This is a genomic window from Paenibacillus sp. FSL P4-0184, from assembly GCF_038004625.1.
GTDB lineage: Bacteria > Bacillota > Bacilli > Paenibacillales > Paenibacillaceae > Paenibacillus_AQ.
Map to the genome: position 1 here is coordinate 1,984,214 of NZ_JBBORN010000001.1, position 57,671 is coordinate 2,041,884.

General features: G+C 45.4%; 49 protein-coding genes, 3 tRNA genes, 6 rRNA genes, 1 other RNA gene and 2 riboswitches (2 of these 61 running past the window's edge). Of the genes, 13 read left to right on the top strand and 46 right to left on the bottom strand.

The genetic code is table 11. From position 1 onward, the window contains the following. From MKY52_RS08475 to rpoE, 19 genes are all read right to left on the bottom strand, one after another. A 23S ribosomal RNA gene (locus MKY52_RS08475) occupies positions 1-1,349 on the bottom strand (it extends 1,580 nt beyond the left edge of the window). A gap of 139 nt (positions 1,350-1,488) precedes the next feature. Then, positions 1,489-1,564, bottom strand: a tRNA-Ala gene (locus tag MKY52_RS08480). Positions 1,565-1,649: 85 nt separating this feature from the next. Further along, a tRNA-Ile gene (locus MKY52_RS08485) sits at positions 1,650-1,726 on the bottom strand. Between the two features lie 45 nt (positions 1,727-1,771). Beyond that, positions 1,772-1,888: ribosomal RNA gene (gene rrf, locus MKY52_RS08490) — 5S ribosomal RNA — on the bottom strand. A 124-nt stretch (positions 1,889-2,012) separates the two neighbouring features. After that, positions 2,013-3,570 (bottom strand): 16S ribosomal RNA (locus MKY52_RS08495). Together the 16S, 23S and 5S rRNA genes with 2 tRNA genes alongside form the textbook arrangement of a ribosomal RNA operon. 302 nt (positions 3,571-3,872) lie before the next feature. Then, on the bottom strand, positions 3,873-4,130 hold the full coding sequence (locus MKY52_RS08500) for a pro-sigmaK processing inhibitor BofA family protein (protein WP_371915754.1): 258 nt from the start codon (positions 4,128-4,130) through the stop codon (positions 3,873-3,875). 43 nt (positions 4,131-4,173) lie between these two features. Then, positions 4,174-4,425, bottom strand: coding sequence for a DUF2508 family protein (locus MKY52_RS08505; protein WP_052404100.1), 252 nt, complete (start codon positions 4,423-4,425; stop codon positions 4,174-4,176). Between the two features lie 136 nt (positions 4,426-4,561). Continuing rightward, positions 4,562-5,161 (bottom strand): recombination mediator RecR, encoded by a 600-nt coding sequence (gene recR, locus MKY52_RS08510; protein ID WP_042123249.1) that lies wholly within the window; start codon positions 5,159-5,161, stop codon positions 4,562-4,564. Between the two features lie 39 nt (positions 5,162-5,200). Further along, positions 5,201-5,512 carry a YbaB/EbfC family nucleoid-associated protein gene (locus tag MKY52_RS08515; protein WP_042183982.1) on the bottom strand — a complete coding sequence of 104 codons (312 nt, stop codon included), beginning with the start codon at positions 5,510-5,512 and terminating at the stop codon, positions 5,201-5,203. 47 nt (positions 5,513-5,559) lie between these two features. Then, positions 5,560-7,335, bottom strand: coding sequence for a DNA polymerase III subunit gamma/tau (gene dnaX, locus MKY52_RS08520; protein ID WP_341050940.1), 1,776 nt, complete (start codon positions 7,333-7,335; stop codon positions 5,560-5,562). A gap of 137 nt (positions 7,336-7,472) precedes the next feature. Further along, an RNA gene (ffs, locus tag MKY52_RS08525) (signal recognition particle sRNA large type) lies at positions 7,473-7,741 on the bottom strand. A gap of 115 nt (positions 7,742-7,856) precedes the next feature. Then, complete coding sequence (gene rpmE / locus MKY52_RS08530; protein ID WP_042123239.1) at positions 7,857-8,054, bottom strand: 50S ribosomal protein L31; 198 nt, start codon at positions 8,052-8,054, stop codon at positions 7,857-7,859. A 131-nt stretch (positions 8,055-8,185) separates the two neighbouring features. Further along, a complete protein-coding gene (locus MKY52_RS08535; protein ID WP_042183978.1) occupies positions 8,186-9,463 on the bottom strand; it encodes a radical SAM protein in 1,278 nt (425 codons plus the stop codon). A 25-nt stretch (positions 9,464-9,488) separates the two neighbouring features. Then, complete coding sequence (gene rho / locus MKY52_RS08540; protein ID WP_042123234.1) at positions 9,489-10,841, bottom strand: transcription termination factor Rho; 1,353 nt, start codon at positions 10,839-10,841, stop codon at positions 9,489-9,491. A 163-nt stretch (positions 10,842-11,004) separates the two neighbouring features. Beyond that, positions 11,005-12,258 (bottom strand): UDP-N-acetylglucosamine 1-carboxyvinyltransferase, encoded by a 1,254-nt coding sequence (locus MKY52_RS08545; RefSeq protein WP_060623903.1) that lies wholly within the window; start codon positions 12,256-12,258, stop codon positions 11,005-11,007. Positions 12,259-12,445: 187 nt separating this feature from the next. Beyond that, positions 12,446-13,300, bottom strand: a complete 855-nt coding sequence (gene fba / locus MKY52_RS08550) for a class II fructose-1,6-bisphosphate aldolase (protein ID WP_036679934.1) — start codon at positions 13,298-13,300, stop codon at positions 12,446-12,448. Positions 13,301-13,508: 208 nt separating this feature from the next. Further along, positions 13,509-13,895 carry a response regulator gene (locus MKY52_RS08555; protein WP_042123230.1) on the bottom strand — a complete coding sequence of 129 codons (387 nt, stop codon included), beginning with the start codon at positions 13,893-13,895 and terminating at the stop codon, positions 13,509-13,511. Positions 13,896-14,264: 369 nt separating this feature from the next. Beyond that, the gene (locus MKY52_RS08560; protein WP_042183974.1) at positions 14,265-15,872 is read right to left on the bottom strand and encodes a CTP synthase; all 1,608 of its coding nucleotides are present in this window, start codon (positions 15,870-15,872) and stop codon (positions 14,265-14,267) included. Between the two features lie 326 nt (positions 15,873-16,198). Then, on the bottom strand, positions 16,199-16,750 hold the full coding sequence (rpoE, locus tag MKY52_RS08565) for a DNA-directed RNA polymerase subunit delta (RefSeq protein WP_042183972.1): 552 nt from the start codon (positions 16,748-16,750) through the stop codon (positions 16,199-16,201). Positions 16,751-17,208: 458 nt separating this feature from the next. Here rpoE and MKY52_RS08570 point away from each other — a divergent pair, with 458 nt between their 5' ends. After that, a complete protein-coding gene (locus MKY52_RS08570) occupies positions 17,209-18,378 on the top strand; it encodes a S8 family peptidase (protein ID WP_149647702.1) in 1,170 nt (389 codons plus the stop codon). Between the two features lie 127 nt (positions 18,379-18,505). On the opposite strand, the gene argS is transcribed toward MKY52_RS08570, so the two are convergent. The 3 genes from argS to MKY52_RS08585 all read right to left on the bottom strand — a co-directional run bounded on the left by argS (position 18,506) and on the right by MKY52_RS08585 (position 22,154). Beyond that, positions 18,506-20,191 (bottom strand): arginine--tRNA ligase, encoded by a 1,686-nt coding sequence (argS, locus tag MKY52_RS08575; RefSeq protein WP_076121339.1) that lies wholly within the window; start codon positions 20,189-20,191, stop codon positions 18,506-18,508. Beyond that, positions 20,188-20,631: a DUF1934 domain-containing protein gene (locus MKY52_RS08580; protein WP_341053377.1), complete on the bottom strand. Its 444-nt coding sequence runs from the start codon at positions 20,629-20,631 to the stop codon at positions 20,188-20,190. The genes argS and MKY52_RS08580 overlap by 4 nt, the downstream gene beginning before the upstream one ends. Before the next feature lie 326 nt (positions 20,632-20,957). Beyond that, a complete protein-coding gene (locus tag MKY52_RS08585) occupies positions 20,958-22,154 on the bottom strand; it encodes a hypothetical protein (protein ID WP_341050943.1) in 1,197 nt (398 codons plus the stop codon). A 224-nt stretch (positions 22,155-22,378) separates the two neighbouring features. On the opposite strand from MKY52_RS08585, the gene MKY52_RS08590 reads away from it, so the two are divergent. Further along, positions 22,379-24,439 carry a transglycosylase domain-containing protein gene (locus tag MKY52_RS08590; RefSeq protein ID WP_076286898.1) on the top strand — a complete coding sequence of 687 codons (2,061 nt, stop codon included), beginning with the start codon at positions 22,379-22,381 and terminating at the stop codon, positions 24,437-24,439. Positions 24,440-24,641: 202 nt separating this feature from the next. Continuing rightward, positions 24,642-25,115, top strand: coding sequence for an AbrB/MazE/SpoVT family DNA-binding domain-containing protein (locus MKY52_RS08595; RefSeq protein WP_076286897.1), 474 nt, complete (start codon positions 24,642-24,644; stop codon positions 25,113-25,115). Between the two features lie 101 nt (positions 25,116-25,216). Here the strand turns inward: MKY52_RS08595 and MKY52_RS08600 are convergent, their stop codons facing one another. Further along, positions 25,217-25,723, bottom strand: a complete 507-nt coding sequence (locus tag MKY52_RS08600; RefSeq protein WP_341050946.1) for a YwhD family protein — start codon at positions 25,721-25,723, stop codon at positions 25,217-25,219. Positions 25,724-25,826: 103 nt separating this feature from the next. Here MKY52_RS08600 and MKY52_RS08605 point away from each other — a divergent pair, with 103 nt between their 5' ends. The 6 genes from MKY52_RS08605 (at position 25,827) to MKY52_RS08630 (ending at position 31,733) form a co-directional block, all read left to right on the top strand. After that, positions 25,827-27,833 carry a M1 family metallopeptidase gene (locus MKY52_RS08605; RefSeq protein ID WP_341050948.1) on the top strand — a complete coding sequence of 669 codons (2,007 nt, stop codon included), beginning with the start codon at positions 25,827-25,829 and terminating at the stop codon, positions 27,831-27,833. Positions 27,834-27,844: 11 nt separating this feature from the next. After that, positions 27,845-28,675: a hypothetical protein gene (locus MKY52_RS08610; protein ID WP_339268106.1), complete on the top strand. Its 831-nt coding sequence runs from the start codon at positions 27,845-27,847 to the stop codon at positions 28,673-28,675. A 214-nt stretch (positions 28,676-28,889) separates the two neighbouring features. Further along, positions 28,890-29,028, top strand: a riboswitch (cyclic di-AMP (ydaO/yuaA leader). Between the two features lie 53 nt (positions 29,029-29,081). Next, positions 29,082-29,510 (top strand): C40 family peptidase, encoded by a 429-nt coding sequence (locus MKY52_RS08615; protein ID WP_042193080.1) that lies wholly within the window; start codon positions 29,082-29,084, stop codon positions 29,508-29,510. A 359-nt stretch (positions 29,511-29,869) separates the two neighbouring features. Next, positions 29,870-30,011: riboswitch (cyclic di-AMP (ydaO/yuaA leader) on the top strand. Positions 30,012-30,016: 5 nt separating this feature from the next. Continuing rightward, a complete protein-coding gene (locus tag MKY52_RS08620) occupies positions 30,017-30,508 on the top strand; it encodes a C40 family peptidase (protein WP_042183954.1) in 492 nt (163 codons plus the stop codon). A gap of 255 nt (positions 30,509-30,763) precedes the next feature. After that, complete coding sequence (locus MKY52_RS08625; RefSeq protein WP_341050949.1) at positions 30,764-31,249, top strand: GNAT family N-acetyltransferase; 486 nt, start codon at positions 30,764-30,766, stop codon at positions 31,247-31,249. Between the two features lie 127 nt (positions 31,250-31,376). Then, complete coding sequence (locus tag MKY52_RS08630; RefSeq protein ID WP_042183950.1) at positions 31,377-31,733, top strand: c-type cytochrome; 357 nt, start codon at positions 31,377-31,379, stop codon at positions 31,731-31,733. 91 nt (positions 31,734-31,824) lie between these two features. Here MKY52_RS08630 and MKY52_RS08635 read toward each other — a convergent pair whose 3' ends face one another. Continuing rightward, complete coding sequence (locus tag MKY52_RS08635) at positions 31,825-32,112, bottom strand: 4a-hydroxytetrahydrobiopterin dehydratase (protein ID WP_042123209.1); 288 nt, start codon at positions 32,110-32,112, stop codon at positions 31,825-31,827. A gap of 227 nt (positions 32,113-32,339) precedes the next feature. Further along, positions 32,340-32,633, bottom strand: coding sequence for a hypothetical protein (locus tag MKY52_RS08640; RefSeq protein WP_042131745.1), 294 nt, complete (start codon positions 32,631-32,633; stop codon positions 32,340-32,342). 206 nt (positions 32,634-32,839) lie between these two features. On the opposite strand from MKY52_RS08640, the gene motA reads away from it, so the two are divergent. Next, entirely contained in the window at positions 32,840-33,643 is an 804-nt protein-coding gene (motA, locus tag MKY52_RS08645; protein WP_076286892.1) for a flagellar motor stator protein MotA, read from the top strand. After that, on the top strand, positions 33,627-34,445 hold the full coding sequence (gene motB, locus MKY52_RS08650) for a flagellar motor protein MotB (protein WP_042183946.1): 819 nt from the start codon (positions 33,627-33,629) through the stop codon (positions 34,443-34,445). The genes motA and motB overlap by 17 nt, the downstream gene beginning before the upstream one ends. Before the next feature lie 99 nt (positions 34,446-34,544). Here motB and rluF read toward each other — a convergent pair whose 3' ends face one another. Both rluF and MKY52_RS08660 read right to left on the bottom strand, forming a co-directional pair. After that, positions 34,545-35,246, bottom strand: coding sequence for a 23S rRNA pseudouridine(2604) synthase RluF (gene rluF / locus MKY52_RS08655; RefSeq protein ID WP_341053378.1), 702 nt, complete (start codon positions 35,244-35,246; stop codon positions 34,545-34,547). Continuing rightward, positions 35,236-37,563, bottom strand: a complete 2,328-nt coding sequence (locus MKY52_RS08660; RefSeq protein ID WP_076301050.1) for a sensor histidine kinase — start codon at positions 37,561-37,563, stop codon at positions 35,236-35,238. The genes rluF and MKY52_RS08660 overlap by 11 nt, the downstream gene beginning before the upstream one ends. 408 nt (positions 37,564-37,971) lie before the next feature. Between MKY52_RS08660 and tadA the strand changes: the two genes are divergently transcribed. Together tadA and MKY52_RS08670 are read left to right on the top strand one after the other, a co-directional pair. Beyond that, a complete protein-coding gene (tadA, locus tag MKY52_RS08665; RefSeq protein WP_256721116.1) occupies positions 37,972-38,487 on the top strand; it encodes a tRNA adenosine(34) deaminase TadA in 516 nt (171 codons plus the stop codon). Next, positions 38,488-39,057: a GNAT family N-acetyltransferase gene (locus tag MKY52_RS08670; protein WP_076286889.1), complete on the top strand. Its 570-nt coding sequence runs from the start codon at positions 38,488-38,490 to the stop codon at positions 39,055-39,057. It begins immediately after the preceding gene. A gap of 105 nt (positions 39,058-39,162) precedes the next feature. On the opposite strand, the gene MKY52_RS08675 is transcribed toward MKY52_RS08670, so the two are convergent. From MKY52_RS08675 to folP, 19 genes are all read right to left on the bottom strand, one after another. Next, positions 39,163-40,254 carry a hypothetical protein gene (locus tag MKY52_RS08675; protein WP_076286888.1) on the bottom strand — a complete coding sequence of 364 codons (1,092 nt, stop codon included), beginning with the start codon at positions 40,252-40,254 and terminating at the stop codon, positions 39,163-39,165. Between the two features lie 104 nt (positions 40,255-40,358). After that, on the bottom strand, positions 40,359-40,511 hold the full coding sequence (locus MKY52_RS08680; protein ID WP_060623882.1) for a small acid-soluble spore protein P: 153 nt from the start codon (positions 40,509-40,511) through the stop codon (positions 40,359-40,361). Positions 40,512-40,523: 12 nt separating this feature from the next. Beyond that, complete coding sequence (locus MKY52_RS08685; RefSeq protein WP_341050952.1) at positions 40,524-40,865, bottom strand: hypothetical protein; 342 nt, start codon at positions 40,863-40,865, stop codon at positions 40,524-40,526. A 173-nt stretch (positions 40,866-41,038) separates the two neighbouring features. Beyond that, a tRNA-Ser gene (locus MKY52_RS08690) sits at positions 41,039-41,127 on the bottom strand. 68 nt (positions 41,128-41,195) lie between these two features. Further along, positions 41,196-42,482: a serine--tRNA ligase gene (gene serS / locus MKY52_RS08695; RefSeq protein WP_076301054.1), complete on the bottom strand. Its 1,287-nt coding sequence runs from the start codon at positions 42,480-42,482 to the stop codon at positions 41,196-41,198. A gap of 73 nt (positions 42,483-42,555) precedes the next feature. Next, positions 42,556-43,152 (bottom strand): pyridoxal 5'-phosphate synthase glutaminase subunit PdxT, encoded by a 597-nt coding sequence (pdxT, locus tag MKY52_RS08700; protein WP_341050954.1) that lies wholly within the window; start codon positions 43,150-43,152, stop codon positions 42,556-42,558. 19 nt (positions 43,153-43,171) lie between these two features. Beyond that, a complete protein-coding gene (gene pdxS / locus MKY52_RS08705) occupies positions 43,172-44,053 on the bottom strand; it encodes a pyridoxal 5'-phosphate synthase lyase subunit PdxS (protein WP_042123186.1) in 882 nt (293 codons plus the stop codon). Between the two features lie 111 nt (positions 44,054-44,164). Next, positions 44,165-45,511 (bottom strand): D-alanyl-D-alanine carboxypeptidase family protein, encoded by a 1,347-nt coding sequence (locus MKY52_RS08710; protein WP_076286904.1) that lies wholly within the window; start codon positions 45,509-45,511, stop codon positions 44,165-44,167. Positions 45,512-45,672: 161 nt separating this feature from the next. Beyond that, a complete protein-coding gene (guaB, locus tag MKY52_RS08715; RefSeq protein ID WP_149647701.1) occupies positions 45,673-47,130 on the bottom strand; it encodes an IMP dehydrogenase in 1,458 nt (485 codons plus the stop codon). Between the two features lie 430 nt (positions 47,131-47,560). After that, positions 47,561-47,677, bottom strand: a 5S ribosomal RNA gene (rrf, locus tag MKY52_RS08720). 127 nt (positions 47,678-47,804) lie between these two features. Continuing rightward, positions 47,805-50,733: ribosomal RNA gene (locus MKY52_RS08725) — 23S ribosomal RNA — on the bottom strand. Between the two features lie 262 nt (positions 50,734-50,995). Then, positions 50,996-52,553: ribosomal RNA gene (locus MKY52_RS08730) — 16S ribosomal RNA — on the bottom strand. A 449-nt stretch (positions 52,554-53,002) separates the two neighbouring features. Continuing rightward, the gene (lysS, locus tag MKY52_RS08735) at positions 53,003-54,523 is read right to left on the bottom strand and encodes a lysine--tRNA ligase (RefSeq protein WP_179085871.1); all 1,521 of its coding nucleotides are present in this window, start codon (positions 54,521-54,523) and stop codon (positions 53,003-53,005) included. A gap of 156 nt (positions 54,524-54,679) precedes the next feature. Further along, positions 54,680-55,159, bottom strand: a complete 480-nt coding sequence (gene greA, locus MKY52_RS08740) for a transcription elongation factor GreA (protein WP_042183910.1) — start codon at positions 55,157-55,159, stop codon at positions 54,680-54,682. A 201-nt stretch (positions 55,160-55,360) separates the two neighbouring features. Then, complete coding sequence (gene dusB / locus MKY52_RS08745) at positions 55,361-56,377, bottom strand: tRNA dihydrouridine synthase DusB (protein WP_076300985.1); 1,017 nt, start codon at positions 56,375-56,377, stop codon at positions 55,361-55,363. Positions 56,378-56,417: 40 nt separating this feature from the next. Further along, positions 56,418-56,627, bottom strand: a complete 210-nt coding sequence (locus tag MKY52_RS08750) for a helix-turn-helix domain-containing protein (RefSeq protein ID WP_076286863.1) — start codon at positions 56,625-56,627, stop codon at positions 56,418-56,420. Further along, the gene (folK, locus tag MKY52_RS08755) at positions 56,579-57,130 is read right to left on the bottom strand and encodes a 2-amino-4-hydroxy-6-hydroxymethyldihydropteridine diphosphokinase (RefSeq protein ID WP_076286864.1); all 552 of its coding nucleotides are present in this window, start codon (positions 57,128-57,130) and stop codon (positions 56,579-56,581) included. The genes MKY52_RS08750 and folK overlap by 49 nt, the downstream gene beginning before the upstream one ends. Before the next feature lie 11 nt (positions 57,131-57,141). Continuing rightward, positions 57,142-57,504, bottom strand: coding sequence for a dihydroneopterin aldolase (folB, locus tag MKY52_RS08760; protein WP_042183904.1), 363 nt, complete (start codon positions 57,502-57,504; stop codon positions 57,142-57,144). Positions 57,505-57,534: 30 nt separating this feature from the next. Continuing rightward, a protein-coding gene (gene folP, locus MKY52_RS08765) for a dihydropteroate synthase (RefSeq protein WP_341050955.1) crosses the window boundary here: on the bottom strand, positions 57,535-57,671 show its final stretch. It continues 721 nt past the right edge of the window; the window shows 137 of its 858 coding nt (coding positions 722-858); its start codon lies beyond the right edge, outside the window; it ends in the stop codon at positions 57,535-57,537.

The window sequence follows — 57,671 nt, forward strand, 5'->3', positions numbered from 1 at the left end:
GGCTTTCGGCGGATCAGATTCTCACTGATCTTTTCGTTACTCATACCGGCATTCTCACTTGTATGCTGTCCAGCGCTCCTTACGGTACACCTTCAACCCACATACAACGCTCCCCTACCCCAGATACATACGTATCTAGCCATAGCTTCGGTGGTGTGTTTAGCCCCGTTACATTTTCGGCGCAGAGTCACTCGACCAGTGAGCTATTACGCACTCTTTCAATGGTGGCTGCTTCTAAGCCAACATCCTGGTTGTCTGTGCAACTCCACATCCTTTCCCACTTAACACACACTTGGGGACCTTAGCTGATGGTCTGGGCTGTTTCCCTTTTGACAATGGATCTTAGCACTCACTGTCTGACTCCCGGCAATAAGTATATGGCATTCGGAGTTTGACTGAGCTTGGTAATCCTTGCGGACCCCGCACCCAATCAGTGCTCTACCTCCACTACTCTTATACCGAGGCTAGCCCTAAAGCTATTTCGGGGAGAACCAGCTATCTCCGAGTTCGATTGGAATTTCTCCGCTACCCCCACCTCATCCCCGCATTTTTCAACATGCGTGGGTTCGGGCCTCCAGTGCGTGTTACCGCACCTTCACCCTGGACAGGGGTAGATCACACGGTTTCGGGTCTACGTCCACATACTCAATCGCCCTATTCAGACTCGCTTTCGCTGCGGCTCCGTCTTCTCGACTTAACCTTGCATGTTAAACGTAACTCGCCGGTTCATTCTACAAAAGGCACGCCATCACCCATAAATAGGGCTCTGACTTTTTGTAAGCACACGGTTTCAGGTTCTATTTCACTCCCCTTCCGGGGTGCTTTTCACCTTTCCCTCACGGTACTGTTTCACTATCGGTCGCCAGGTAGTATTTAGCCTTAGCAGATGGTCCTGCTGGATTCATACGGGGTTTCACGTGCCCCGCACTACTCGGGATCCGTCTCGGAGAGAACACAGTTTAGGTTACAGGGCTTTTACCTCTATCGCGGGCCTTTCCAGACCTCTTCACCTACCATATTCCTTTGTAACTCCATGTGAGACGTCCCACAACCCCTAAGAGCAAGCTCTTAGGTTTAGGCTGTTCCGCGTTCGCTCGCCGCTACTGACGGAATCACTATTGTTTTCTCTTCCTCAGGGTACTTAGATGTTTCAGTTCCCCTGGTCTGCCTCTACATCTCCTATGTGTTCAGAGATGAGTAACTGCGAATTACCACAGCTGGGTTTCCCCATTCGGACACCCCCGGATCAAAGCTTGCTTACAGCTCCCCGAGGCAGTTTCGTTGTTCGCCACGTCCTTCGTCGGCTCCTGGCGCCTAGGCATCCTCCGTGTGCTCTTATTAGCTTAACCTTGATTTTTCCTAAGAAAAATCTCACTAATAACATTTACTTGTTTACACAAGTTGCTAAAAGATGTTCTAAAACGCAAATTCGTTTCGGTATCCAGTTTTCAAGGATCAAGTTTAAAGAAGGTATTGAATTAAAAATTATGGTGGAGCCAAGCGGGATCGAACCGCTGACCTCCTGCTTGCAAGGCAGGCGCTCTCCCAGCTGAGCTATGGCCCCATGAAATTCACTCCAAAAAGTGAAGTGTAGCTTCGAAGCTAATTCCGATTACTTTTCGGAGGCCTCGTTACTCTATAATGTCATATGGTGGGCCTTGGTGGACTCGAACCACCGACCTCACCCTTATCAGAGGTGCGCTCTAACCAACTGAGCTAAAAGCCCATATAACATATATAATATTGTGAATCAACCAAAGAATGGTTGTCCGCTTGGCGGCGTCCTACTCTCCCAGGACCCTTCGGTCCAAGTACCATCGGCGCTGGAGGGCTTAACGGTCGTGTTCGGGATGGGTACGTGTGGAACCCCTCCGCTATCGCCACCAAACGCATACGAAAGAGACTTGCTCTTTCAAAACTGAACACGAGTGAGTGTTCGAACCCTAAGGTTCTATTGTGAAAGTTTAACTTCCGATTTGAATGTCTTCATTGCAGAAGACGATTCTCCATAGAAAGGAGGTGATCCAGCCGCACCTTCCGATACGGCTACCTTGTTACGACTTCACCCCAATCATCTACCCCACCTTCGGCGGCTGGCTCCCTTGCGGGTTACCCCACCGACTTCGGGTGTTGTAAACTCTCGTGGTGTGACGGGCGGTGTGTACAAGACCCGGGAACGTATTCACCGCGGCATGCTGATCCGCGATTACTAGCAATTCCGACTTCATGCAGGCGAGTTGCAGCCTGCAATCCGAACTGAGACCGGCTTTGATGGGATTGGCTTCACCTCGCGGCTTCGCTTCCCGTTGTACCGGCCATTGTAGTACGTGTGTAGCCCAGGTCATAAGGGGCATGATGATTTGACGTCATCCCCACCTTCCTCCGGTTTGTCACCGGCAGTCACTCTAGAGTGCCCAACATTACTTGCTGGCAACTAAAGTTAAGGGTTGCGCTCGTTGCGGGACTTAACCCAACATCTCACGACACGAGCTGACGACAACCATGCACCACCTGTCTCCTCTGTCCCGAAGGCCGCCACTATCTCTAGTGGATTCAGAGGGATGTCAAGACCTGGTAAGGTTCTTCGCGTTGCTTCGAATTAAACCACATACTCCACTGCTTGTGCGGGTCCCCGTCAATTCCTTTGAGTTTCAGTCTTGCGACCGTACTCCCCAGGCGGAGTGCTTACTGTGTTAACTTCGGCACCAAGGGTATCGAAACCCCTAACACCTAGCACTCATCGTTTACGGCGTGGACTACCAGGGTATCTAATCCTGTTTGCTCCCCACGCTTTCGCGCCTCAGCGTCAGTTACAGCCCAGAAAGTCGCCTTCGCCACTGGTGTTCCTCCACATATCTACGCATTTCACCGCTACACGTGGAATTCCACTTTCCTCTTCTGTACTCAAGTCACCCAGTTTCCAGTGCGACCTCAGGTTGAGCCCAAGGTTTAAACACCAGACTTAAATGACCGCCTGCGCGCGCTTTACGCCCAATAATTCCGGACAACGCTTGCCCCCTACGTATTACCGCGGCTGCTGGCACGTAGTTAGCCGGGGCTTTCTTCTCAGGTACCGTCACTCCGATAGCAGTTACTCTACCGGACGTTCTTCCCTGGCAACAGAGCTTTACGATCCGAAAACCTTCATCACTCACGCGGCGTTGCTCCGTCAGACTTTCGTCCATTGCGGAAGATTCCCTACTGCTGCCTCCCGTAGGAGTCTGGGCCGTGTCTCAGTCCCAGTGTGGCCGTTCACCCTCTCAGGTCGGCTACGCATCGTCGCCTTGGTGGGCCGTTACCCCACCAACTAGCTAATGCGCCGCAGGCCCATCCCTCAGTGACAGATTGCTCCGTCTTTCATTCTTTCTTCAGGAGAAAAAAGAAATTATCCGGTATTAGCTACCGTTTCCGGTAGTTATCCCAGTCTAAGGGGCAGGTTGCCTACGTGTTACTCACCCGTCCGCCGCTAAGTTATTTTGAAAGCAAGCTTTCAAAATAACTCCGCTCGACTTGCATGTATTAGGCACGCCGCCAGCGTTCGTCCTGAGCCAGGATCAAACTCTCCAATTAGTATTGAAAAGAGCGATATGCTCATTTTGAAACATCTGACGAGAAAATTAATTCTCTAATTTCGGATTTCACTTTCGTGATTTCCCACTCACTCGTTGTTCAGTTTTCAAAGATCAATGTCTCATCTTTCGTTGTCGTTGCTTGTCAGCAGCGACCTTTATAATATATCACAGCACCTTTGTTTTCGTCAAGCGTTTTTTTAATTTCTTTTTTTCGCTTACCGTTTCAGCAAGTTGTTAATCAACATCTTGTCCAAAGGGGCGAGACTTAATGTATCATATTTTTCAAACTCACGTCAAGCATTAAAACAAAATAATTCTTAATCCTATTAACATTACTACGCCTGGAAGGCCAAGAACCGTTACTGCGCCTATGGTTGCGGGATTCAGGGGAATATGAACTTGTGTGATTAAACCCGAGAAATTCACTACATATATCGCGAGCGCAGCCAGTACCAAATGAGCTCCGAACAGACTAAGCCATCCAAAGCCAAGTTTTTTCCGGAATACAATTACACTCAACAATACAACCGATATGACCAGTACTCCTATAGCTAACATTCTTAGCATGTTGATCCCTCCTATATTTCCATTTGGTTAGCGCCTACATCTGACTGCTATTTAATCCAATGCTCTTTGCATGTTTGAGATGTATCTGATACTTGCGCTCTGCTGCCTCTAAAATATAAATAGCATAATCAATTTGATCTTGACCCAACGCTTCATCAAACATTAGGTACGCTCTCTCCCACTCAGATTGCGCCTTACGAACCTCCAGCAACGTTTCCCAGCCCTCCGTATCTTTTCTACCCTGTTCTTCATCTGCTCCCCGCCACAATGAGGTCCACCATCCCATTACTCATTCCTCCTCAGAATAATTTCGATGCAAAATTACATCTCGTTATTCTCATTCATATCGGGATAGGGACAAACTTAGAACAAAAAAAGGAGGCCCAAGGGGCCTCCTTTTGAAAAACACGACTTTAGAGCTACTAGAATAGCTCACGACGACCTTCCAACGCTTTGGACAAGGTAACCTCGTCGGCATATTCAAGATCGCCACCAACAGGCAAGCCATGGGCTATTCTGGTGATTTTAATCTCAAAAGGCCGAACTAGACGAGAAATATACATCGCCGTTGCCTCACCCTCAATGTTGGGGTTGGTCGCCATGATAAGCTCACTCACTCTTTCATCACTCAAACGAGTCAATAATTCCTTCAAGCGAATATCATCAGGGCCTATACCTTCCATAGGTGAAATCGCACCCTGAAGAACGTGATAATACCCATTAAACTCTTTGGTTCGTTCTATTGCCACCAAATCCTTGGAGTCTTGGATCACACAGATTACTGAAGGATCTCTAGTTTTGTCCTGACATATCTTACACGGGTCCGTATCCGTAATATTACAGCAGACGGAGCAATAATGAAGATTACGCTTGACACTTACTAGCGCTTTAGCAAAATCAATGACGTCATCCTCTTTCATGTTAAGCACATGAAAAGCTAACCGGGCGGCTGTCTTCGGCCCAATCCCGGGCAAGCGCGTAAAAGCATCGATCAGCTTGGCTAGCGGTTCGGGATAATACAAATTAATAATTCTCCTTTAGACGAAAGTGGAGTGAGTGAATTAGAACAAGCCTGGGATCTTCATTCCACCAGTAAATTTACCCATATCATTGTTCGCAAGGTCTTCAGCTTGAGTCAAAGCATCATTAACTGCAGTGATTACCAAATCCTGTAGCATTTCAACATCTTCCGGATCAACAGCTTCTGGCTTGATTTGGATAGAAAGCAACTTTTTGTGGCCATTAACTTGAACTGTAACTACACCGCCACCTGATGAGCCTTCAATTACCTTGCCACCTAGTTCTTCTTGAGCTTTAAGCATTTGCTCCTGCATTTTCTTAACTTGCTTCATCATTTGGTTCATATTATTCATACATCATCTCTCCTTTGGAATGCGCAATTTGCGCTAGTATGCTTACATTACTCTTTTATGACAACAAGGTCTTCTCCAAAAAGCTGGATAGCCTCATCAATCCAAGGTTCAGATTTCGCATCTGCAGTATCATGTTCATGCTCTAGCCGCAACTCTTCTTTGCTAGGTTGTCCCACTGACTTCTGAGCGGCTTCGTTCCAATCGCGCTGCATTATAGTTACCAGTCTATAAGGTTTACCAAGACGCGCTGCAAACACATTCTCAATGACCTGTCTGTTTGCTGGCTTCTCCGTTGTATCACGATGAATCGTGTTCTTAAATGCAACAAGCACAGCATCGTCCATTACAGATACAGGTTCTCCGTCTACAAACCACGCATGAACCGTTACCTTCTCCTCTTTTACCCCTTGCAAGACAAGACTCCACTGTTTGTAGATAGCTGCAAAATCAGGACTATCCTTACCAGCAATAAACTTATCAACATTTGGAGGCATTTTGGAGGTTGCAGAGATTCTAGGCGCAGAACTTGGAGTCGGATTCGATTTCGCAGAAGAGGCACCATCTCGCCCACCTCCGGAAATACCACCGGCCTGCAATGCCTGCTCCAGCTTTTTCTCCAGCGCAGTAATCTGTCTCTTGAGCAGATCCAGTTCACCAGAGTGGACTGCAGGAGCAATCACCCCTGATCCAGCCTGTAATGCACCTAACGGAGCAGCTGATGCGGTCTCACTTTCCTCTTGCTGCAAGCTACAAAGCTTCATCAGCGCGACTTCAAACAAAGTCTGCGGATGAGTAGCATATTTCATTTCACCCAGGTACTTATTAAGTGTATCTACGATCTGAAACAGACGATCCCGGGAAAAAGCGGTGGCCATATCTTTAAACTCGGCGGGATTAAGCACTCGCTCCGTCAGTTGATCGGCCCCAGGTACCATCTTAATCATCAATAAATCACGGAAATAATACATAAGATTCTCTAGACATTTATCAGCACTCTTACCTTCATGCATAAGCTGTTCAACAAGCTCCAGCAGAAGACCCATATCACCTTCCAATATGGCAGTGGCAAGACGTGCAAATTGCTCAGAGGGTATCCCTCCGGTCATCCCCAGCACTTGTTCGTACGTAACTTTGCCATCTGTAAAAGATGAAATCTGATCCAGCAAACTCACTGCATCGCGCATACCCCCATCAGAAAGGCGGGCAATATACTGCAATGCGTTAACATCGGCTGTAATCCCTTCCTTCTCACAGATAGCACTTAGATGTGCTGTCTGCTCTTCCAAAGCTACTCTGCGGAAGTCAAAACGCTGACAACGAGAAATGATCGTCGCTGGCAATTTATGAGGTTCCGTAGTCGCAAGGATGAACATTGCATGTGACGGCGGTTCTTCCAATGTCTTTAATAGCGCATTAAATGCTTCTGTTGTCAGCATATGCACTTCATCAATAATATACACTTTACGGCGCACCTCGGTAGGTGCATATTTCACCTTGTCCCGGAGGTCGCGAATCTCTTCTACGCCCCGGTTAGATGCCGCGTCTATTTCCTGCACATCCATCACATTACCCGCAGTGATTCGCAAGCAGGAAGGACACTCGTTGCAAGGCTCCGGACCTGGCCCACGTTCACAATTGACCGCTTTCGCTAAGACTTTAGCAGCACTTGTCTTACCAGTTCCCCGCGGACCACTGAACAGATAGGCATGCGAAACCCGCTGTTCACGAATTGCGTTCTGCAGCGTTTGGATAATGTGCTGTTGTCCAACCATGTCTTGAAACGACTGCGGCCGCCAAGCACGGTACAGCGCGATATGTTCCACTATGCATTACCCTCTCTTAGGCTGCCTCTTTCCCGGCATTTGTCGCAAATTTATTATACTATATTCATGGGCTATTGACCAAAAACAAAAAGCATCTTTGCTTGTGGCAAAGATGCTGTTATAAACAGAATTATAAACCGTGCACCTGTTATTGATGACTACGATCCAAGCGGCAACCCTACATGACTGCTCGGGCTAGGCCACCCTCCGGCACAAGAGTAAACTTACTTATGGCTGCTTCCTTCCGGACCTGACCAGGTTCATAAGCACTCATTGCGGAGGACCCAACCGTCAACACAGCCCGTAGGAACCAAGGCCTCACATCGATAGCACCTCTAACAGGAATTCAACCTCGCTACAGCGGATTGCGAGTTACAGGGCACCGCTACCTCCCCGTCTAGCACGGCGAAGATAAGTATAGCTCACGCTCGGACAAAAATCAACTCCAAGACATAAAATGAGCCCCCAGCGAGAAAGCTGGGGGCTCGATCTAACCTTAAGCCGCTAAGCGGCTATTCCAATTAGATACCGTATTTCTTCTTGAATTTATCAACGCGACCGCCGGCATCCAAGAACTTCTGCTTGCCAGTGAAGAAAGGATGGCAGCTGGAGCAAATTTCAACACGAAGCTCTTGTTTAACAGAGCCAGCTTCGAAAGAGTTGCCACATGCGCAGGTTACCTTAGTTAAGTTATACTTTGGTTGAATTGCTGCTTGCATTTTGAATTTCACCTCTCATGCCCTAAGCCTCATGCGGACCCAGAGTTATATGATTACACTGTGGTATTTTAGCACGAAAAATTCAATTGATCAATATGTTTCATTGGTAATTCATTGGTACATTTAATCTATTAAATGTTGAGTTGCCGTTGCTTTACCCGAGCCATATTTGCTGGTGGTACATGTGTGTAAGAACCAATAACAACATCCGGCAATTCGTCCCGGAAAATTTCCAGCATCGTCTTCATGCCGAGAATTTCACCCTTAGCAGGAGGAATTAACTCCAAATAACTCTCTGGATCAATGTTCAGATTACGCATCTGAATAAGCTTCAGATCCGTACGTCTTACAAACTCCACCATCGCCTCAATCTCTTCTTCGCGATCAGTTACTCCAGGAAAAATCAGATAGTTGATCGATGTGTAAACACCTTGCGAGGCAGCATATTTCAAAGACTTCTCTACATTAGCCAATGTGTAGCCACGTGGTTTGTAATAAGCATTGTAATGATCATCTAGAGCACTAATCGTGCTGACACGCATCAAATCCAGCCCAGCATCGACGATTCCACGAATATGATCGCTTAAGCCAGCATTGGTGTTGATATTAATGTAGCCCATGTCAGTAATCGAGCGCACTTCACGGATTGCTTCTATAATAAGTTTTGCCTGCGTAGAAGGCTCACCTTCACAGCCTTGTCCAAAACTGATAATCGATTCAGGCGTCTTCAAGTGCTCCAACATAACTTGTGAAATTTCATTGACCGTTGGTCGGAAATTCATACGAGTCTGCGGAGACACAAAACCACTATCATCAGGCTGCTCAGAAATACAGCCAAAACATCCAGCATTACATGAATAAGAGACAGGTACACCGCCCTCCCAACGCCCTAAGAAGGTGTTGGAGGAAGTCAGGCATTCATAACCAAGCGCACAGTTAGAAAGATGCTCATAGAGACGGTTATCAGGATATTTGGCAGTCAACTCGCCAACGCTTACCTCAAGATCCTGTTTATCACAGTTCAGTGGGTTCCACTTCTCCGGATTATCGGTTGGATCCGCCGCAACATAGAACCCGCCATCCTTCCACACTACAGCCGAATACCCAAACAGTGGAAGCTTGTAAGACTTATCTGTCTTTACATACCCAGGAAGACACAAGCGAGTATAGCCCTGAGGCAGCAGCGCGCCTACAGCCTGTGAGCCATCCGGCAACGCCATCATTTCACCTGTCTCAGGATCCATACCCACAGCCCGCGTACTAGGCAAGCCCACAAGAGTGGCGCCTTCAGGCAGCGGAATCAACTCTTCCTCCAACATTTCAACGATCATATCCCCACTACGGGCTAACCCGTACAGTTCTGGATGATCATATACGTTTCCTTGCCCGTCGGCATATACCAAATACATGTTAGTCTCCTCTTATTATCAATTCTCAAGTTGTAGGTACTGAAGAAGTCTTTGCCCGTGTTGTGCGACGAGCAGCCGTACCACTGTTGGAAGTTCCTCCGCTACTCGCAGTTCCATTTGGCGATTGTTTAGCTCCCGCCACGTCAAATGATGCTAAGAATTCAGCATTAGTCTTTGTATCACGCAGCTTTTTGATGAATCCCTCCACAAAATCGTAGGATTCATTCATATTTTTGCGAATCGCCCAGATCGTATCAAGCTCTTCTTTGCTCAAGAGCACTTCTTCACGACGTGTACCTGAACGACGAATATCAATAGCAGGGAATATACGGCGTTCCGCCAATTTGCGGTCCAAATGAAGCTCCATATTACCAGTACCCTTAAACTCTTCATAAATAATATCATCCATACGTGATCCGGTATCAATTAAAGCAGTTGCTAAAATAGTCAGTGAACCGCCCTCTTCTACATTCCGTGCAGAGCCAAAAAACCGTTTCGGCCGATGAAAGGCTGCTGGGTCAATCCCCCCACTAAGCGTGCGTCCAGATGGTGGAACCACAAGATTATACGCACGTGCAAGACGGGTAATGCTATCTAAAAGAATAACTACATCCTTCTTGTGCTCAACTAAACGAAGAGCTCTTTGCAACACAAGTTCGGCCACTTTAATATGATTCTCTGGAAGCTCATCAAACGTCGATGCAACCACTTCGCCTTTTACTGAACGCTGCATATCAGTTACTTCTTCGGGACGCTCATCTATTAGCAATACAAAGAGTTCAATCTCAGGATTATTAGTGGAAATACTATTGGCAATTTCTTTCAAGAGGAGCGTTTTTCCTGCTTTAGGAGGTGCTACAATCAAACCCCGCTGCCCCAAACCTACAGGAGCGAGCAAATCCATTATTCGGGTAGACAAATGAGTAGGGGATGTTTCAAGCGGTAGCTTGTCTTGCGGATAAAGTGGTGTTAATGCTGGAAAATGTAGTCGCTCCGCTGCGCTAGCAGGGTTCTCGCCATTAACGGCATTGACTTGAAGCAGGCCAAAATATCGTTCATTTTCTTTCGGCGTCCGGCATTTCCCAGATACAAGATCTCCGCTTCTGAGATCAAACTTCCGAATTTGTGAGGCTGAGATATAAATATCTTCAGCGCTAGGCAAATAATTAATCGGCCTTAGAAATCCATAGCCCTCGGGTAAAATTTCCAGTACGCCTTCCATAAACATAAGACCGCTTTGCTCTGCCTGTGCCCGAAGGATCGCAAAGATCAGTTCCCGTTTCTTCAGCTGTCCGTAATAAGGGATCTGGTATTTCTTGGCCAGCTTATACAACTCGGTCAGCTTCATTTCTTCCAAATCGGAAATTTGAAGATCCATGTAATAACCACCTATTCAATTTTTAAATGAGTTCGCCCTAGTCTATCTACTAGGCAAAATGATGAGTCTATTAAAATGCCCATTAGGATATTAATACCCAATTTGGAAGGATATATGCGGTAAATAAGCAAATAAACCTCCTTCCAAACGGGATATCCTAATTTTATTCGTTCTCACGCCAAACATGAGCACCAAGTTGTCGAAGGTTGCTCACTAAATTATCATAACCACGGTCAATATATTCTACGCCGGTCACCTCGGTGATCCCATCCCCTACTGTCAATCCAGCAATGACAAGAGCAGCGCCTGCCCGTAAATCAGTCGCTTTCACCTTTGCAGCGTTAAGCTTACCACCCTCAATAATTGCAGAACGGCCTTCAACTCGTATTTTCGCGCCCATCCGTACCAATTCTGGCACATGTTTAAAACGGTTGCTGTAGACGAAATCGCTAAGCACACTAACGCCTTCCGCCTGTGTCAACATACTTGTCATAGGAGATTGTAAATCTGTAGGAAAGCCAGGATAGGTCAACGCTTTGACATCTGCGTGCTCATATTTAGCTCTACCTATAACGCGAATACTTTCGTCAAGCTCTTCAATATCAACGCCCATCTCTAAAAGCTTGGCCGTTAAAGCTTCCAAGTGCTTAGGAATAACGTTATCTATCAACACATTACCACGCGTAGCCGCAGCGGCAATCATATAAGTTCCTGCTTGAATCCGATCGGGAATAATGGAGTGACGGCAACCGTGCATCTCCGATACCCCTTCGATTCTGATGGTTTCTGTACCAGCGCCTTTAATAACAGCGCCCATAGAGTTCAATAGGGTTGCTACATCTATAATCTCAGGCTCTTTAGCCGCATTTTCAATAATTGTGGAGCCTTTGGCACGTGAAGCCGCCAGCATGATGTTAATAGTGGCACCTACGCTTGATACGTCTAAATAAATCTTCGCACCGCGTAGCTCTTTAGCATATAAGTGGATAGAACCATGTTCGTTGGTAACTGTTGCTCCTAGTGCCTCGAATCCTTTGATATGCTGATCGATTGGACGAGGTTCGAAGTTACAACCACCGGGTAGACCTATTGTCGCTTCTTTGAATCTTCCAAGTAGAGCTCCCATCATATAATACGAAGCTCGAAGTTTCTTAACCGGACCATTAGGCATAGGTATAGATACAATACGCGAAGGATCAATTTTCATCTGGTTGCCTGACCAAGATACACTTGCGCCAAGCTCTTGCAAGATTTCGGAGTAAACGGCTACATCACTAAGGGACGGTAAATTATCAAGAACAACTTCAGATTCGGCCAAAATCGCCGCAGGAATAAGTGCAATAGCACTATTCTTTGCTCCACTGATGGTTACAACGCCCTCTAGCGGACGTCCACCGCCAATCATTAATTTTTCCATAGATTTATCAATTTCCCCCTACGTGTATTGCAGCTGTGTGGGCAATACGTGCTGTGGACTTTTAGTGATGAAAATGGAAAGACACCGGCTAAGCGGTGTGCTTTCCTCATCAAACTATTCAACTGGGCAGAGCTACACCCTGCCCTTTACAAATTGCTTGTCCACCTGTGGCGGAAGCTAACAATGATTAGGCTTTGTTGTTGGATCCAAATTCGCGGATTTTACCGATAACGGTTTCTTTGATCGCATCGCGACCTGGTGCGATGAATGTACGTGGATCGTAAGCATCAGGTTTAGCAGCTAGAACTTCGCGAACAACTTTTGCGAACACGATTTGGTTCTCAGTGTTTACGTTGATTTTGGAAGTACCCAAGGAGATAGCTTTCTTGATGTCATGTTCAGGAATACCTGTACCACCATGAAGAACCATTGGGATGTTAGTAGCGTCGCGGATTTCTTCCATTTCTTTAAATCCGAGGTTAGGCTCGCCATGGTAAGGTCCATGAACGGAACCTAGTGCAGGAGCCAAAGTGTCGATACCTGTTTCTTTAACAATACGTACGCACTCATCAAGCTTAGCATACATGATGCCGCCGATAACGTCGTCTTCTTGTCCACCAACAGTACCTACTTCTGCTTCTACAGAAACACCTTTAGCGTGAGCATATTCAACGACTTTTTTAGTCATATCAATGTTCTCATCGATTGGGTGGTGGGAACCGTCGATCATTACGGATGTAAATCCAGCATCAATTGCTGCTTTACATTTATCAAAGCTAGATCCATGGTCAAGGTGGATCGCTACAGGAACTGTGATATTCATATCGATAATTAGACCTTCTACCATTTTAACAACAGTAGTGAAGCCGCCCATGTGACGTGCTGCGCCTTCGGATACACCAAGGATTACTGGTGATTTCTCTTGTTCAGCGGCACCAAGAATAGCTTGTGTCCACTCCAAGTTGTTAATGTTGTACTGACCTACTGCGTATTTTCCTTCAAGTGCTTTGTTCAACATGTCTGTCATAGATACTAATGGCATGGTTTCATCCTCCTAAGAATGTTGGTTGGCTATGTTTTTAAACCGACATCACATACAGGCTTATTATAACACATCCTGAGTCAAATACTAAATAGGATAAACAAAAAAATGTCCCGGTGGGACGATTTTTATCCAGCCCGTATAGCATTTGCACTCAAACTGTTTATAATCACCATAACCAAATAGAATCGATACAGAAAATATTACTTTAACTGCATTGATCTACAGACTTATTATGAAGATGCATATTGACCGCTACCCGCATTTCATCGATGTCAAATGGCTTTGTGAAATGCATCAATGCGCCTAGCTTGGTTGCTTCCTTAATCATATCCAGCTCCCCATAAGCGGTCATCATTATGACCTTAATGGATGGATTTAGTTCCTTCAGATGCTTCAAAATCTCGAGTCCATCCATTCCCGGTATTTTCATATCGAGCAAAACCAAGTCAGGAGACTCACTGCGAACAATGTCTAAGGCCAATTTTCCGTTAGCTGCTTGAAATGTCGTATATCCTTCGCTATTGAACACTTCCATAAGAAGAATCCGAATCCCATTCTGATCATCGACAATTAACACTTTCTTTTTTTCCATATAATACCCTCCCAGAGATTAAGCCAGATTGACTATACCGCGCTCTCCACAGCTAACGGCCCCTTCAGAAACTAACCCATACGAAACCTATTATTCGTGCTTCACTGCTCAAATCCTGCTAATTGGATAAAATGGGTAAATAAAGAGTCTGAATTACAATGATGTCATTTACACAGCTCTTCAAAATGGACAAACAGGCATAAACACCTTCGGCGTCCCTATAAGGACGATAAGCGTTTAAGCGAAAAATATTAGACATAAAGGATAGATGAACAACTTATACTTTCGAATAGTTAAAAAAAAGAGCCTCCTATGGGAGGCTCTTCAGGTTTGATACAAAACCCGTAGGTTCTGATTATATTTACAAAATTACTGCTGTTCGGAATGAGTCAAAGAAGCTTTGACGAAATCACGGAACAACGGTTGTGGACGGTTCGGACGTGAAGTGAATTCCGGATGGAATTGAACCGACAAGAACCAAGGATGTCCCGGAAGCTCTACGATCTCAACTAAACGGCCATCTGGAGAGGTTCCGGAAATAACCAGACCTGCTTTTTCAATCTCATCACGGTACGTATTGTTGAACTCATACCGGTGACGGTGACGCTCATAAACCAGTTCATCATCGTAGCAAGACATTGCCAGGGAACCCTCAGCAATCTTACAAGGATACAAGCCAAGACGCATAGTACCGCCCATATCTTCAATATCCTTCTGCTCAGGAAGCAGATCGATCAGTGGATATGGTGTGTTCGGATCGATTTCGGAGCTATTCGCACCTTGTAGACCTAGAACAGAACGGCCATATTCGATTACGGAAACTTGCATACCTAAGCAAATTCCGAAGAAAGGTATCAATTTCTCACGGGCATAACGAATCGCAGAGATTTTACCTTCAATTCCCCGATCACCGAAACCACCAGGAACAAGAATACCACCAATACCACGCAGCATTTCATCCACGTTCTCATCCGTAATTTCCTCTGCATTCACCCAGCGAATCTTAACCTCTGCATTAGCAGCAAAGCCTGCGTGTGAAAGTGATTCAACAACGCTCAAATAAGCGTCATGCAGTGCTACGTACTTACCAACAATCGCAATTTCCACTGTTTTTTCAAGCTTCTGAATCCGTTCAAGCATACTTTCCCATTCACGCATATCTGGTGCAGGTGTCGTAAGCTTCAAATGATTAACAACAATCTCGTCCAATCCTTCATCACGAAGATTCAATGGAACTTCATACAACGTTGAAGCATCGCGGCATTCCACAACAGCATTAGCATCAATATCGCAAAAAAGTGCGATCTTCGCTTTCATATCTGCGGAAAGCTCATATTCCGTACGGCACACGATGACATTCGGTTGAATACCGATACTGCGCAGCTCTTTAACACTGTGTTGTGTCGGCTTTGTCTTCACTTCTCCAGCAGCCTTGATATAAGGAATCAAGGTTACGTGGATATACATCACATTTTCCCGTCCGATATCACTCTTGATCTGACGAATGGCTTCCAGGAACGGAAGACTTTCAATATCACCTACGGTTCCACCAATCTCTGTGATTACAACATCAGAGTTGGTCTCGCGGCCTGCACGGAACACGCGTTCTTTGATCTCATTCGTAATGTGTGGGATAACTTGTACAGTTCCGCCCAAATACTCTCCACGACGTTCCTTGCTGATTACGGATGAATAGATCTTACCTGTCGTCACATTGTTGTTCTTTGACAGATTAATATCAATAAACCGTTCATAGTGTCCAAGGTCAAGGTCAGTCTCCGCACCGTCATCGGTTACGAATACTTCACCGTGCTGATAAGGACTCATCGTTCCAGGGTCTACGTTAAGATACGGATCAAATTTCTGAATCGTTACCTTTAGACCTCTGTTTTTGAGCAGCCTGCCCAGCGAAGCGGCGGTAATGCCCTTGCCCAGGGAAGACACAACGCCACCCGTTACAAAAATATACTTTGTCACTGTAAAACCCTCCTAAATAAAGTCCAGACATAAAAGCGGCGCATGGTGTTTATCGTAACCCGTTTTACTATCATCAAAACAGGGGAAATCAAAAGTTTGATTCACCGGGGAAAACATAAAGCGTCGTCCCGCAAATTACATAAAACTACAGCTACTTTGCATCTAAAAAAACAAAAAAGTGACACCCGTAGAACCGGGGCACTTTTTATTTTAAGAAACGCGTTTATTAACTTACATGATAAGCCCATGCAATAGTTTACTCTGACGTTCCCCCACTGTCAAGGGAGGAATTAAACCATCAGCAAGACTCTTTGAAATTATTTATCTTACTTGTCAGCTTCTGCATCGTCTTCATCTGAGTCATCTTCTGCATCGTCTTCATCTGAGTCATCTTCGTCTATGTCATCTTCATCGATCACGACATCTTCGTCGACTTCTTCTTCGCTGTCGTCGTCGGAATAGAGGTCGTCGCGATCTTCATCGATAGCGTCGAAATCCTCTTCTTCAGCAGCGTAGTTTTCTTCTTCTTCAGCAAAGTCGTCATCTTCCAAATCATCGTCTTCATCGTTGATGATACGCACGCGTTTGGTGTTACCAACCGGATCATCAGAGCGCTCTAGAGGATACCAGCGTTTCAATCCCCAAAGGTTGGTTCCGACACAGGCAAAACGCCCATCAATGTTAATCTCGGTATATAACTGGGCAATAGTATCTTGGCTTTGTTGATCGGTCATGCCGCGCAACTTGGCTACCTCGACCATCAGATCACGGTAATAATACGGTGTATTGGCTGCCTTAAGCACTAGAAAGGCCAAATCCACCATCGGCATTTCTTTAACTTTCTCAGGGTCTAGCTTTAAATTGAGTGGCGTACTCACTAAAGGACACTTCCTCTCACGCATTGTTCACATTACGGTTTATTTCAATAATATCCATTAACAAAACTAAGTAAAACCTATTTGACAACAAATTGCAAGTCAAAAGCGGTAACAGCTAACAGAAAGAGCCTTCAGGCTGTTATCCATAGCAGAAACCTGTCTCCATCTTGAAGAAGGATAAACCCAAAACATATGTACCTGTGTGAAACTTATAATTCCTTTTAAATAAAAAAAGGCGGAGGAAACCCTCCGCGCATGACTGTATCCACGCCAAGGATCGGCTCCTTACGTGATGTTACAAAGAGAGTGTTAATCTCTTCTGTCTATTTTATGTAAAGCGCCGTCTTTTGACACGATGGGCAGCCCATTTCGTTAAAAAAGGGCAAGTTCCCATTCGGACCCCCTCTTCCACTCATACAATATGGCAGCAGGGCACCGAGGAGGGGACAGCGAAACCTATGGACTATTACAAATTTTGGCACATGCTTCTTGAAGAAATATCGGTTGCCCCCAACAATGGTGAGCGGCGTATTCTTACCTTCAATGATCCCCGCCAGTATGCCGGGGCATTCACACAATGGAAGGCGCTGAAAGCGAAGCAGCCTGAGCTGCGGCAAGTGCAGGTATCTCCGCTGATTCGGGCCTTTTTTGTGCCTGCTGCCGGAGCTGGAAAACTAATGAACCGATTTGCAGACCTCCTAAATGTCGAAGAGGATCTACAAATACAAATCCATTCCATAGCTAACGAAAAGAGCGGTACCGCCACACTCCCTTGGGGAGTAAAAGCCATTCATGCTCCTCAGGCATGGTCCAAATCAACCGGAGTTCACGTCAAAATCGGCGTAATCGACACAGGTGCTGATTACCGCCATCCCGATCTGAAGCATTCATTAGCCTCTGGGGTCAACTTACTACACCGCGGAATGTTGCCGCTAGATGATAATGGACACGGGACTCATATCGCCGGTACTCTAGCTGCGGCAGGAGGAACGCGCGGTATGATGGGAGTGGCTCCACGAGCGTTGCTATATCCAGTCAAGGCCTTTGATCATAGCGGCTCCGCGTATGTATCGGACATTGTACTGGGCATTGATTGGTGCGTACAGAACAAAATTGATATCATCAATATGAGCTTCGGAATGAAAACTAGAAGCAAAGCGCTTCACAATGTAGTTATTAAAGCGTACCGAGCCGGAATCGCTGTCATCGCCTCGTCCGGGAATGATGGAAAACGTGGCGGAGACTATCCCGCACGTTATCCTGAGACGATTGCCGTGGGCGCCATCGATAAAAGACATCGTGTTGCTGGCTTCAGCAACCGCGGTTCTTATATCGATGTCTATGGCCCCGGCGAAGGCGTGACCTCCTGTTGGCTGAAGGAGGGCTACAAAGAGATGAGCGGCACCTCCATGGCGACCTCGCATGTCACGGGAGCCGCTGCACTGCTGCTCGCGGTGCGACCGGGGCTCTCGCCAAGGGAGCTGAAGCTGCTCTTGCGCCGTACCGCGTCCCCGGTGCGGCTGCGCAAGGGGCAGCGACGCGCATCCCTTGGCGGCGGCGCTGCCGATGCCCTACGCCTGCTGAAAGCAGGAGTGAGGGCCAAGCGGGCGGTATCCGCGAACGTATAGACCCTACCCGGGCACCGGGTGGGTCACTCTGACGTGAGCGCAGCTTGTGCCGGTGCGAAGAACGGCACAAAATAGAATCCGCCTCCCAGGGAACCGGAAGGCGGATTTTTTGTCGTTTGATGTTGAATTACATGCGGTCTGGTGCGGAAACACCAACAAGACGCAGGACATTAGCAATGGTGGTACGCGCAGCACCAAGCAGTGCAAGTCGTGCCACGGTTTGAGCGGCATCCTCAGTGATTACACGTTCAGCTTTGTAATAACTGTGGAACATCGCAGCCAGCTCATATACATAACGGATGAGGCGATGTGGAGCATAACCTTCAGCCGCAACAGCAATTTCCGCTGGGAGCTCACCAATTTTGCGCAGCAGGTCATATTCATGCACTGCTGTCAGCTTGGAGAAGTCAATCTCAGCGTAATCAGGAATGGAGATCCCTTGCTCCTCTGCCTGACGGAAGATGCTGCAGATACGCGCATGCGCATATTGAACGTAGAATACAGGGTTCTCATTAGAAGTAGAGATCGCCAAGTCCATATCGAAATCGAGATGGGAATCCATGCTACGCATGGTGAAGAAATAACGAATCGCATCGATTCCTACTTCTTCCATCAAATCTTCCATCGTAACCGCTTTGCCGGTACGTTTCGACATTTTAACCTTTTCACCATTCTGGAACAGGCTGACCATCTGAGCAATCAGAACCACTAGCTTCTCAGGATCATTGCCAAGTGCTGACATCGCCGCTTTCATCCGCGGAATATAGCCATGATGATCCGCACCCCAAATGTTAATCATTTTATCGTAACCACGGCCATACTTATCGCTGTGATAAGCAATGTCCGGTGTAAGGTAGGTGTATGTGCCATCGTTCTTAATCAGAACGCGGTCTTTATCATCGCCATACTTAGTCGTTTGCAGCCAGGTTGCCCCATCCTGCTCATAAACTTCTCCACGATCACGAAGCTCGTCTAACGAGCGTAACACTTCTCCGTTCTCGTACAGGGAAGTCTCACTGAACCAGATATCGAAGTTTACGCGGAATAGTCCCAGATCACGTTTGATTTTATCGAGCTCTTTATTAAGTCCATAAGTCCGGAAAAAAGCTGCCCGGTCACTCGGGCTCATTTCGAGTAGTGTATCACCCTTTTCAGCCACAAGCTCTTTAGCAAATCCCTTAATATCCTCGCCATGGTAACCGTCTTCAGGCATTTCTGCTTCTTGGCCCAGCTCCTGCAGGTAACGAGTTTCAATGGATTTGCACAGGTTGACCACCTGGTTACCGGCATCATTAATATAATATTCCCGTGTCACCTGATAGCCTGCATAATCGAGTACGTTGCAAAGCGCATCGCCGACAGCAGCACCACGAGCATGTCCTAAATGAAGGCTACCTGTTGGATTAGCGCTGACGAACTCCATTTCAACCTTCTGACCTTGACCGATGTTAATACGGCCATAATCATCACCCTGCTCAGCAACAAGGCTGATAATTGGGTACAAATAATTCTTGGACAACGTAAAGTTAATAAAGCCTGGTCCGGCAATCTCAGCTTTTTCAATAGAAGCGCTGCTTGTATCTAAATGTTCTATAATTGCCTCAGCAATCTGGCGTGGGTTACGTTTTGCGATTTTGGTCAGCTGCATAGCAGCGTTCGTAGCCAAATCACCGTGTGCCTTATCTCTTGGTACTTCCAGTACGATATCCGGAACCTCTTCCGGTGCAACAATTCCTGCATTTACAATTGCATCGGCAATGGCTTCTTTTACCCGTTCATTCACTAGCTCCAACGGATTCTTTCTCTGTGTCATAATTTCGGTTCCTCCTGTATATGCAAACTAATAGCAAACTTTCCTGACAATTCCTCGTATACGTACAAATCATATTCCCATGCAACCGTTAGGGAGCGCCCTTCGCGCACCACGTCCAGCTTGTTCGTTTCTGTAGAAAGATTAAACTGTGTATATGGTGAACGATAGAATCCCGGCAGACGCCGTCCGGATTGAAAGCTCTGTTCCGACTGTATCCCACCGTGGCGGATTAGCTTTAGCTGATTGCCTGCAATCTTTATTGTTGTACGAACAGAAATTTTCTCTCCTCGAGGGCCTTGCTCTAACTCTTCATATTGAATATATAGATGCGGTCCTTTGGATACTACCTCTCCATTCGCTTTCATAACATTCCGCTGACCATCTTGAAGGCTCACGAGCGTAATAGAGACGTCATATTTGTTAGACTGTAATTCGGGCATCACACGTTCCTCCATTCTGCAAGCCTCTGCATTCTGCATAAGAAAAACGCCTGTCGTAAAACTTAAACATTTTTATATTCATTCAAAGGCCTATTCGCTTTCCCATTGTACACTATATCCAGTTCAAAGAAGCATTTCAATCTCAGAATCCATTAGATCTAGCTTAGCTCATAAAATTTTACCATATTGATGGATAAAAGCACACTTGGAACATGTAGTAAAACTGTACCCAAGTGCAACCAACTTAATAATCACAAAAAAACGGTTCCCTAAGGAACCGTTTAGAAAACTAAAAGCTATGCTCGCTACCTTTACTAACCCTCCCGTTACAAGGACAAAATTTTCAACGAAAATCTAAGTTGCCAAGATGCGCCGCCATCTTTAGTTACATATAACGATGAATAATCGAGTTCGCGAACGGCTAGCCAGCCTTCTTTATTACTAGTGAACGAGATTACTCCTTCATACCCAGCAATCGCCGGAAGATTGGTCCACTGCTTGCCACCGTTATATGTGCGTCCTACCGCTACTTTTTCTGCTGCGTCGGAATAACCCACCAAGAAGGTCGTATTGTTCCCTATCGGCTCCAAATTTCCCGGTCTGCCAGACGCAGGCCCTTTATTTACTACAGCTCTTCCACTACCCGGAGCAGGCCCACCCCCAGCAGTTTCCTGAGCGATCACTCTATTCCAGCTTTTACCCTTATTCGTACTTGTATATAGGGAGTATGAGGTTTGACTCATCCCTGAGCCGCCATAGAGAACCACATCAACTTGATCTCCCTTTGAAGTGATTTGCCCATACTCTGGATCGGTAAAGGCTACCTTTAACGATAAACTCCAAGTTTTGCCACCATCTGCAGTCTTCATTACCCGGTAGCTGGTTCCAGGCACAGTTACAACGGCCCAGCCGGTATTACGATCACTGAAATAAGCACCGCGTGTATTGGATGGGGTTGAAATCTTACTCCAGCTAAGTCCCCCGTCCTTGGTGTAATACGTTGATGCCCTGTTATACCCGAAACCAATCTTACTGTCGATAAAATCGATTCTTTCAAAGCTAACAGCTTTATTCGAAAGTCTTTTCCATTCTGAGCCGCCATTAGAGGTACTGATTAAATATCGAGCTTGACCGTCTTCTACAGAAGCAAGGGCAAAACCATGCACGTTATCGGGAAAATCAATCTGTTTAAAGCTCCATTGGCCTTCATAAATTTCTTGAAAATTGCAGCCTCCATCAGAAGTGCCAATCATAAATCCATTGCCTGCTGCCCGTCCGATATTTCCATTCAGAAACTGAACATCAGAAAAGGTAAGCGGTGTGGATACGTCTCCTGAATGCTTGTTTTGCAGAGACTGTAGTAGCCCATGATCTCCAGTGCCGCACGCCGCTGGTGTAGCCGCTGGTGTAGCCGATGCAGCAGCATGTACAGAAGAAGCTGATGCACCCCAGCCTGAAACCATTATTAGCGTCGCCGAAAGGGCGGTTATTGTCGTTCTGTGAATCTTTTTCGTCCAGTTCATAGTGACACCTCCTATTGTATATATACCCTAGCTTTCAATCTCTACTCTTTTATACCTCCTGAAGCACGCATGATCCACCATTGAATAGTCACAAAATGGAAACAGTTTGTCATCTCCTATTTAAATTTCCTCCGGTGATAGTCCCTTTAACAGATCACCTAGTTATACAATGAATATCCTTCCAGTTCCTTTCCCATAATACAAGGAGAAGGGAGTCTGGTGTCATGTCACGTGAATCAACGAGTCCACCCAAACGAAAAAGCCGCTTCCGCCGTTTATTCCGGCTGCTGGTAGCCATGATTATATTGTTTCTACTGACCACGGGAGCTCTGCTCGGTTACCTATACCAAAAAGATCTCCCTCCCATTGGCGACGATGTGCGCTCCAAGCTACTCGACTCCAGGGGCAATATTCTTGCCACCTTTACCTCAGACGGGCGTAGCCGTGAACCGGTCAAATTAAGTCAAATTTCTCCCCTGCTCATTGAAGCCACACTAGCCGTCGAGGATCGTAAGTTTTACGAGCATTCCGGATTTGACATGAAGGGAATGGCTCGGGCCGTGCTCGTCAATCTGGAAGAGGGAAACCGAACGCAGGGGGCTAGCACGCTAACTCAGCAGCTCGCGAGAAATCTTTATCTATCCCACGAGAAGACGTGGACGCGTAAAGCTAAAGAAGCCTTGTATACGATGCAGCTCGAGATGAAATACAGTAAAGATGAAATCTTGAACATGTATTTAAATAACATCTACTATGGCCATGGTGCCTATGGCATTGAAGCAGCCTCTCAAATGTATTTTGGTAAATCTGCAGCAGACTTAGACTTGGCAGAGAGTACCATGCTAGCTGGAATTCCAAAAGGACCAACCTATTATTCGCCGTACAATCATTTAGACAACGCTAAAAAACGCCAAAAAATCATTTTGACTGTCATGACCAATTTAGGAGAAATCACACAAGAAGAAGCAGGACAGGCTGTTCAGGAAGACTTGAACTTAAAACCACAAGGCCAGAAGGATACCACTGTGGTTGCACCTTATTTCAGAGATTATATCCGCAATCTGGCCACAGAATCTCTTCACATCAGCAGTGATGAGCTGGAACAAGGGGGACTAAATGTTTACACTACCCTTGACCCTGACATGCAGCATGCCGCAGAACAAGCAGTCGACAAAGAGATGGATCAAAAGAGTGATCTGGAGACCGCTCTTGTTTCCATCGATCCTCGCACTGGCTACATTAAAGCTATGGTCGGCGGAAAAAATTATCGTACCAACCAATACAACCATGCTCTAGCCACCACACGTCAGCCTGGCTCGTCCTTTAAGCCGATCATGTATTTAGCAGCACTCTCTTCTAAAGAGATGACTGGTCTTTCCGTTTTCAAAAGCCAGCCAACGATGTTCCATTATGATAACAATCGCAAAACCTACCAGCCTCGGAACTTCGGGGATAAGTATCTGGGCGAAATCAATATGCGACAAGCCATTGCAGCATCCGACAATATCTATGCTGTGAATACGATCATGAAGATCGGCGCGGATAAGGTGAGCGAGATGGCAGGCAAGATGGGCATTGATAGTCCGCTTCAAAGCGTGCCGTCACTGGCACTCGGTACCTCACCGATCAGTCCGCTAGAAATGGCTGCGGCATTCGCTGTTATTGGAAACAGTGGCCAGAAAATGCCCACCACAGCCATTCTAAAAATAACGGATTCTAATGGTATGGTGCTGTATGAAGCACCACAGCCAAAGGGTGAAGCCATTGTAGAGCCTTCTGCCGCCTATGTGTTGACCCGTTTAATGGAGGGGGTATTTGAGACTGGGGGGACAGGAAACCGCGTAGCTTCTATAATCAAACGTCCGGTAGCCGGCAAGACTGGAACTACGGATACAGACGGCTGGATGGTAGGCTTCACCCCCGAGCTGTCCACTGCAGTTTGGGTTGGATATGACAAGGGGCGCGACATCACAACTACCGATGGCCGACGGGCAGCTCCAATTTTCGCGGAGTTTACTGAAAAAGCGTTGGAAAATATCCCGCCTAAGATTTTTCCCATTCCAGATGGCGTAGTCAGTGTATACATCAATCCGCAATCCGGTAAGCTAGCTACAGCAGCCTGTCCCGAAAAAGAACTGGAGACTTTCATTAGTGGAACTGAGCCCACCGAATACTGTGATCAACATGGCAAAGCTCCCGCTGTCGATGATGTACAAAGCAAAGTAGATCCTGCTGAAGAAAGTCGTTCCCTGTGGAACAATATTAAACGCTGGTGGTTGAATTAACCTCTTCATTAATTGAAGAGGTTTTTCTTTTTTATTACTTATTTATTGTAGAATCCATAGGATGGCCAAACTCGATTTTCACTTCTCCCACAAAGGATGTAACCGCTTCATTAATTATATTCACCCCATTCTCTTAACTCACAATTACTGCTATAATAGTTAGTAGCAACCAAAATATAAAGATGTAAATGAGGGACATGGGATGAAGGATACAGGCATGATCCGGAGTTTAGACAGTCTTGGGAGAATTGTGGTTCCCGCAGAAATCCGTATGACTCGTAATATCGACATTGGTGATCCTATCGAATTTTTTATATTAAACGATAACACCATCATACTCAGGAAGTACACCTCGACAGAATGTACGTTTTGCAGAAGCCACGACCATGTCACCTACTATAAAGAGCAATTTATTTGCAGTAGCTGTCTAAAAGAAATTGCCGACCCTGAACGCATGTCTCAAGTGCCTGAGGCGCGCCAAGATTTTGCAGGCGAAGTGTCAGAACACAGCAGCACGATCCGGAAGACGAAGACAGAGGATATGTGCCAACGCCTGGAGCGGGCCATAGAAGAACATCCATATGCCAATCAGAAAGAGCTTGCTGAAATTCTTGGGATCAGTCAAGCCAGAGTAAGTCAACTCAAACGCAAACTTAGTACGGCAGGCAAATCGTAAACTAATTCATTATGTTCAATTCAAAAAGGCCTCGACTCTCCTATATCAGGATGTCGAAGCCTTTTTTCTGTATCAGGTAACCTTTACCGGGTGATTCGTTCCTACTCGTTCAGTGCAGCTTTAAGCTCATCGGAGGACGCAGTCCACCATGCCTCATTATGAGAGATCAAGAGGGATTTGAGGGCAGCTTTTTCAACTGCGCCAAGCCCTCCCACATCGATTTTGCGTTTTAGAGCAGCATCCAACTTATTGACATGCTCGGCGAGAATTTTCCAACCGCGACGTGCTTCCGTATCGATCCACATTTCACAGGCCGTTATTCCGCCATAGAATTGACTATCCTGTGTACGGTCCACTGCTACCCATACTACCCAAACCTGTCTACCGTTAGGTACATCTTCACGGTTCATGGAGAATTTAATCCCCTTTTCAACCTTACTCTTGGCATGCATGGCACCAATATCAATGACTGCTTCACCGCCATCAATAATGACAGGCGATACGTTATTGAGCTCTATAGAGCCCGCTCCAAAGCCTTTATGTTTACTTTTGGCATTCACAATATTTAAGGCAATCTGTTTCTTGCCCTCCGGTTGTATGTTGTCCACGAGTGCACACCCTTCCTCTTACGAATAATTTAATTTTAGCTAATAATGCGGCGATTGCAAACATATACATCCCGTAGATGCTTGTCACGGGAGGAATCACACTATGAAGTCACTGTCATTAAGGTACATCATCATCTTTGCGACCCTGGCCACCCTCGTGCTATTAGGAGGCATATGGGTCTATTCGGGGGATAACTCCACATCTTCTGTTACTAGCTTTGTTTCAAAAGAGGCCAAGTCCTCAAGCGGCATAGCTCCTGCAGCTGCACCACAACAGACACTGCCTGAAAGCGCCCCCGTTCCAGCAGAAGAGGCATTAAGTCAACGAGTTGTCGAGTATCACATCGATGTTCAGCTTGTTCCTGATACAGAAACCTTAATCGCTTCTGAGACGGTAACCTGGACACACCCCGGTGTAAAACCGGTAAGTGATCTATATTTTCATATGTATCCAAATGCTTTTGCTTCATCAGATACTACCTTTATGAAGGAGTCCGGAGGAACGCTCAGAGGTGACACCATGCCAGAGAACGGCTTCGGAAGCATGACTTTAACCGATTTGCGCACAACAGAAGGAACATCACTAATGCAAAGAGTGCAATTTGTACAACCCGATGATGGTAACGTCAACGATAAGACACTCCTAAAGGTACATCTCCCACAACCGGTTAATGGTGGAGAAAGTGTCACGCTTAAACTCCAGTACGAGGTCCAGCTCCCCAAAATATTTGCCCGTATGGGCGCATCAGGCAATTTCGTGATGGCTGGGCAATGGTTCCCTAAACTTAGTGTATACGAGCCTATGGGCACACGCGGGGTTAAGGAGGAAGGCTGGGATTTGCATCAGTACCACGGCACCTCTGAGTTTTACAGCGATTTTGGCATCTTTAATGTAACGATTGCGGTTCCTTCCGACTACACGGTAGCTGCGACCGGATTTCCTGTGAAGAATGCCAAGCTAAAGCAAGATCAGAAAATATATCAGTTCTACGCTGACGATGTCCATGACTTTGCGTGGGCGGCATCCCCTGATTTTACAGTAGCCGAAGAAGCCTTCTCTACGCCAGAAGTGCCTGGTGTACGGATTAAGGTGTATCTCGATCCATTACACAAAGACTTAAAGGAACGATACCTTCAGGCCGCTAAGGCAGCTCTGACCTACTTCAGCAAATGGTATGGTCCTTATCCCTACTCGACTCTGTCTATTATCGTTCCGCCTAAGGAGGGGAATGGGGCTGGAGGAATGGAGTATCCAACACTCATTACAGCGTTTGGAGCCACAGACTCTTCTCCTGACACCTCACTTGAAAGAACCGTCGTTCATGAAATTGGCCATCAATACTTTTACGGCATGGTAGCCAGCAATGAATTCGAAGAGGCTTGGCTAGATGAAAGCTTCACTTCTTATGCTGAAGACAGACTCATGGAGCAAGAATATGGCATCAAAACGAATCTCCCTCTTCAGTCCAGCTTGGTGACCAAATCAGAGCCGCTAAATTTAGAGACATGGAAATATGCCGGGGCAGAATCCTATAGCCGGAATGTGTATATTCGCGGAAAGCTAGTACTTAAGGATATTGAACGCCAAGTAGGGACTAAGGCAATGAACAGCATCATGTCCACTTACGCACGTAAATTCCGTTTCCAGCACCCCACTACGTCTGATTTTCAAAAAGTCATTGAGAAGGTAACCAAAAAATCATGGCAGCCTTATTTCGAAGATTATATTTATGGTGGTGGTGCTCCTGATTTCTCAATAGATACGATTACGATTAAAAAGAATGGCAACAGCGATGCTCAGAGCTATGAATCCATAGTAAAGATTACAAACAAAGGGAGCCATTACGTTGACGTTCCCATTAAATTCACATTCGCCGATGGCTCTGCTACAGAGCGGGTCTGGAGCGGTGAAGGAGCAGAGACTACATTCCAATTGTTAAGCGATAAGCTTCTTCTCTCTGCTGAGGTTGATCCTGAGCATACCATTCTGTTAGAAAACAAACATCTTAATAACTTCAGACTGGCGGAAATAGAGCCCAAAACGCTCTCCCGCTGGACATTAAGTGTAACTAAACTAGTTGAAACCGTGCTCGGAACTCTTGTCTGGTGAGGTGAATGATTGTGAGAACATCGATAACCCGCGGCTGGCAAAGCATGAAGGAGCAATTTTATATTCTGATTCTGCTCTTCATCTACCGACTGCTCTGGGGCTACTTTATGTACGGCTTCATCCGATCTGCTATCGTTCCAATTCTACTACGTTATCCAGATAAAGACGCTGGAGGCAGCGGAATGGGCAGACTACTCTATTATGTCGAAGGGCAGTTCAGCTTGAACACAGATCCTGCGATACGTACTTGGTTATGGATGTTCCTAGGGCTTGTTGTCTTACGACTGCTACTCTCCCCCTTCATAAGGGCAGGATTACTGCATGAACTCCATCAGGAGCGAAAAGGAGAGCGTGGCCTGTTCTTTTTTCCCGGTATGAAGCTTTATGGATTTCCAGTGTTTATCTTCAGTCTAATCGAATGGGTGCTGGCTCTACTTCCGTTATACTGGCTTGCTCCAAAAATGTACGGGCTATTCTTGTCCTCCTTTCTGAACTACTCTTTGTTACTTCATCTAGTTCCATACGTATTGGCATGGCTTATATACATCTTTATCGTGCGCCTGTTCCTTCTATATATGCAGTTTGGTTATACCAGCGGCACGGGGATGTTCTCCTCCTTATTCATTTGCTTGAAGTCGCTGATTCCGGCAATAGGAATTTCAATCATACTTGGTGCAGCAGGCCTGATCCTTTTGCTAGTGTGCGGACTAACGGGTATCTTCTGTCCTGGCCTACCAGCACTTCTTATTCGTCAACTTTCATCACTGCCCTCAACACTCTTCAAAATGTGGGGAATTTCAGCTCAATATCATCTATGGCAAAGTAAAGCATTTCCACAATAATTTGAAACATTACAGAACATAATATAAGAGTCCCGGTTCCTGAATCAGGAGCTGGGACTCTTTCGCGTTATAGACAATTTATGAGGATTTGCAAAATCGTAAAGACTTTGTTACAATAAGTCCTGTTCCATTGGTAACAAGTTTGTAATCATTTGAAACGATTTCTACATAACTTCATGTATTTGTCGTAGTCATGTCGATAAGTCACTATCTGGTGCATAAAACGCCGAATTCCTTGCACCGGGAAGTGGGGGAACCATATTTTGGGTGAATTGATCTCGCTTTGCAGTGATCATAGGGGAACCTTCTACCGAATCCTTAAGCTAACCTCACAGGCATTGGAAGGGGTACAATTTTTTTGAAGAATTTAAGAAAAGCATGCGTCGCTGCGGCGCTAGGACTTGTGATGGCGTTCTCTATTGGTGGAGGAAGTGCCTTTGCAGATTCTAAGATGGACAGTGTTATTTCAAAGACAATTGGAGTTGCCTATAAAACCGGAGGCACTAGCACTGCCGGGTTTGACTGTTCTGGATTTACTACGTATGTATTCAAGAAGGTGGGTCTTTCTTTGCCCCGTACTTCAAAAGCTCAATATAATGTCGGAACTCCTGTAGCCAAAAGTAAATTACGTTCAGGTGACCTAGTTTTCTTTAACACATTGGGCAACGGCGTATCCCATGTCGGCATTTATGTTGGAAACGGAAAATTCGCACAATCATCATCTTCATATGGCGTGACCATCACTTCACTTAGCCAGTCCTACTGGGCCAATCGCTACGTTGGTGCTAAAAGAGTAATGAGTACTTCCTCATATCAAGCTATAGCCTACGATTAATACTTCCCCACAACTATAACCTCACAATTACATTATATAGACCTGGGTTTGATTATTGACTTAATCGAATCCAGGTTTTCTTTTGTCTTATTATATTCTTTACACCTCTAGAACGGACTTTAAACACTTTTATTTGATAAAAATTTCAATAAATATAAAAATTAGTTTAATATTATCGCTTACATATGCATTTTGTCTTTAAAAAAACGAATTTTTCTGCATGATTATGTTAAAAACGATTGCCAAGCGGCACTCTGTTTGTTACAATAACTGCAGTAAGATTTTAGTAACATTTTTGTAATCATTAAGTTGTTATTTACAAAGGTTTTGTCATGTATTGATTACAAGCTATTCCTAATCAACAGTATCAGCCGAGTTTCCTAACTATTAGGAAAACGGGGGAACCAACTTTGGGTGAATTGACCTCCATTTTTAGAGGGGTCATAGGGGACCTTCAACCGAACCCTTAAGCTAACCTCGTAGGCATCCGGAAGGGGTATAAACTTTTGAAGAAGAAGCTAGCAGCAGCAGTACTTAGCTTTTCCATTATTTTCACCATCGGAGCAGGAAGCGCTTTCGCGGATTCCAAAATGGATAAAGTGATCGACAAGACCATCGGAACTAAGTACGTATCCGGCGGCATCTCCACAAATGGATTTGATTGCTCCGGATTTACAATGTATGTATTTGATAAAATTGGTATAAACCTACCACACCAATCAGGTTCCCAGTATCAAATGGGTACTGCTATCTCCCAAGATGATTTAAGATCTGGAGATCTTGTATTCTTCAATACAAGTGGTAAGGGTGTCTCCCATGTTGGTATTTATGTCGGTGAAGGCAAGTTTGCACACGCATCTTCCTCACGCGGTGTAACGATTAGCTCCCTGAGTGATAGCTACTACGTGAAACGCTACATCGGTGCTAAACGAATTATGAGCACGGATGCTTATCATTCTGTTGCTTCTGAGACAGAAGATAATGATGATGTTCAATAAGTAAATCGTACATAGGCTCTTTTCCAAGATGTTGATTCTTGGAGAAGAGCTTGTTTTTTGTCTTATTTAGTATTTACCCCTCTCAGAATTTGTAAAACAATAATCCTCATAAATTTCTGAGTCGACCATGCCTCTTTTTGTATATAATTAGTTACAAGCATAAACGCCTTCGATGTCCTTATAAGGACCATAAGTATTTTAAGCTAGAAATATAAGACATTTAAAGTTCCCCCGTGAAAGGAGGTCCTTGACCTTATGATAAATCCCTCTGTTACTTTTCATGTAGCGCCTATGGAGACCAGTCACGCGGAAGAGATTTGCAACTGGGATTACACTGCCCCTTATAATATTTACGGCTGGATGCCGTGGGAGCAAATGCAGGCTCTTGGAATCGAGTTCGGTGACCCTCAGCTACGGAATGAGCAATATGTCTCCATATTAAATGGGCAAGGGATTTTGTGTGGATTCGCGCAGTTGTTTCCAATGGAAGGTGTTGTTCGCTTGGGGATTGGTATGCGCCCTGATCTATGCGGTCAAGGTCTAGGAAAAATATTCATGGATGCAATCGTGCAAGCAGCCCTGCTTCGTTATCCTGGGCGTGAGATTGATCTAGAGGTATTGACCTGGAACCAGCGGGCGATCCGAACTTACCAAAAGTGTGGATTTACGATTACCGATACGTATGAGCGCCTAACCCCCACAGGAAACAAACCTTTTTATTGCATGGTCTATGATAAATAATATTAAATTCAATATTTTTCAATGATTTGATGGCTTTATCGTTCATTTTTTTGTCACAAACCCTATGATAACGCTTCACCTTGAGCTATAATGTAGGGAGCAGCTTACATAGAAGGGACGAACTGGGATGCAGAAATGGATCATGAGCGGTTTGTTTTTTGCCGCCTGTGCCTTTGCGGTAGTACTTATGTTTACACTTCCAGGTAAAGAAGAGGTAGCTGAACAGAATAAGCCGACGATGCCGGAAGTCCAATTGGATGCGGCAAAGGCCGAAGCAACCGTGAAAGCCAGCTGTATCACCTGTCACGGCGATCAGCTTCAAGGTGGAGTTGGACCCAGTCTTCAAAATGAAGGCGGTCAGCATGATGCTGAAGAAATCTACAGTATCGTCACTAAAGGACGAGGTCAAATGCCTTCCTTTAAAGAAAAGCTAGCCCCTGAGGAGATTGCAAACGTCGCCCTCTGGCTCTCAGAGAAAAAGTAACAGTAACTACTACCTAAGCAACTAAAAACGCCCGTGCCAGAAGATAGTTCACTATCTGCGCACGGGCGTTTATTTATGAGTTTAGGTGACACTAACGATTTTTCTCAAAGGCTTCATTAAATTCATGTGCCTCTCGAATATCTAGAGCTGTAATACCGTCTTCCTCATTTGATTTCAGTCGTAAAGTCACTGTCTTATAATCAATCGTAATATGTGGATGGTGATCAAAGGCTTCTGAAATGGTGGCTACTTCATCAACGAAAGCAATACCCTTCATATATTGACTGAACATATATTTTCGCACCATGGTATTCTCTTCCAGCTTCCAACCTTCCAGCTTGCTGATCTGCTCACGCAGTTCTTCTTCGGTAAATAACAATTCGTTTCCTCCCTTACTAAAAATTGCAGTAAAATCCGCAGGTCCCTTTACTCGTCTTATTCGTTAAACAAAACATCCCTTAGCTTCTGAGGTCCAAGGGATGTGCCAGGATAAAGGCAATATTTTCGATTAAATGTATTCAAGAATCCCAGCGATTATAACTCGGCTACACCAATTTTAACACGGGCTACTAACTACGGGCAAATTACGCCCCGCGCCCCCTCTTCTTAAATCAAAACAACAGAGGCTAAATCCTCTTCTCCGACTAAAATATTAATGCGGTGCGTGTCCTTATCGTAAATGATAACGCCGCTCCCCACCTCAATCATAGGTTCATTACCCAGCGCGAAGAAAAGATCCTCAGCCAGTGCCTCCCATACCTCCATCTTGGATTCCTGCGGCAATTCTTGCCACTCTTCCGGATCCATTTCAAAAAATAAGTACCCATCGGAAATTCTTCCGACAGCCTCAGTCAAATCCGTTAGGATTTCACCGTAATCTCTACCATGCTTTACACCCACATGTATCACTCCGTTTTCTCCACAGATGAATAATTACTTACCTTATCCATTATAGCCGAAAAAATGACTTCACAAAAAACGGAATGATGTCGATAAATAAGAATATACGTTATTCGGTTTCGAACAGAGTGCCTTGCCGCTGTTTCAAGGATGATATACGCGGCTTTGTCGGAACACATCTTATAATCTCATGGACGAGGTGCATAATGGAAATTTCAACAATACTTGGTTTAATTTTTGGTCTAGTTGCAGTTATTTGGGGTATGATCCTCAAGCACGCTCCTCTTCACGCTTTAGCCACACCTGCTGCTTACGTTATTATCTTAGTGGGTACGGCAGCTTCCATCTTTATGGCCTTTCCGTTCTCGGAGGTCAAGAAGATTCCAAGTCTGTTTAAAATGATTTTTGTCAAAAAGAAATTAATCAGTAAATCCGAATTAATTACTATGTTCATGGAGTGGGCTTCTATTACACGGCGTGAAGGTCTGCTGGCTCTTGAGTCGAAAGTCGATGAAATAGAAGATAACTTCCTCAGAAATGGCATGCGGATGATTATTGATGGAAATGATCAGGATTTTGTCCGCGATGTTCTCATGGAGGACATCCACGCCACAGAGGATAGACATAAAGCAGGCGCACTCATTTTCTCACAAGCAGGTATGTATGCTCCTACACTTGGCGTACTCGGGGCCGTTATCGGACTTATCGCCGCTCTGGCTGATATGAGTGATATGAACAAATTGGCTGCAGCAATCGGGGCTGCCTTCATCGCAACACTACTCGGTATCTTTACAGGTTACGTATTATGGCATCCTATTGCCAATAAGCTAAAACGACTTTCCAAACGTGAAATTGAAGTTCGAATGATGATGGTCGAAGGTCTTTTGTCCATACAATCCGGTGTATCCACTATTGCCATCAATCAGAAGCTTGCTGTCTTCCTGACACCTTCGGAACGAGCTAAGTTAAATGATGAGAAGGAGAGTGGATCGGGTGAGCAAAAAGACTAGACGACACGAAGAGCATGAAGAACACGCCGATGAATCTTGGCTACTGCCTTATTCTGATCTTATGACCCTTCTGGTAGCCTTGTTCATCGTAATGTATTCTATGAGTGCAACGGATGCCAAAAAATTCGAAGAGATGAGTCAAGCCTTCAGTTCCGCTCTTAATGGCGGTACAGGTGTTCTTGAAGAGCGGGCGGCAATGCCATCTAAGAGTCAAGAGGATTTAGGAAAAAATGATCAAATGGATAAATCAGTAACCAAGAAAAATGAACAAACAGAAATGGCTAAGCTGCGGCAAAAGGAACAAGAGGATTTAGAGAAGCTTAAGAAGCAGTTTGATCAATATATCAGCAAGAACGGCCTTACCGATCTACTCAGCACTAAGCTCAATCAATCCCAACTTATGATTACGATAAGTGATAACGCGCTGTTCGCATCCGGACAGGCAGTAGTTAAAGATGATTCTCGGCAATTAGCAAAGTCCATCTCAACCATGCTGCAGCAATTCCCAGATTATGATGTAGTCGTGCAAGGACATACCGATAATATCCCTATCTCTAATAGCGACTATTCTTCCAACTGGGACCTGAGCGCCGATCGCGCCCTTCAGTTCATGAAGATTTTGCTAACAAATACGAACCTGAATCCACGGAAATTTAGTGCGATTGGATACGGGGAATACCACCCCATTTCTGAAAATACTACAGCTGTTGGACGAAGTAAGAACCGCCGGGTTGAAGTATCCATTATTCGTAAATATCAAGAAACCAAAGAGTTCTCAGGTATTGCTCCTTCCGATGAATAATGGTTATCCTATTACAAGCATAAAGAGCTGTCCCAAGGTCTTAGACCGATGGAACAGCTCTTTTTTGATACATTGTATTCAAATCTAGGCTCTTCTAGGTTATAGAAGTTCGTAATTCAGTGTAGCTCCAAGTTCTTGCTTCTCTTCAGCAGACAGCTCACGCCATTCTCCTGTTTGTAATGCCCCTAGACGAATATTCATAATCCGAATGCGTTGCAGCTTTCTAACCTCGTAGCCAAAAGCGCTGCACATACGGCGGATCTGACGATTCTTACCCTCCGTCAAAATAATACGGAATACACGCTCTGTAATACGAGTGACCTCACAAGGTAGCGTCTTCTCACCTAATATCTTTACGCCGCTGGACATGCCGGTAATAAATGATGGCGTAATCGGTCTGTCTACAGTAACAACATACTCTTTTTCATGCCGACCTTCGGCCCGTAAAATCTTGTTAACGATGTCCCCATCGTTAGTAAGCAGAATCAATCCTTCTGAATCCTTATCGAGACGCCCAATCGGGAAGATTCGCTCATGATGACCTACAAAATCAACAATATTCCCCTTAATATGCTGCTCTGTAGTTGAAGTGATACCCACTGGCTTGTTTAACGCAATGTAAACCGTCTGGCTTGATGTTTCAAGTGCAACACCATCTATTCTTACATCATCGCCTGGAACGGCCTGACTGCCAAGCACAGCAGGTTGTCCGTTGATCGTAACTCTACCACCTTCCACCAGCTTATCTGCTTCACGGCGTGAACAGTACCCTGTCTCACTGATGAATTTATTAATTCTCACGTTGTCCTTCACTCCGTTCATCCTTAATATTAAGCCAAGGGGTATCCGTACCAGCTGCAGGCAGCTTGATCATAACAGTTGTCCCTTGACCCACTTCACTTTGTATTTCCAAATGACCCTTATGAGCCTGAATAATACGTTGGCTAATCATTAGCCCTAAGCCTGTTCCCGACTCCTTATTGGTGAAGAAGGGCTCACCCAGCTTAGGCAGCATATCCTTAGGAATTCCTTCGCCTTGATCTGAAATAAGAATGAAGACAGAATCCAAGGTATTTCTTAACTCCATTGAAATCACACCACCATCAGGCATAGCTTCAATAGCATTTTTGACGATGTTAATAAACACCTGCTTTAGCTGGTTCACTTCACAATGAACGGTGGATGGATATTCAGAGAATGTCGCACTAAACTGAATCCCAAACAAATGAGCTTGACTGTCTAATAGAGAAACCACATCACCAAGGATATCCCGCACATCTTTTTCCTGAAAATGAACAGCTTGAGGCTTGGCCAAAATTAAAAATTCACTTACGATCAGATTAATCCGCTCGAGCTCGGACAACATCAGTTCAATATGGAGGGGGACCAAAATCTGCTTTTCTTGTTGAAGCTGCAGAAATCCTTTTAGCGTCGTAAGAGGATTACGAATCTCATGAGCTACTCCCGCGGCTAATTGGCCAACTGTAGTCAGCTTCTCAGAGCGTCTAAGCAGTTCCTCCATTCGGTTACGTTCCGTCATATCACGTGAGACGTGAATAAAGGAATGTGGATACCCGTCTTCATCACGAATCACTGAGGTACTAACACTAACTTCAACAATTGCTCCATCACGTTTAAGTCTTACGGTTTCAATTGGTGGTAGAACCGCACCACTCTTTAACGCATCAAGCCGCTCTTCCTCCTGCTTAAGCGCTGTCGCAGGCACAAGGTAAGGCTTATTCCCTAGCACCTCTTTGGCACTCCATCCATACAGTTCTTCGAAGGCTCTGTTCGTACTAGTAATTCGGCCGTCCATATCGATGGTATGTATCGCATCAGAGGTTCCATTAATGACCGATTCCAAATGCTCCTTAACTGCTCGGTTCTCTTCCAGTGTCTGTTTGAGTCGATTAGTGCGCTGCATGAGATGAGCCGTCATAGCGTTGATTCGTAGTGCCAGTTGCCCTAACTCATCCCGGCTAGTTACCTTAAGTGGAGGCTCGAATTTCCCTTTGGCTACATCGTTCACTTTGGCAAGTATCGCCTGAATAGGACGAGTAACAAATCCAGACAGTATGTAACTGCATAACAAGAATAATGTAAGTAATAACAGTGAAGTTGTCAGATTATTAATTAATTGTTCATGAACCACAGATGAAATCACGGAGTAATCCAAAACGACTCCAATCACATAAGCTTTCAGTCCAGGAGATTGGATAGGGATGAAGCTTTTGAGCACTCTTTTTCCAAGCACTTTCGTCTCCAGTGTAACCGGCTTCTGCTTCTCCTGAGCCAATAGAATCGCTGTTCTATCCTGCTCCACATTACCATAAGTATAGGTGCCGTACTTAATGGGACGGTTACCAAGATTCTTATTCAATGTGTCAGTTCCGTCAGCCTTCATACTTGCTGAGCCAAATGTTACTGGGTTAAATCCTGTGAGTTCTAAGATCCCTGGATTAGCTTCTTTAGTCTGCGCTGCGATTTGATCGGGATTGGTAATCTTGACATAGTCGCTGGCTGCAGTATTGAGAATAACAGGATTTATGATGTAGTTGCTCTCTTCATCATGGTAATATCCCCACTTTTCAATGAAATCGAGATTGTAGGTTGAATAATCAAAAGGGCCTGACCAAAAATGGTCCATGGCCTGCCCCTGACCCACGGATACCTCCTGATTATCGAACAACTCCAAAAAGGCCAGATACCAGTACCCCCAGTCCTTTGTGGACACCCCAATATCACTAGGTAGCGAAGACCTCGCTATTACAATATCGTTATCAGTCTTTACCAGAATTGAAATATTAGACACGCCCACCTTGGAAGTTAGGGCCTTAAGTTCTTCATTCGTCACATTCCTATAGTCGGGGTCCAGCTCCTCGGAGGCAAAGATAGCCGCCATCCTTAAATTATGCGCAATTTGATATTCTACATAGTTAGAGCTATAGTTACTTTGTTCTACAGAAACGGCCATTTGCATAGCGGTTAGTTGCATATTATTAATGCTTTCATTCCGTAGATTATTTTGGGCGGCATAAAGGTTAAATGTCAGGTTCAGTGCTAAAATTAGCAACACCGCCCCAAAAATAATAGCAGATAGTTTTGTCTTTATGGACAAACTGTTTGTTCACCTCTTATCCACTGGTAAATCCTTGCGGGGCCTACAATAAACATCATACCTTTTGCCCTCACATTTGAAAAGACATTTCAATGTAGCGTTCCAATTCAAGAATATTGAAATTCAAAAGGTCTTTCTCTACAATATACAAGTATAAATGCCTTCGGCGTCCTTATATGGACGGGAAGCGTTTAAGCGCGAAATATAAGGACAAAGTATAGCGTGAAACTTATACTTTCTTATATTTTAAGAAACCATCCACAGCTTATGCACATATAAACATTTTATTATAAAACGATGTGTACAAAAATGTGCATAAGTAGGCGGTTATCCACAGAGTTATGCACATTTTGTTAAGAACGAATATTTGTTCGTTGTACAATGGTTACAGAAGAAGGGAAGATGATCTTGAATATTAAAGCCAATGAATCGCCAGAAGATATACAAGCGGTTCATGAATATTGGATGAGGCAGGCGATCGCAGAAGCACGTAAAGCTGAGGCATTAGGTGAGGTTCCTATTGGTGCTGTCATTGTTCGACATGGTGAAATTATAGGACGTGGATACAATTTACGAGAAACGACAATGGATTCGACAGCCCATGCAGAGATGGTAGCTATTCGTGAGGCCAGCAATGTCATGAATTCTTGGCGTCTGCTGGATTGCCAGCTGTACGTCACCCTAGAACCTTGTCCGATGTGTGCAGGAGCAATAGTGCAGTCCAGAGTGCCTCTCACGGTATATGGAACGCCTGACCCTAAAGCTGGATGTGCCGGGACCCTCATGAACTTGCTTGAAGAGCCGCGATTTAATCATAGAACTGAGGTAATACAGGGTGTTTTACAAGAAGAATGTGCAGATCTACTCACCTCCTTCTTTCGCCGTTTACGTAAAAAGCCAATAAAACAAAAGGAGGACTCCTAAATGACCCTTACTCTATATCATACCTCTCAAGGCATCTATATTTCTCCACTTGAGCTTAAGGATGCACAGAGCCTGCTGGAGCTTCGTTTAAATAACCGGGTAACCCACGAACCGTTTGAGCCAAAACGTGATGAGCACTTCTTTACCCTGGAGAGTCAACAACAGATCATCAATCAGCGTATTGAGGACGCCCTACTGGACAGAGCTTATATGTTCGGCATTTATCTGCTGGATGGACAGCTAATCGGTCAGATCACATTGTCCAACGTCTCACGAGGTATAGCACAATATGCTGATTTAGGATATTTAATGGATCATCGGATGCAAGGACAAGGTTATATGACAGCAGCGGTTGGATTAGTCCTTGGCTATGCGTTCCGGGCCTTAGGTCTACATAGAGTTCAAGCAGCTATTTTATTGCATAATGAAGCTTCCCGAAGAGTCCTGGAGAAGAGTGGGTTCAAACCTGAAGGGATTGCTCGTCAGTATCTTAAAATAAATGGACAGTGGCAGGATCACCAAACCTACGCAATCTTAACCGAAGATGTGCTGACTGAGGAACGGAAATAAGATTCTGCATTGTCGCAGGAAAGAGTGCTACTTTTTTTCCTAAAAAAAGACCCGCATGGGCGTATAATATACGCATCATGCGGGTCTTAATCTTGCGAACTGGGATTAATAAGTTCCCATACCACCGAATTCTTCTCCAAGTTGATCCATTGTAATTACATCATCACCTTGAGGGATACCAATCTTGAATACCGGCTTCTCGTTGATCTTGCTGTATTGGCCCGTTCCATTTACTGAGAAGGCCACATTTGTGCCATCTTCCGGATCATTTACTTTAATATCCATCAATAAATCCTGATACACAGCGTATCCGTCCTTATTGATCGCAGTATTATAGTGGAACTGGTTGATGGTAAGGTACTTATCAAGATCAGCTAAGCCCTTATCTAATTCAGTTCTAGCTTCACCTGATGTCAGTTCTTCTTTAGCTTTAGCTAAATCTGCATCTTTAATCTGCAGCATATCCTTGTATTCTTCCTTGCTTACGATATCAATGATTTTAGGCAGGGCGTTATTCACCAAGATAGTGATTGCTTCTTTAACATTATCGTTAGTCACTTGGAACTGAACGACCTGTTTAGCTTCCACACCTTCTGGTAAATTAGCATCTTTGGGATCAATCTCGTTAAAATATTTTTCTTCGTCATATTCAGCTAGGACAGTGTCCACCACTTCATTAGACAGCTTCTGCATTTTCTGAGTATCCATCGTACTTGGGTTAAATTCTGCACCCTCCTGCTCTGCCAACGCCTTCAGATCAACCTCTACAAACTTATTGAGGATCGTCTCAGGAATCGGTACGAAAGGAATCGATGGAATCTTAACGTACAACTTCTCGGCAGTCATTACCATAGGAACATTAAAGCTCATGCTCATATCGCCCTTCAGATTCAGAATCATAGTTAGTTCTGTCTGCATTGGCTCTGCTTGATATACCCCATCAATGGTAATATCAGCATTCTTAAGCATACTAAGTACCTGTGTAGTCATTGCAGCAGATTCAGCGTCAGAAGTCTCGATCGTAAGATCGTTGATCGTGAATTTACTCTTCATCTCATAGGATGACATTGTAGTCGCTTTAGTAGCAGCTGATTTTAAGGCCTCTTTTGGCGCCTCCTGTTTACTTCCACATCCCGGCAGAATTACTGCTGCTGTAAGCAGCAATGCAGCGGCCGACAAACCCCACTTTTTGTTCATTATTGTTCTCCTCTCCCATTGTAAAGAAATCTCTCCCCCCCCTATGATAAACCATTTGTAAAAATCAAGAAACACTTCTTTAAAATTCTTAACGTTTTTATTTGTTAACCTTGTGGATTATGGTGGTCAACATGATTCGCTTGTTTCACCTTTTTAGAACCTGAAAGCGGTTCTGGTGCAGAAGAATTATGCTCCTTTCTACGCTCGCCATCGTTGGGCTGTGCCCCGGGAACTGGAATACTTTTTGGTTTTGACATTGTTCATTCCTCCTAAGGATTAGTTATACTCTGTAGAGCCTGAGCACATTCGTGAATTTGTCGTGAATACTGCTGTGCTAATAGCTGTACTGCATCACTATGCTCATCAATATGAATTCCACTCTGCTCCACATCAAGCAGATCAACAGCGACCTCCCTGCTATCTACATACCTGCAACGAAAATCAAGTGAGTACCCTTGACGTCCTGCTGCATTAAAATGAATAAGCAGACTATTCGGATCACCATCATCCGCTAGTACATTGAAACTGTCCCCATCCTCCATTAACGCAGGCAGGCGTTCTTGCCAGGCCGAGACAAGATTATGCTGATCTACTCCCAATTGTCTGTCCATAATTATGATCATCCTCCTTCTCTAATACATTGCGGAGAAATCAATCTTTTTATTCTCAATGGAACTAGGTTCATCAAACAATAACTAAAACTGTACCAGTTCAAGCACAACAAAAAAACCGCCTCCAAAGGAGACGGTTTCTATCTGCTTATTTCTTAAAGTTCATAAAGGAATGGCGGAGAGGATGGGATTCGAACCCATGTGGGCTTGCACCCTAACGGTTTTCAAGACCGCCCCGTTATGACCGCTTCGGTACCTCTCCAAATGCATATAAATTTCACATGCATTAGTAATTGTATCATATGGTGCGGAGAAAAAGCAACTATTTTCTTAAATAGTTTTAGGTTGGATCGATTTTACATTGCGCATATACGGTTGTAGACATTCCGGAATCAGAACACTACCATCCTCTTGCTGATAATTCTCAAGAATTGCTGCAACAGTACGCCCAACAGCCAAAGCAGATCCGTTCAGTGTATGAACAAATTCAGGTTTGGATTTCGGATCTTTACGGAAACGAATATTTGCCCGACGCGCTTGGAAGTCCTCCGTATTTGAGCAAGAAGAGATCTCACGGTACATTCCACTCTCAGGCAGCCATACTTCCAAATCGTACGTCTTAGCCGATGTAAAGCCCATATCAGCTGTACATAGCCCAAGTACGCGATATGGCAATCCAAGAAGCTGCAGCACACGCTCAGCATCTGCTGTCATTTTTTCTAACTCCTCATAAGAGGATTCAGGTGTAGTAAGCTTCACCAGCTCTACCTTGTTGAATTGATGCTGACGGATCAGACCGCGAGTATCACGGCCAGCTGAACCCGCCTCAGAACGGAAACAAGAGCTGTATGCTACATGGTACTTAGGTAGATCTGCTGCTGTCAAAATCTCTTCGCGATAGTAGTTGGTCACAGGTACTTCCGCTGTAGGAATCAAATAGTATTCAGTGTCACGTAACTTAAACAGATCTTCTTCAAACTTAGGAAGTTGCCCCGTTCCGTACAAGCTGTCTTTATTCACAATGTAAGGCGGCAGCATTTCTTCATAGTTATGCTCACCACTGTGCAGATCCATCATAAAGTTAATAAGCGCCCGCTCTAAACGTGCTCCCAGTCCTTTATAAAAAACAAACCGAGATCCCGTAACCTTCGCTGCAGCTTCAAAATCAATAATATCAAGCTGCTGCGCAAGCTCCCAATGTGATTTCGGAGTAAATCCGAATTCTTTTGGCTCCGACCAGCGACGCAATTCTACGTTATCATCCTCAGACTTACCAACTGGAACTGAATCATGAGGAATATTCGGAATACTCATAGTAAGTTCAGCAATCTGAACTTCCAATTCACGCACTTCGTCATCAAGCTCTTTAATTCGGTCAGATACCGTACGCATTTCTGCAATTAGGTCATCTGCTGGCTCACCATTCTTTTTCTTCTTCGCTACTTCACCAGAAACCGTATTACGACGGTTCTTAAGACCTTCTGTTTCTTGCAGTAATTCACGTCTGCGTAGATCAAGTTGTGGAAAATCAGCAATTAAATCCAGTGATTTACCCCGTTTCTCTAAGGCTTGTTCAACTCGAGCGTAATCACTGCGTAATACTTTTACGTCTAACACAAAGTTTCCCTCCTGAAAACAGCCTAAACTCTTTCAAATTGCTGCTTACAGCTTTGAAAGAGTCAGGATGTTCTTATATGCGATTCTGTTGTTGCACTTGCCTAGTAGCCTCTACCATATCAGCAAAATATTGATGCAGTCTGAAATCATCGGTCAATTCTGGATGAAAAGAAGACACCAGCAGGTTACCCTCCCGTGCAGTTACAATCTCATCATTATAGACTGTAAGCACATCTACACCGGGGCCTACCTCGTTGATAAGCGGTGCACGTATAAAAACAGCACGAACCGGCTCATCAATTCCTTTAACCTCCAGATCACATTCAAAGCTTTCCCGTTGACGACCGAATGCATTCCGAGCCACCGTAATATCCATTAGCTCCAAATGCCCTGGTTCGCCGCCGGCAATTTGTTTGGCCAGAACAATCATACCCGCGCATGTTCCAAAAATCGGCTTGCCCTGATTGGAGAAATCACGTATGGCTTCGATGAAGCCATATTTTCGCATCAGTTTACCGATCGTTGTACTCTCACCACCAGGAATAATTAGGCCATCAACCTCCTCAAGCTGCTCTACTCGCTTGATAGGTACGCCCACTGCTCCGGTCTTCTCTATACTAACAATATGCTCCGTAACTGCGCCTTGAAGCGCCAGCACTCCTATTTTCATCCGGGCAACCTTCTCTCTATTAACGGCCACGCTCCGACATACGTTCAGCCGGGGTTAGAGTTGCAATATCAATCCCCTTCATTGGTGCACCAAGGTTCTTAGATACTTCTGCAATCAGTTTGTAATCAGTATAGTGTGTAGTGGCTTCAACGATCGCACGGGCAAATTTCTCAGGGTTGTCCGATTTAAAAATACCTGAGCCTACAAACACACCATCCGCACCTAGATGCATCATCAGGGCAGCATCGGCAGGAGTTGCTACACCGCCAGCAGCAAAGTTAACAACCGGCAGCTTACCAAGCTCATGCACTTCAAGCAGTAGCTCGTAAGGAACTCCCAGGTTCTTAGCTTCATTATATAGCTCATCCTTGGACAAATTAGTTACTTTGCGGATTTGACTATTGATAAAGCGCATATGACGCACTGCTTCAACAATGTTGCCTGTTCCTGGTTCACCTTTCGTACGGATCATGGATGCACCTTCGTTAATACGTCTCAAGGCTTCACCCAAGTCTTTAGCTCCACATACGAACGGAACAGTGAACTCACGTTTATTAATATGGAAGACTTCATCAGCAGGAGTAAGAACTTCACTCTCATCCAAATAGTCAACACCCAAGGATTCCAGAACCTTTGCTTCTACGTAATGGCCAATACGAGCCTTAGCCATAACAGGGATACTTACCACTTTGATAACTTCTTCTACAATTGTAGGATCGGCCATCCGTGCTACACCGCCAGCTGCGCGAATATCAGAAGGCACGCGTTCCAATGCCATAACAGCTACTGCACCCGCAGCCTCAGCAATTTTTGCTTGTTCTGCATTCATGACGTCCATAATGACGCCGCCTTTTTGCATTTCTGCCATGCCTCTTTTAACTCGCGATGTTCCAGTTTCCATGTCCTAGCCCCCCGAATGATCTATCTTAATCTAACTTGTAATTTTACCCCAATGAAGGGAAATATACAATCCACTTACTCGGATTTAACGCAATTTTCGATGCTAAATTCATTAGAACAAGTTTTTGATCCCTGTAAATAAATCGCCGAAGAAATCTCCAATGGCTCTAAGGAATAAACTGAACCAACCGGCTTTCTCCGCTTCTTCAGCAGTAATCAGATTAACTGTCTTCTGCTGAACATCAGACATGCCTTCAACTTGGTAGGAATAAGTAACCTTACCCACTTTAGCAGATTGTTCTATAGGAGCAACTAAGGTTGCTGGATCATTTATTTCAACAGTTGTTTTAATTTGAGGGGAGGTTGTTCCCTTAGGGACGATAAACGAAACAGCTTCATCCGTAACTACAGACACCTTTTTATTTTTCCCTTTAAGAACTGGCACGGTTTCGTTGCCGGCTATCACTGCTTTAGGGGCCACGACCTGTTTGATTTCAAAATTATTAAATCCGAAATCAAGTACTTTCTTCGTCTCTGTAAAACGGTGTGGCTCTGTATTAGCCCCCATTACTACACTTATCAGACGCATGCCATCACGTACAGCTGTACCTGCAAAACAATATTTTGCTCTAGCGGTATGACCTGTTTTCAAACCATCCAATCCCTCATAAGCATAAGCCTTAAAATTCTGGATACTCTTGTTAGCTTCCAACATCCAGTTAAAGTTAATCATTGGTGCGGTATCACGTTCACGGAACTTATACGACTGAACCGTTGTAAATCTATTAAAATCAGGATGATCAGTAACGATATATTTGGCAAGAATAGCAGCATCCATCGCTGACATTACGTTTTCTTTTTTATCAGTTGAGCGGAACTTCTTAGGCATGTCAGCTTTGTCTAATCCAGTAGAATTAACAAAATAGGCAGTTTTCATCCCCATTTTCTGGGCAGTCTGATTCATTAGCTCTACGAATTCCAATTCTGATCCAGAAACTAGTTCTGCCAAAGCTACTGTAGCATCATTTGCAGATCCAACAGCCATTGCTATGTACAGCTCTTCAACCGTATGCTCGTCATTTTCCGCTAGAAAAATACGTGATCCAACCTGTTTAGACGCATTTTCCCCTACTATGACTTTTTGATCCCATGAAAGCTGTCCAGTCTTCACCGCTTCTGCTACAAGATACTCTGTCATCATCTTAGTCATACTAGCTGGAGGCAAAGCCTCATCTGCATTCATAGATAAAAGAATTTCACCTGTTGTTGGTTCTATTAGAACCGCTGATTTCAAATTTAGACCCAGTGATTCCACAGAAGGGATCTTTACTGCTTTCTGAGTCGTCTGAGTTGCAGTACCAGCTTGTATTGTCGTTGTCGTACCTTCCTCAGCGAATGCCGGAAGTGGAGTGGAAACTAACATATTTAAAAGTAGACCTACTGTGACTGTCTTAATCATAAATTGCTTACCGTTAAATTTCTGTTTGTGCTTCAATGATTACTACTCTCCTTTAAACCTCATATCAATAGCTTGTTCTATTCTAACACAGGGGTACACGCAAAAAAAGACAGACAGGACGAAATAGTCCTGTCTGTCCAAAAAATAGTCTTTCTAGTCCATTACACGGAATAATTTGGCGCTTCTTTCGTAATTTGCACATCATGTGGATGGCTTTCGCGAAGTCCAGCACTTGTGATGCGAATGAAAGAAGTGTCATTCCGAAGTTCTTCGAGTGACTTGGTCCCACAGTAGCCCATACCCGAACGCAGTCCGCCAATCAATTGATGAACGGTATCCGAAAGAGGCCCTTTAAAAGCGATACGGCCCTCAATTCCTTCAGGAACAAGCTTCTTATCGTCATCCTGGAAATAACGATCCTTACTACCTTGTTTCATGGCACTCATACTGCCCATACCACGATATACTTTAAATTTACGGCCTTGATAAAGCTCCGATTCTCCTGGGCTTTCTTCTGTACCCGCAAACATACTTCCCATCATTACTGCATGAGCACCAGCGGCAATAGCCTTAGTGATTTCACCGGAATACTTGATTCCACCGTCAGCGATGATAGGAACTCCGTACTCACGAGCAACCGTTGCACAATCATAAATGGCTGTAACCTGCGGAACACCGATACCAGCGATAACTCGTGTTGTACAGATAGATCCAGGTCCAATACCTACTTTAACTACAGAAGCTCCAGCTTCAATAAGTTCACGGGTTGCTTCACCTGTAGCCACGTTACCAGCAACAATCGTAAGATCAGGATACAACTCACGAATTTGGCGAACCGCTTCAATAATATTAATGTGGTGACCATGTGCAGAATCGACGACGATCAAATCCACACCTGATTTCACTAACGCTGCAGTACGCTCGAATGTATCTTTAGAGATACCAACAGCTGCTCCAACCAGTAAGCGACCCTGTGCATCTTTCGCTCCGTTAGGGAACTGAATCGCCTTCTCAATATCTTTAATTGTGATTAGGCCCTTAAGAACGTTATTCTCGTCCACCAGCGGCAATTTCTCAATTTTATGACGTTGTAAGATGCCTTCTGCTTCTTGAAGTGTCGTACCTACAGCAGCAGTCACGAGATTCTCATGTGTCATAACTTCTTTGATTGGAATATTAAAGTCATGAATAAAACGTAAATCTCTATTAGTTAGAATACCGACCAGTTTGTTGTCACTGTCTACAATCGGTACTCCGGAAATACGATATTTACCCATCAGCAGTTCAGCATCGGATACCAGATGTTCTGCTGAAAGAGAGAATGGGTTAGTAATAACTCCGCTCTCAGAACGTTTTACACGATCCACTTCTTCCGCTTGCTGCTCTACAGGCATATTCTTGTGAATAATCCCGATACCACCCTCACGAGCAATAGCAATGGCCATAGCCGCTTCTGTGACTGTGTCCATACCTGCACTCATAAGCGGGATGTTCAACTTCACATTCTTACTTAGAACTGTAGTCAAATCTACTTCCTTCGGCAGTACCTCAGATTTACGCGGAACCAGCAGCACATCATCAAAAGTCAGACCTTCTTTACCAAACTTATCTTTCCACACCTGGGTCATTCCTCCTCGGTTGTTTTAAATTATACCCGCCTACAAACTTTATAAAAGAAGAACCTTCGACTTTAAGTCCATTCACGACAGACAACTCTGTACATCTGGAAGTTGAACAAGTTCATATCTTCAATTTAGGTTTGAGATGCTTATCCAAAAATATATTATTGCCATCTTAGCAAAGGGCATTTGGACTGTCAAGAACATTACATCATCAGAGTAGGTATTCAAAAAACGACTCACGCGTAAGCGAATTATTGGACTATTGTCCGCACAGAGTGGACATTTAGTGGTGAAATTATACAATCCACCATACCCATCACCAATGCTTACACCTATCTCTAATGTAGTATCTCAAAATAAACCCTAATGAATTCTTCAATAATACAACAAAAAGACCACTGTCGATTACTCAACAGTGGTCTTGCGTGCTTGGCAACGTCCTACTCTCCCAGGACCCTTCGGTCCAAGTACCATCGGCGCTGGAGGGCTTAACGGTCGTGTTCGGGATGGGTACGCGTGGAACCCCTCCGCTATCGCCACCAAACATGCGTCTGTGAAACAGACGCTGCCGCGTGAAATTCGGTTCATCACCAAAAGTGAGAATGAATTTCTAAGCGTGTACAGGCTTGATGCCTGAAAACTGAATCCGAATTGAATTTGCGTTTTAAGTGTAGGATAAGCCCTCGACCGATTAGTATTGGTCAGCTCCATGCATTACTGCACTTCCACCTCCAACCTATCTACCTCGTCGTCTTCAAGGGGTCTTACTAATTGGGAAATCTCATCTTGAGGGGGGCTTCACGCTTAGATGCTTTCAGCGCTTATCCCGTCCGTACGTAGCTACCCAGCCATGCTTCTGGCGAAACAACTGGTGCACCAGCGGTACGTCCATCCCGGTCCTCTCGTACTAAGGACAGCTCCTCTCAAATTTCCTGCGCCCACGACAGATAGGGACCGAACTGTCTCACGACGTTCTGAACCCAGCTCGCGTACCGCTTTAATGGGCGAACAGCCCAACCCTTGGGACCTACTTCAGCCCCAGGATGCGATGAGCCGACATCGAGGTGCCAAACCTCCCCGTCGATGTGGACTCTTGGGGGAGATAAGCCTGTTATCCCCAGGGTAGCTTTTATCCGTTGAGCGATGGCCCTTCCATGCGGTACCACCGGATCACTAAGTCCGACTTTCGTCCCTGCTCGACTTGTAGGTCTCGCAGTCAAGCTCCCTTATGCCTTTGCACTCTTCGAATGATTTCCAACCATTCTGAGGGAACCTTGGAACGCCTCCGTTACTCTTTAGGAGGCGACCGCCCCAGTCAAACTGCCCGCCTGACACGGTCCCCGTACCCGGTAAGGGTACTAGGTTAGAACCTAGATACGATCAGGGTGGTATCCCAACGGCGCCTCCACCGAAGCTTGCGCTCCGATTTCTACGGCTCCCACCTATCCTGTACAGATCGTACCCAAATTCAATATCAAGCTGCAGTAAAGCTCCATGGGGTCTTTCCGTCTTGTCGCGGGTAACCTGCATCTTCACAGGTATTAAAATTTCACCGGATCTCTCGTTGAGACAGCGCCCAAGTCGTTACGCCATTCGTGCGGGTCAGAATTTACCTGACAAGGAATTTCGCTACCTTAGGACCGTTATAGTTACGGCCGCCGTTTACTGGGGCTTCGGTTCATAGCTTCGGGTTACCCCTAACCACTCCCCTTAACCTTCCAGCACCGGGCAGGCGTCAGCCCGTATACTTCGCCTTGCGGCTTCGCACAGACCTGTGTTTTTGCTAAACAGTCGCTTGGGCCTTTTCACTGCGGCCCCCTCGTGCTATTCACACTACCGGGGCACCCCTTCTCCCGAAGTTACGGGGTCATTTTGCCGAGTTCCTTAACGAGAGTTCTTCCGCGCGCCTTAGAATTCTCTTCTCGCCTACCTGTGTCGGTTTGCGGTACGGGCACCTTCTCCTGGCTAGAGGCTTTTCTTGGCAGTGTGAGATCATGACCTTCGCTACTATAATTTTCGCTCCCCATCACAGCCCAGCCTTAATGATGTGCGGATTTGCCTACACATCAGCCTCACTGCTTAGACGGACATATCCATCAGTCCGCGTCACTACCCTCCTGCGTCACCCCATCGCTCATAGCGGATTACGGTGGTACAGTAATTTCAAACTGTTGTCCTTCGACTACGCCTTTCGGCCTCGCCTTAGGTCCCGACTTACCCTGAGCGGACGAGCCTTCCTCAGGAAACCTTGGGCTTTCGGCGGATCAGATTCTCACTGATCTTTTCGTTACTCATACCGGCATTCTCACTTGTATGCTGTCCAGCGCTCCTTACGGTACACCTTCAACCCACATACAACGCTCCCCTACCCCAGATACATACGTATCTAGCCATAGCTTCGGTGGTGTGTTTAGCCCCGTTACATTTTCGGCGCAGAGTCACTCGACCAGTGAGCTATTACGCACTCTTTCAATGGTGGCTGCTTCTAAGCCAACATCCTGGTTGTCTGTGCAACTCCACATCCTTTCCCACTTAACACACACTTGGGGACCTTAGCTGATGGTCTGGGCTGTTTCCCTTTTGACAATGGATCTTAGCACTCACTGTCTGACTCCCGGCAATAAGTATATGGCATTCGGAGTTTGACTGAGCTTGGTAATCCTTGCGGACCCCGCACCCAATCAGTGCTCTACCTCCACTACTCTTATACCGAGGCTAGCCCTAAAGCTATTTCGGGGAGAACCAGCTATCTCCGAGTTCGATTGGAATTTCTCCGCTACCCCCACCTCATCCCCGCATTTTTCAACATGCGTGGGTTCGGGCCTCCAGTGCGTGTTACCGCACCTTCACCCTGGACAGGGGTAGATCACACGGTTTCGGGTCTACGTCCACATACTCAATCGCCCTATTCAGACTCGCTTTCGCTGCGGCTCCGTCTTCTCGACTTAACCTTGCATGTTAAACGTAACTCGCCGGTTCATTCTACAAAAGGCACGCCATCACCCATTAATAGGGCTCTGACTTTTTGTAAGCACACGGTTTCAGGTTCTATTTCACTCCCCTTCCGGGGTGCTTTTCACCTTTCCCTCACGGTACTGTTTCACTATCGGTCGCCAGGTAGTATTTAGCCTTAGCAGATGGTCCTGCTGGATTCATACGGGGTTTCACGTGCCCCGCACTACTCGGGATCCGTCTCGGAGAGAACACAGTTTAGGTTACAGGGCTTTTACCTCTATCGCGGGCCTTTCCAGACCTCTTCACCTACCATATTCCTTTGTAACTCCATGTGAGACGTCCCACAACCCCTAAGAGCAAGCTCTTAGGTTTAGGCTGTTCCGCGTTCGCTCGCCGCTACTGACGGAATCACTATTGTTTTCTCTTCCTCAGGGTACTTAGATGTTTCAGTTCCCCTGGTCTGCCTCTACATCTCCTATGTGTTCAGAGATGAGTAACTGCGAATTACCACAGCTGGGTTTCCCCATTCGGACACCCCCGGATCAAAGCTTGCTTACAGCTCCCCGAGGCAGTTTCGTTGTTCGCCACGTCCTTCGTCGGCTCCTGGCGCCTAGGCATCCTCCGTGTGCTCTTATTAGCTTAACCTTGATTTTTCCGCAGGAAAATATCATACAATGACATTCTCTTTGAAATCATCTCACTAATAACATTTACTTGTTTGCACAAGTTGCTAAAAGATGTTCTAAAACGCAAATTCGTTTCGGTATCCAGTTTTCAAGGATCAAGTCTTACTTGAGAGCTTAAACTCTCAAAACTGAGCAACGAGTGAGTAACAGGCCTAAACCTGAGATTTGGAAGTTTAACTTCCGATTTGAATGTCTTCATTGCAGAAGACGATTCTCCATAGAAAGGAGGTGATCCAGCCGCACCTTCCGATACGGCTACCTTGTTACGACTTCACCCCAATCATCTACCCCACCTTCGGCGGCTGGCTCCCTTGCGGGTTACCCCACCGACTTCGGGTGTTGTAAACTCTCGTGGTGTGACGGGCGGTGTGTACAAGACCCGGGAACGTATTCACCGCGGCATGCTGATCCGCGATTACTAGCAATTCCGACTTCATGCAGGCGAGTTGCAGCCTGCAATCCGAACTGAGACCGGCTTTGATGGGATTGGCTTCACCTCGCGGTTTCGCTTCCCGTTGTACCGGCCATTGTAGTACGTGTGTAGCCCAGGTCATAAGGGGCATGATGATTTGACGTCATCCCCACCTTCCTCCGGTTTGTCACCGGCAGTCACTCTAGAGTGCCCAACATTACTTGCTGGCAACTAAAGTTAAGGGTTGCGCTCGTTGCGGGACTTAACCCAACATCTCACGACACGAGCTGACGACAACCATGCACCACCTGTCTCCTCTGTCCCGAAGGCCGCCACTATCTCTAGTGGATTCAGAGGGATGTCAAGACCTGGTAAGGTTCTTCGCGTTGCTTCGAATTAAACCACATACTCCACTGCTTGTGCGGGTCCCCGTCAATTCCTTTGAGTTTCAGTCTTGCGACCGTACTCCCCAGGCGGAGTGCTTACTGTGTTAACTTCGGCACCAAGGGTATCGAAACCCCTAACACCTAGCACTCATCGTTTACGGCGTGGACTACCAGGGTATCTAATCCTGTTTGCTCCCCACGCTTTCGCGCCTCAGCGTCAGTTACAGCCCAGAAAGTCGCCTTCGCCACTGGTGTTCCTCCACATATCTACGCATTTCACCGCTACACGTGGAATTCCACTTTCCTCTTCTGTACTCAAGTCACCCAGTTTCCAGTGCGACCTCAGGTTGAGCCCAAGGTTTAAACACCAGACTTAAATGACCGCCTGCGCGCGCTTTACGCCCAATAATTCCGGACAACGCTTGCCCCCTACGTATTACCGCGGCTGCTGGCACGTAGTTAGCCGGGGCTTTCTTCTCAGGTACCGTCACTCCGATAGCAGTTACTCTACCGGACGTTCTTCCCTGGCAACAGAGCTTTACGATCCGAAAACCTTCATCACTCACGCGGCGTTGCTCCGTCAGACTTTCGTCCATTGCGGAAGATTCCCTACTGCTGCCTCCCGTAGGAGTCTGGGCCGTGTCTCAGTCCCAGTGTGGCCGTTCACCCTCTCAGGTCGGCTACGCATCGTCGCCTTGGTGGGCCGTTACCCCACCAACTAGCTAATGCGCCGCAGGCCCATCCCTCAGTGACAGATTGCTCCGTCTTTCATTCTTCCTTCAGGAGAAAAAAGAAATTATCCGGTATTAGCTACCGTTTCCGGTAGTTATCCCAGTCTAAGGGGCAGGTTGCCTACGTGTTACTCACCCGTCCGCCGCTAAGTTAGTTTGAAAGCAAGCTTTCAAAGTAACTCCGCTCGACTTGCATGTATTAGGCACGCCGCCAGCGTTCGTCCTGAGCCAGGATCAAACTCTCCAATTAGTATTGAAAAGAGCGATATGCTCATTTTGAAACATCTGACGAGAAAATTAATTCTCACGATGAAATTTCAAAAGCGTAAAATACGCTGTGAAACTCATCAGTTTTGGATTTCACTTTCGTGATTTCCTACTCACTCGTTGTTCAGTTTTCAAAGATCAAGTTCTCGTTGGAGCCGTTTAATGTCTCAGCAGCAACTCTTATACTATATCATGTTCAGCCGTTTAATGTCAAGCTCTTTTTTTAACTTCTTTTTCGAGCTCGGCATGTGTATTTCTTGGCCGGACTTAGAATATATCATGTATAGAGATTCATTGCAACACTTTTTTTCAAACAAATTAGTATTAAGCTATATATCCTCATAACGATACCAGAATCTTTACCTTCTGATCAACAGTAGCCAAGGAGAACCGCCGCTAGACAGCTCCCCTGTGCTCATTGTTGTATTAATACTATTCGTTTGTACGGTTGCGCATATGCGGGAATAGCAGTACGTCACGAATAGATGCAGAATTGGTAAGCAACATGATCAAACGGTCTACACCGATTCCCAATCCACCTGTAGGAGGCATACCATATTCCAAAGCACGGATGAAGTCATCGTCCATTTCATGAGCTTCGTCATTACCTTGCTCTTTCTCCTGGATTTGAGCTTCAAAGCGTTGACGCTGGTCGATCGGATCATTCAATTCACTAAATGCATTCGCATGTTCACGACCCACAATAAACAATTCAAAACGATCGGTGAAGCGTGGATCCTCATCGTTTTTCTTCGCGAGTGGTGAGATTTCAACCGGATGTCCCATTACAAAGGTAGGCTGAATCAGAGTTTCCTCTACAAATTGCTCGAAGAAAGCATTAAGGATATGACCGAAAGACATGTGCTTTTCTACAGGTACACGGTGCTCTTTTGCCAGAGCCTGTGCTTCCTCATCTGTCATATGAACACTGAAATCAACACCGGTTACTTCTTTAACGGCATCAACCATAGTTACACGACGCCATCCTGGCGACAGATCTACCGGCTTGCCTTGATAGTCGACCTGTTGAGTTCCTAATACCTCTTGGGCAATATGAGCGATCATATTCTCCGTAAGGTTCATGATGTCCTTGTAATCAGCATAAGCTTCATACAGCTCAATCATAGTAAACTCAGGATTGTGACGAGTCGAAATTCCTTCATTACGGTATACACGACCGATTTCGTATACTTTTTCCAGTCCACCAACAATAAGACGTTTCAAATGAAGCTCAATAGCAATACGCATATAAAGCTGCATTTCAAGTGTGTTGTGGTAAGTAATGAACGGACGCGCTGCAGCTCCACCGGCAATCGCATGAAGTGTAGGTGTCTCAACTTCAAGATAGCCAAGTGAATCCAAATAACGACGCATAGATTGAATGATTCTTGAACGAGCAATAAAGGTCTGTTGAACCTCCGGATTAATAATCAAATCAACATAGCGCTGACGGTAACGCAGCTCTACATCTTTAAGACCATGATATTTCTCAGGAAGCGGCAACAAGGACTTGGACAAGACTTCGAGATTATGCACTTTGATGGAGGTCTCGCCTGTTTTGGTTTTGAATACTGTTCCGCGAACGCCGATGATGTCTCCTAGATCGAGAACATTGAACGCTGCGTATTGCGTTTCAGGAATGCTGTCTTGACGAACATAAAGCTGAATTCTTCCACTGAGATCTTGGATATGCGCAAAACTGGCTTTACCCATAACACGTTTTGCCATAATGCGACCCGCTATGCTGACTTCAACAGATAGCTCGTCCAATTCTTCTTTAGAAAGTCCATCATACTTCGATACTAGGTCGCCAGCGTTAGCTGTACGCTCATACTTTTTACCGAAAGGATCGATACCAAGTCCTCTTAGCTCGTCCAATTTGGCACGGCGGATTTGCAAAAGCTCACTAAGTTCGTTCTCTGCATTCTCCACATTATTCATTTCCTCGGTCATGCTATTCATCCCCTTGCAGATATAAATCCCTTATATTTTGAAAAAAAGCTTCCCTAAGGAAGCTTTCCCAAACAATGTTCCCTTATCTGCCTGCATACAAGAAAACTACTTATACATTCGGCAGCACATCTATTTACAGACTATAAGATCTGTACACTACTTCATTCTGATATCGAGAATTTTATATTGAATAACGCCTGCAGGTGTATTAACGTCAACAATCGTGCCTATTTTCTTGCCGATGATGGCTTTGCCTACTGGACTTTCGTTGGAGATCTTATTATTCAGTGGATCGGACTCCGCTGTACCTACGATCGTGTATTCCATAGTGTCACCATATTCCAAATCTTCAACACTTACAGTAACACCGATACTTACCACATCAGTAACGATCTCGTCGCTATTAATGATGCGCGCGTTGCGAAGCATCTTCTCCAAGGTGATAACGCGTCCTTCGATAAAAGCCTGCTCATTCTTCGCGTCTTCATACTCCGAGTTCTCACTGATATCTCCGTAGCCAATCGCTACCTTAATCCGTTCAGCAACCTCGCGGCGTTTCACAGATTTGAGGAATTCCAGCTCATCTTCCAGACGCTTTAGCCCGTCCGGCGTAAGGATGACTTCTTTATCGCTCATCTCAACCGATTCTCCTGTCGTATACATTTATTGAAAACACCATACTATATGCTAATCTAGGAGGATAAGAACCCTCCCTGCTGCATTGCTCTTACTGTAACGGCGATTTTATACTGTGAAATTATATTGGAACCGCTACAAAATGTCAATGACACCACATATAAAGTGGGATGTGTTCAAAAAGCGTAAGGAAAACAACGTTTATACTGCCGAAGCAGACATTTCATTACCCTTATTCTCTTCTTCATGCTTTAGCTGAACGACAAAATCATTCAAAATCTTCACCATTCCATCACGTTCTGTCTCTAACATGAGCACATCCTTTACTCGTGCAGCAGACTTCAGGCCTTTTAAATACCAAGCCATATGCTTACGCATCTCCCGAACGGCTACTGCTTCTCCCTTAAGTGCAACCAGCCGATCCATATGAAGAATGGCAACCTTAATCTTCTCATCCAATCCAGGTTCAGGCATCAGTTCCCCGGTGCTTAAATACTGAATCGTACGATACAGCATCCATGGGTTACCTAGCGCACCACGCCCGATCATCACGCCATCACAACCGGTCTGATCAAGCATAGCCCGAGCATCTTCAGGTGTATTGACATCACCATTGCCGATAACCGGAATGGAGACCGCTTCTTTTGCCATCTTGATATAATTCCAATCCGCACGCCCCGTGTAGAGTTGCTCCCGTGTTCGTCCATGTACACTGACAGCCTTGCCACCGGCACGTTCTACTGCACGTGCATTATCTTCGACAAAAATATGCTCGCTATCCCAGCCAATCCGCATTTTCACGGTTACGGGTTTATCGACAACATCGACAACCGCAGAGACCATTTCATAGATTTTATCGGGATTCAAAAGCCAGCGGGCTCCCGCATCACATTTAGTTACTTTAGGCACTGGGCATCCCATATTGATATCGATAATATCAGCATTGGTTTCTTTATCAACCACTTTAGCTGCTTGCACCAGTGATTCTCTATCCCCGCCAAAAATCTGCAAACTAAGCGGTTTCTCCCGTTCATCTACAAACAACATTTCGCGAGTACGCGTATTCCCGTGAATAATAGCCTTGTCGCTCACCATTTCCGCACAGACTAAACCTGTACCAAACTCTTTAGCGATTAGACGAAAGGCCGGATTGCACACCCCAGCCATAGGTGCCAGAACAACTTGATTTTTCATCTCAATGTCGCCAATCTTCAGCATTCGTATCACTTCCATTATTCCTATTTAAATTGCTTAAAAATTATGAGTCAGGGTTTACCAATTCTTCGGTTGTAACCCCTAGGACATTCGCAATTTTATCTAAAATTTGATCTTCCAAACGTCTATTGCCCCTCTCGACTGCGCCAAGCACAGCCAAGGAAATCCCAGTGAGATCCGCAAGTTCCTGCTGAGTATAGCCTTTTAGCTTGCGGAATGCCCTGACCCTCCGTCCCATACGCTTGTTGTCCACAACCGAATTCCTTCCTTCCCGTCTATGTCTTGAAGCGCTGCTGTAATCAACTTGCGGAGTCCGGAAGACTGTTCATTCTGTGGAACGATATCACTGAGCGGAAGCATTACAAATGCACGCTCAAACATACGCGGATGCGGTAACGTTAAATGCGGAGTATCAAGTGTCTGGCCCTCTACCCACAATAAATCTAGATCTACCGTTCTCGGTCCATAGCGAATATCCCGGATACGACCCAGTTGCGTTTCGATCCCCAGCATTACTTCCAGCAAGGTCTCTGGCGCAAGCGTCGTGCGCAAAGCTGCTGCCATATTAAGAAACTGCGGCTGATCTAAATAACCTACTGGCTCTGTCTCGTAGACTTTGGAGCAGCGAACTACCGATATTTCATCATGATTATTCAGTCTGTTCAAAGCCTCTGACAGCGTGCCCTCACGGTCGCCCAAATTAGCCCCTAAAGCAATATAAGCCTCTGATTCTTCAGAGGTGGAATGTATATTCATGGACTTTGTTCTCACTTTCTAGTTCTGCGCAGCTCCACAGTCACTCCCTGAAAATGAATGTCGAATGGCGGATGCGGTTTAGTTACCTTTACCGTTACTGCATTGATAACAGTATAAGTGTCCAGTACGGAGGATGCAATATATTCTGCCAGAGCTTCAATTAACTTAAAGGACTTTATTTCGACAATGTTTTTGACCAGTTCATGCACTTCAGCATAGTTTACGGTTTGGTTCAAATCATCGTTCTGGCCCGCTCCCTGTAGATCAAGTTCCAGCTCCAAATCAATGTAAAAACGTTGGCCCAGCTTACGCTCTTCTTCAAACACACCATGATATCCGTAATATTCCATTCGATGCAGTGTCATTTTATCCATCTTTAAACCCGCCCTTTTTATAAAATATCTTTATTCACGCACCAATAAAGGTGCAGCATACAACATCGCATCACACATCTTGACCGTTCGTTTTATTAGGGACACATCATGCACTCGTACGATCTGGCAGCCCTGAGCAATACCAAAGGCTACTGTAGCTGCGGTAC

Bases quoted from the DNA above. Each gene is read 5' to 3' on its own strand.
- MKY52_RS08585 (WP_341050943.1), bottom strand. From the start codon at position 22,154: ATGAACTGGACGAAAAAGATTCACAGAACGACAATAACCGCCCTTTCG.
- MKY52_RS08595 (WP_076286897.1), top strand. From the start codon at position 24,642: ATGAAGGATACAGGCATGATCCGGAGTTTAGACAGTCTTGGGAGAATT.
- MKY52_RS08535 (WP_042183978.1), bottom strand. From the start codon at position 9,463: ATGTATTTGGTATATGCCGACGGGCAAGGAAACGTATATGATCATCCA.
- MKY52_RS08590 (WP_076286898.1), top strand. From the start codon at position 22,379: ATGTCACGTGAATCAACGAGTCCACCCAAACGAAAAAGCCGCTTCCGC.
- MKY52_RS08570 (WP_149647702.1), top strand. From the start codon at position 17,209: ATGGACTATTACAAATTTTGGCACATGCTTCTTGAAGAAATATCGGTT.
- pdxS (WP_042123186.1), bottom strand. From the start codon at position 44,053: ATGGAAACTGGAACATCGCGAGTTAAAAGAGGCATGGCAGAAATGCAA.
- MKY52_RS08680 (WP_060623882.1), bottom strand. From the start codon at position 40,511: ATGTCAAAACCAAAAAGTATTCCAGTTCCCGGGGCACAGCCCAACGAT.
- MKY52_RS08505 (WP_052404100.1), bottom strand. From the start codon at position 4,425: ATGGGATGGTGGACCTCATTGTGGCGGGGAGCAGATGAAGAACAGGGT.
- fba (WP_036679934.1), bottom strand. From the start codon at position 13,300: ATGCCATTAGTATCTATGACAGACATGTTGAACAAAGCACTTGAAGGA.
- MKY52_RS08710 (WP_076286904.1), bottom strand. From the start codon at position 45,511: ATGATTAAGACAGTCACAGTAGGTCTACTTTTAAATATGTTAGTTTCC.
- MKY52_RS08675 (WP_076286888.1), bottom strand. From the start codon at position 40,254: ATGAACAAAAAGTGGGGTTTGTCGGCCGCTGCATTGCTGCTTACAGCA.
- MKY52_RS08615 (WP_042193080.1), top strand. From the start codon at position 29,082: ATGGCGTTCTCTATTGGTGGAGGAAGTGCCTTTGCAGATTCTAAGATG.
- MKY52_RS08545 (WP_060623903.1), bottom strand. From the start codon at position 12,258: ATGGAAAAATTAATGATTGGCGGTGGACGTCCGCTAGAGGGCGTTGTA.
- lysS (WP_179085871.1), bottom strand. From the start codon at position 54,523: ATGACCGAGGAAATGAATAATGTGGAGAATGCAGAGAACGAACTTAGT.
- motA (WP_076286892.1), top strand. From the start codon at position 32,840: ATGGAAATTTCAACAATACTTGGTTTAATTTTTGGTCTAGTTGCAGTT.
- MKY52_RS08500 (WP_371915754.1), bottom strand. From the start codon at position 4,130: ATGTTAGCTATAGGAGTACTGGTCATATCGGTTGTATTGTTGAGTGTA.
- pdxT (WP_341050954.1), bottom strand. From the start codon at position 43,152: ATGAAAATAGGAGTGCTGGCGCTTCAAGGCGCAGTTACGGAGCATATT.
- MKY52_RS08580 (WP_341053377.1), bottom strand. From the start codon at position 20,631: ATGCCCGAATTACAGTCTAACAAATATGACGTCTCTATTACGCTCGTG.
- greA (WP_042183910.1), bottom strand. From the start codon at position 55,159: ATGAGCGATAAAGAAGTCATCCTTACGCCGGACGGGCTAAAGCGTCTG.
- rpmE (WP_042123239.1), bottom strand. From the start codon at position 8,054: ATGCAAGCAGCAATTCAACCAAAGTATAACTTAACTAAGGTAACCTGC.
- MKY52_RS08630 (WP_042183950.1), top strand. From the start codon at position 31,377: ATGCAGAAATGGATCATGAGCGGTTTGTTTTTTGCCGCCTGTGCCTTT.
- MKY52_RS08670 (WP_076286889.1), top strand. From the start codon at position 38,488: ATGACCCTTACTCTATATCATACCTCTCAAGGCATCTATATTTCTCCA.
- MKY52_RS08515 (WP_042183982.1), bottom strand. From the start codon at position 5,512: ATGAATAATATGAACCAAATGATGAAGCAAGTTAAGAAAATGCAGGAG.
- MKY52_RS08605 (WP_341050948.1), top strand. From the start codon at position 25,827: ATGAAGTCACTGTCATTAAGGTACATCATCATCTTTGCGACCCTGGCC.
- rho (WP_042123234.1), bottom strand. From the start codon at position 10,841: ATGGATCTTCAAATTTCCGATTTGGAAGAAATGAAGCTGACCGAGTTG.
- argS (WP_076121339.1), bottom strand. From the start codon at position 20,191: ATGACACAGAGAAAGAATCCGTTGGAGCTAGTGAATGAACGGGTAAAA.
- MKY52_RS08555 (WP_042123230.1), bottom strand. From the start codon at position 13,895: ATGGAAAAAAAGAAAGTGTTAATTGTCGATGATCAGAATGGGATTCGG.
- dusB (WP_076300985.1), bottom strand. From the start codon at position 56,377: ATGCTGAAGATTGGCGACATTGAGATGAAAAATCAAGTTGTTCTGGCA.
- MKY52_RS08625 (WP_341050949.1), top strand. From the start codon at position 30,764: ATGATAAATCCCTCTGTTACTTTTCATGTAGCGCCTATGGAGACCAGT.
- folK (WP_076286864.1), bottom strand. From the start codon at position 57,130: ATGAATATACATTCCACCTCTGAAGAATCAGAGGCTTATATTGCTTTA.
- MKY52_RS08685 (WP_341050952.1), bottom strand. From the start codon at position 40,865: ATGGACAGACAATTGGGAGTAGATCAGCATAATCTTGTCTCGGCCTGG.
- folB (WP_042183904.1), bottom strand. From the start codon at position 57,504: ATGGATAAAATGACACTGCATCGAATGGAATATTACGGATATCATGGT.